The following is a 57,671-nucleotide window of genomic DNA, read 5'->3' as shown; positions in this document are numbered from 1 at the left end:
CTGAAAGTGAAATCTGTGACGGTATCCTTCAGGCTTGGTATCCAGGACAAGCCGGAGGAACAGCCATTGCCGATGTCCTGCTAGGCAAATATAACCCTTCGGGCAAATTACCGATAACGTTCTATACCCGTACAGAGCAACTGCCCGACTTCGAAGATTATTCGATGAAAGGACGTACCTACCGTTATATGACCGAAGCTCCGTTGTTTTGTTTCGGACATGGACTTAGCTATACTCAGTTCGTTTATGGGAAAGCACGGATAAGCAGTCCGACATTCAGCAAAGGCAATACTTTGACACTGACTGTCCCTGTCACCAACAATGGGAATAAAGACGGAGAAGAAGTGGTACAAATATACCTGCGCCGTCCGGGAGACACCGATGCTCCTTCGCATACCCTACGCGCATTTCAACGTGTATATATTCCGAAAGGTGAAACCAAAGAAGTTGTCTTGACGCTTTCAGATGACAATTTCTTATGGTTCGATACTCAAACCAATGCGATGAATCTGGTAGAAGGAAATTACGAACTTCTATATGGAGGAACATCGGACATCGACTCTCTGCACAAGATTCAGGTTAAAGTTTTATAACAACTCAAATGAACAGATGACAGCCAGCGGAGGAAAGTAATTTCCAATGCACACAATCCACTGGCTATCATTCATTATGACTATCATTTATACTTATGCTAAAAAAGATTCTATATACCGGTTTGTTTTACTGTTTTGTTGTAGCGGAAGCTTTTGCGCAAATTTCCGTTCTCTATTCAACTGATAATCAAATATCGAGTAGCCTTATCAACGACATCTATCAAGACAGAAGCGGGTTTATTTGGATATCAACAGAATATGGACTCAACCGTTTTGACGGAAACAAATTCAACACCTACAGACATCAGGACAATGATACTACCTCGCTAAATAATGACTACGTGCATCTGACTTTCGAAGACAGCAAAGGAAATATCTGGGTAGGCACTATGGGAGGACTGGTAAAATACAACCGGAACACCGATTCTTTCACAAACATACCGCTATATAAAGAAGAACGACAGATTTATACAGATGTAACCCACATCATCGAAGACCGAGAAGGCACTTTATGGGCATCGACTTCAGGAGAAGGTTTATTCCGTATTCATCCCGAAAAAGAACAGGGAGAATGCATCATGGCCATCAACCAATTAGGATTCCGGCATCTGAGCACAATACTGGATGACGGGAAAGGCAACTTATGGATTGGCGCAGAAAATGATGGACTTATCTGTTACAATATAATCAAAGAAACCATAAAGACATTCAAGACTCCTCTTATCAGCGAAAATAATATATCCAGCCTGGCTAAAGACCCGTACGGAAATATTTATATCGGCACTCTGACCGGCGGACTGAATATTTATAACAACTCGACCCGGAAATTCAGACAAATTCCCTATCAAGACAGATACAACCTGCCCGTAAAAGCTCTGACTTATGCCAACGGACAACTTTATATCGGTACTGATGGAGAAGGACTGAAAGTATATACGACGGAAAAACATGAAATAACAGACAAAGAATTAGAGGATACACAGTTCAATCTGAAAAACAAAAAGATACATACCATCCTTTTTGACCGTAACAATGACCTATGGTTAGGATTATTCCAGCAGGGAGTAGCTTTCATCCCGATGAGACATAATCCATTCCAATACCATGGATTCAAATCCATGCACGGAAGTCCTTTCGGCAAACAATGCGTCATGTCGATATTCCAAGACAATAAAAAGAATTTGCTTGTCGGGACCGACAACGACGGACTATACATCCTGGACAACCATTTTCATACGCTCCAACACCTGACACCGGACAAAGGACCGCATAGCGTAGCAAATACCATACTGAGCATATTCCAAGACTCGGACAATACGATATGGTTAGGCTCCTATACAAAAGGCGTTGCCCAACTAAATCCAAGCATGAATTCATGCACTTTCATACCCGAACTATATAACGAGCGGGTATTTGCCATTACCGAAGACCACGACCGGCACCTGTACTTCAGTTCATACGGCAACGGACTGTTTGTCTATCATAAAGAAACAAAACAGTTCACACAGTACAAGTCAACAGAAAAGAGTACATCTGCACATAGTTATGACGAATTGCCAAACAATTGGATTAACAGCCTCTATTGCGACAGTGAAGGACTGGTTTGGATTGGACACTTCAAAGGAGTGACTTGTTTCAACCCTAAAACTAAAAGTTTCATAAACTTCACACAAAAGAACTATATCCTGCAAGGATGTATCGGATATACCCTTGCAGAAGACCATATGGGAAACATTTGGGCAGGTACCTCAAAGGGACTGTACAAATTCGATAAAAAAAACAAAAAACTGAAACGTTATTCCCAACAAGAAGGACTCAGCAACAACATCATATGCGGCATTTGCGAAGATAAACTGGGAAATATATGGGTAAGTACATTCAACGGCATCAACCGGCTTGACCAAAAAACGCAAACTTTTACAGTCTATCACTCTGGAGACGGACTGCAAGGCAACGAATTTACACGAGGCTCTTATTTCCACTCATCCGATGGTACCATCCATTTTGGCGGTATCAACGGAATCACCAGTTTCGTACCTGAACAAATCATCAACGAGCGTACTGTTCCACCCGTAGTCATCACAGATTTCAAGGTGTCCGGACAGTCTGTCAACACCAACACCTTATCGGGAGGACACCCCATCATCAATACTGCTGTAACGGATGCCAACCGTTTCAAGTTGAACTATACCGACAATACGTTCAGCATTTCGTTCTCTACCTTACAATTTGCACAGGCGGGACAGGTTATTTACAAATACCGCATCCATGAGCTGGATAAAGAATGGCAAACGACTGCACCCGGAACCAACTTTGTCACCTACAACAACTTGGCTTCCGGGAAATATACCTTCGAAGTCTATGCCATCGACCATGGATACCATTCGAACATAAAGACAATAAGCATTCTCATCACACCTCCCTGGTTCCAGTCATGGTGGGCATACTTGTTATATAGTGCATTGATTGTACTTATTGTGCTTGCCTTTATCGGCTATGCCCGCACACAGCTCAAACAACGGAAAGAAATGGTAGAACGCAAACATACAGAAGAAATCAATGAAGCCAAACTACAGTTCTTTATCAATATCTCACACGAAATACGCACACCGCTTACACTCATCATCAATCCGATGGAAAAGTTAATAGCCAACTGTGACAATCCGGAGTTAAATAAAACCTATTTAATGATCTATCGTAACTCGATACGCATCTTGCGGCTGATAAACCAACTGATGGACATACGCAAAATAGATAAAGGACAAATGAGTCTGAAATTCCGCGAAACAGACCTCGTCGGCTTCATCAATGATGTCGTCAACACATTCGGCTATCTGGCACAAAACAAACACATCACATTTACCTTTCATCATAACGATGAACGGCTTAAAGCATGGATAGATCTGAACAACTTCGACAAAGTACTGATGAATCTACTTTCAAATGCCTTCAAATATACTCCCGAAGGAGGAAGTGTAGACATTACCCTCACCGTAGGAGAAGATGCAGCTGCACCTGCTCCTCTAAAAAAATACATTGAGATAACAGTTTCTGATACAGGCATAGGATTGGATGATGCACAAATAGAACGTATCTTCGAACGGTTCTATCAGATAAACAATGACATTACCCGCAATCAGGCAGGTACTGGCGTAGGACTTCATCTGACCCGTTCGCTCGTAGAACTTCACCATGGAACTATCACTGCCTGCAATCGCACTGATTGCCAGGGCAGCAAGTTCATCGTACGCATTCCTCAAGGCAGTAATCATTTGAAGATGGAAGAACTGGATATCTCGCACAACAATCTTAATCTGAAAACCTTCAAACAGAACAAAGAAAAACAATACATCGGAAAGAATGACTCTGAAACATCTGAACCAGAAGCAGGAACAAAGAAAGCGAAAACGAAATACAATCTTCACGTTCTAATAGTTGATGATGAAAAAGAAATACGCGAATATCTATGCAACGAACTGTCTGACGAATACAAAGTAGATACGTGCAGCAACGGATCCGAAGCATACGATTTCTTGCTAAACCATCCGGTAGACCTGCTCATCAGCGATGTAATGATGCCCGAAATGGATGGTATCACATTGTGCAAAAAGGTACGGTCGAATACGAATATCAACCACATCCCTATCATTCTGCTTACAGCCAAAGGAAGGAATGAAGAACAAGCGGAAGGCATCGAAACCGGAGCTGACAGCTACATCGTCAAACCTTTCAGCATCGAAGTGTTGCGGAGCACCATTACCAATCTGATAGAAACACGACGTTTACTGAAAAACAAATTCAGCGGAGCTCAAGAACAAAATGACAAGATGCAGGAAGTAAAAGTTCCATCATCCGATGAAATGCTGATGAGCCGCATTATGAAAATCATTAACGACAACTTAGCAGAGCCATCACTCAGCGTAGAAATGCTTGCCAACAGCATTGGTTTAAGCCGTGTCCATCTGCATCGGAAACTGAAAGAACTTACCAATCTTTCTACACGCGATTTCATTCGCAACATCCGTATGCAGCAGGCAGCCAAATTGCTGAAAGAGAAGAAACTGTCTATCTCGGATGTTGCCTATGCTGTAGGTTATAGCAACTTGTCTCATTTCTCGAATACTTTTAAAGATTTGTTTGGACAAACACCTAAAGAGTACATGCAGGCATTCCGTGATTTACCAGCAGAAGAGGAAGGAGAAAATGTAGACAACGAACTTTCAGAACCAGACGAAACTCAATCCGAACAGCCACAAAATGAACCGGATGAAAATGAAAATGATAAAAATAATGAAACATCATCTCAAAGCCAGACAGCCACACCAGAAGAAAGTGCATGACGCGATAACTAAGTCGGATACTCCATGAAAAGAATTGATACTGTTTTTTCATAGTTTCCATGCAAGCAAAGCAAAATTTGTGTTATCTTTGTCCACATAGAAAAAAGTTAATCGTATGACGAAGAAAATATTGTTGCTGGGTTCCGGCGAATTAGGAAAAGAGTTTGTGATTGCTGCCCAACGTTTGGGACAGTACATCATTGCGTGTGATTCGTATGCAGGAGCTCCTGCCATGCAGGTGGCAGATGCTTGTGAAGTATTCAATATGCTGGATGGCGATGCGCTCGACCGTGTAGTTGAAAAATATCATCCGGACATTATTGTGCCTGAGATTGAAGCCATCCGTACCGAACGGTTGTACCATTTGGAGAAAGAAGGCATTCAGGTGGTGCCCAGTGCGCGTGCCGTAAACTTTACGATGAACCGCAAGGCGATACGCGACCTTGCCGCAAAAGAATTAGGATTAAATACCGCGAAATATTTCTATGCCAAATCATTCGACGAATTGAAGGAAGCGGCAGAAAAAATCGGTTTCCCCTGTGTCATCAAACCCTTGATGTCCTCATCGGGCAAAGGCCAGTCGGTAGCGAAAGGTCCGGAAGACCTGGAACACGCATGGCATTACGGTTGCGAAGGAAGCCGGGGCGATATCAAGGAACTGATTATCGAAGAGTTCATCCAGTTTGATAGCGAAATCACCCTGCTTACGGTGACGCAGAAGGACGGCCCTACCCTGTTCTGCCCGCCTATCGGACATGTACAGAAAGGAGGGGACTACCGCGAGAGCTTCCAGCCTGCACACATCGCTCCCGAACATCTTGCCGAAGCGCAACGCATGGCAGCAAAAGTAACCGAAGCATTGACCGGCTATGGCATTTGGGGCGTAGAGTTCTTCTTGAGCCACGAAAACGGCGTGTACTTCTCCGAACTTTCTCCACGTCCGCACGATACGGGTATGGTAACTTTGGCAAATACCCAGAACCTGAACGAATTTGAATTGCATTTATACGCTGTGCTGGGATTGCCTATCCCAGGCATTACACAAGAGCATATCGGTGCCAGTGCCGTGATTCTTTCGCCCATAGCCAGCAAGGAAGCTCCGCGTTATCGGGGTGAAGAACTGGTCTGCTCACAACCCGATACGTACTTACGCATCTTCGGCAAACCGTTTACGAAGCTGAACCGCCGTATGGGCGTAGTGGTTTGCTACGACAAACCGGACGGCGACCTCGATGCCTTGCGCGACAAGTGCAAGTCGCTGGCTGCCAAGGTGGAAGTATATTGATATTGAATCCCCATCATACAAGACAATCTTTTATAGCAACAGAGGCCGGTGCTCACGCATCAGCCTCTGTTTTCATTCTCAACAGAATGACAAGTAAAAACAAATGATGCTTTCTTTTTTAAGCATAGCTATGTATGCCGCCTAAGATGAAATTGACGCCAAAATAAGTAATCAGTACGCTCAAAAACGCGATAACGGCAAACCAGTGAAAGAACATAGGCCGACGGAATGCGGGGAGCGACGAAGCATGCAAGGCTGCCGCATATATAAATAAGGTGATAAGCGCCCAAGTCTCTTTCGGGTCCCATCCCCAATAACGCCCCCATGAAACATTCGCCCATACGGCACCGATGAAAATGCCTAGCGCCAGGCAGAACACCGCCGGATAAAGAATAAGCCGGCTCATGACTTGCAGCCGGACAACGGCATCCTGATAATCCTTATGAGTATAGCGCAACACAATTGCCATAATGCCGTTCAGCATGATAAATGCGGTAAGCGAATAGGCAATCATAATGGTCACCACATGAAGGCTAAGCAAGGGCGATGCCAATACCGGCATCAGTTGGGTAATAGGCGGATTTGCCTCGCCCAGCATCGCCACCAGCAATGCCAGCCCGCACAGCATATAGCCGAAAGCAATGACGGCTTCGGACTTGCGGTAGAAAATAAAAGTAAGCAAGGTAGTGCACAATGCCAGAAACTGCATCGTCTCGTAGCCGTTCGACAGTGGAAGGTGTCCGCTGACGAATCCCCTCAGGCCGATAAGCGACAAGAGATAAACCGCAATGATACCCAATGCGGCAAGCAAAAAGACATTCACACGGGTCTTGCCGCATACCGGACGGTTCATCCGCCGGCAATAGAAAATAAAGGAAAGAATGCCGACGGTAAGGCAAGCCATCGCCAAAGACCGGGTATAGTCCAAACAGTTGTATAGTTTTTCTGCCCGGAAACAGGTGTCGGAGGGAAGCACTTCACCCGCAGTCTTTTGTTGGTATTTCCGTATCTTCCCCGTAAGTTCGAGTATGGCAGCATCGTTTTTCTTCATCACCTGCTCACTCAGCAACCCAAGGCTCTTGCGGACGAACAGCCATTGCTCGTCGGGCAAGTCTTGAGGCAAGTCGTCTACGGGAGCGAACCAGCCTGTCCGGTTATGCTCCGTCCGGCACGGATAGATTTTCAGGATGCTGCCCGTAGCGGTCATGCTAATCAGGTTGAACTTCTCGTTCGCCTCGTTCCATTCACGTTTGTATTGGGAACTGCCCGTTCCATTCTCTTTCAGCTTATACCCTTCCGTTCCGAAAAAATCGTTCAGGCAGGCATAATCCCCTCCGATACCCAGCCGGCGTTGCACTTCCTTGCTTTTAATGCGGATAACAGGCTCGGCTTTCCAGTCATCGTAATAAAAGAACCAGCCCGTAAACACCTGTTCGGCAGTCAGTCCTTTATAGGTCGTTTTGCCGTAAAGCTTTACGGTAAAGTCTTTCGCCAAAGTCTGCAAGGGACAGATGCGGTCGTGGTAATAGATGTAAAGATTGCCTACCGCGGATGCCGCCTCACGGGATAAGTGCTTGGGCTGCTCCGAAGCCATGCCAGCGACGGATGAAAGCAGCGCGATACCTAACAGAACCGTTTTATTACGCAACGCGGGATGACGGAGAAGCCGGCGGAACATGCTGTCTTTCTGAAAAAAGAAGCCCAAGACAGAGAGTAGCAATAAAGCATATCCGGTATAGGTAATGCCGATGCCCCACGGGTCGTAAGACACCGCAAGGGTAGTTCCTTGCCCGTCCTTGTCGTATGCCGACTGGTAGAAACGGTAATGGCGATAGGTGAATATCCGGTTCATCGACACTTCTCCCTCTGCCTGTATTCCGTTATCCTCAATTTGGATGCGGCTGGTAAAGTCCATGGGCGCAAAGCTTCCTTTGTAATAGTCGATACGGAAATCGTGCAGCCGCACATCGAAAGGAAGCGGCTCTTCCTCCGTTCCTGAAGTGACGAAAGCCGAAACAGGCGTATCGTTCATCCGCAAATGGATGCTTCCTTGCTTTCCGCAAAGGCGCGTGGTGAGCGCTCCTGCCAGGATAACCAGAAACGCGATGTGCAGCAGGAACGTAAAAAAATCCCGTTGCATCCTCCGGCTTATCAGGTAAACCAAAGCGCATACCGCCAGGATTCCCCACAGTATGGTAAAGAACGGAGAGCCATAGATAGCCGTCCAAGCCGTACCGGTTCCTTGCAGTTTTTCTACAACGGTGGCGGTCATCATCAGCAAGACGAGCAGTCCTGCACTTCCGAAAGCAATGCGTTTTATCAGTTTCATTTGTTTTACGTATGGAGGATTTACCACAGATTACACAGATTGGATAAATGAATCTGTGTAATCTGTGGTGAGAACATTAGATGGAGTCGATGAATTTCACAATAGCGTCACGGTCTTCCTTCGAGAGGTTGCGGAAAGCTTCGATTTGTTCGTAAGCGTCGCTCTCGGTGCTGGTGCCGTGCCACATGATGGCTTCCAGCGTGGTGCGTGCGCGGCAATCGTGCAAGCGGTCGGCATATTCGGCTCCGGTGCAACGCTGGTGCAGGCCGCGTCCCCAAAGCGGAGTGGTGCGGCACCAGCCCGTGCGGATATCGTTCTGCATGTGCAGCTTGTGCTGTACCATATCCGTATAAGGCCATATCTTCTGGTTCGGATAGCGGGGCAACTGGTCTGCCTTGTCTCCTACGAAGAAACGTGCCGGGTCGCGTATCTCGTCATCGCCCGTAGTCCAGCTGGGCTTGTGGCAATACGTACACCCGATTTGTTCGAAGAGTTCCTTGCCTTTCAATACTTCTTCATCGTCTACGTTGCGTGCGGCGGGCACGGCAAGTCCGCGGTGCCATACCATGAGGTCGATGTAGTCTTGGTCAGACACTTCCACGTCCAGTTCTTTCGAAGTCAGGTAGTTGTAGATGTTCTGTTGCTCGTCATACGTACCGTCTTCGTTTTGGATATGCCAGTCGGGATGGTTCTTTTCCGGGTCGGCTTGCTCGATGTAGTCACGGAATCCGGCTTGCACATCGGGGTCTTCCGAAGAATACTGGGCATACGTACCTGCCGCATCCAGGTAATGGAAGCGGCGGTCGCTACGTGTAGCGTTGGTGATGTTCCAGAAAGCGTTGGCTCCGGCTGCATCCTGCAACGGACCACGGCTCAGAGCATACGTATAACGGAAAGGATATTTCGTCCCGTCACCTCCCTGTGCCGTGTTGGCATATTGCCCCGTCCAGTCTCCGTTGGCAAAGATGTTGGGGTTCAGCCCGTTCTTCATGTATCCGTCCTTCTCCTGCTTGGCATATTCCGCTTTCAGGTCTTCATCCGAAATGGCATCCAGCAAGCCGGTACCGTAAATGCCGATGGTGGATTCCAAACGGACTTCGTAAGTGCCTACCTCATATCCTTTATTGGCTACGTAGATAGCGCTCTTCGGTATGGTCACTTCGGGATAGCGGAGCTGGTAAGTTTCGCCGTCGGGGAACTTGTTGCCCCAGCTATCGGTATATTCATGCCAAGTCAGCATAATCTGACTTTCGTCCAGCGGAGCCTTGAAAGGGGCCACGGCATGGGTCTGCGGCATACCTGCAAGCCAAGAAACGTAGGCATTGGTTGCAGGGTTGTAGACAACTAATAAGTAGCCGTTGCCTATTGTGTTTGTATTGAAAGAACCGGCAGGTTGGCTTTGTCCGTGCCCGTATCCCGGATGGCAATGCTGGCAAGAGGTACGGATATAGACAGGTCCCAAACCGTGACGCATACCAGAGAAATTAGATGTATAAGGTTTCTCGAAGAATTGTTCTCCTCTGTTAAAAGAGGCGGTCATGTCGGCATCGCCGTCTACTACAGGAGTCGGGTCTTCGAAAGCGGTAGAAGATGAATTGAATGTTGTACCCAGTTCTCCACCTGTATAATACCAATCAGGAAGTTCTGACGGTTCTGGATTCGGTGACGGATTGTCTGTTTTCACTTCATCGTCACTACAAGCCGTTATCATGCCTATTGACAAGAATGCAGCTAAATAATAATGTTTTTTCATCATCCAAAAGTAATATAAAGTTAGTAATTGTCCTATCATAATTCTAAAAAGATGACATCTTATGGAATAAACTCATGTGTTGTCATTTAAAGCATAGTGAAGAATCTCGAATGCATGACTGCATTTCCGAGACCCTCCGCTAAGCTCAGAATGATATTATTTTTTGATTATGCAGTTTATTGCCTAAACATGCCCTTTTTATTGGTTCAAGAGAAATGATTAGTGATTTGCCTGTAACAAAGTTTTCACTTCATCAAAGATGTCATTCATCACATTACAAGCGTCAATAGCGTCTTGATTAATGGTATCATATTCAGAAGCCCCACAAGTGTAGGCAAAAGGTTCACCCATCAATGAAATTTTATCGTATGCATCTTGGATAGCGGCTTTCACACGACTGTCTAAGTCGGGATCAAGCGTAGCAATGTAAGCACTAAGCGTATTCGTAGCTACTTGAATAGTTCCGTCTACAGAAGGAGAACCTTGATAAGCATTGCGGATACTAATGATATTACCCAAGAAGTCGCGGATAGAATTTAAACTATAAGGTGATTCGATATAGTTCGGATCGTATTCCATACCTCCTGAAGGAAGACCCTTACCTGTCGGGTTACCGATTTTAATGTTGCCTACCTCGTTTGCGATGTTTTGGATACCTGCGGTTATAATGTCGTACATTACATCGAGATAGTTTACGTATTCACTACCTGCGTTACCCGCATTTTTAATACGTTCACCAAAGTTTATGCCTTTATCCAGTTCGGTATCAGTCAAAATCTGTTGTTTCTCTGATGTTACATTTTCTGTACCAGCCCAACATGCTTCCAATAAAATACACTGGTTACGCAAGTCAGCGGCTAAACCAACCAAATAATTTAATTCCTCGGTGGTATAATTCAGATTATGAGCTACACTTTCAGAATTAGCAGTAGCATTGCCGTTAGCGTTTGTATTTGTCAGTTCAAATAAAAGATATTCGATGGCATGGAATCCTTGTAATGCATATCCTAAATAGTTACCGACATATACACCTTCATCATCCATTTGTGCCATTTGTGCAGGATTGCTCAACAGGGCATCCATTCCTGTTTTATCAAGCGGCCAAGAGTCAATGTGCGGGTCTATATAGTAGTCTCCGGCTGGGCCGAACAGCCAGGCTTCGCTTTTTTCCCAATAATCGCGTGCGGTTTTCCAAGCTTCGCCGGCTGCTTCTACATCTGCGGTAGATAAGGTTCCGTCCGCTTTTTTGGTGCGGATATCAATACACAGGCTATGCAGTTGCATAGCGGCGTCTGCCATGCCTTTGTAAGTCGGTATTACAGTTTTGTCCGTATAGTCGGTTATTACATCTTTCAACGCTTGCTCCTGAACGGAAAGCCCTCCGATTTCTTCCGGGTTTTCAGGATTATCGTCATCACTACAAGCGGTAACACTCATGCCTATCATGGCGGTAAATGCCATGTAGAGCGGGAATTTCAAATACTTTTTCATTGTCTTACTATTTTAATTGGTGTTTTGTTTGTATCTTGTTTTTGATTTTACAAATTGAAGAAACCGGAATAGGCTACTCCTAACGAAACGGCTGGTTCGTTATTGAATTTGCTTTTCAGGATGCCCAATGAATATTCCCCCTTCAATACGATGTCTTTCATCGGGTAATAGTTCACACCGAATGCGATGCGTTGGCGGCCGTATTCTTCATAATCGGTCACGGCATCTTCCGTTTTATACATTGAATCATAATATTCATAACGACCGAAAAGATAGAATTTGCGTCCTTTTTCTTGCTGTTTTTTGCCGAGCCAGCCAAATAAGTCGTAGCCCACTTCTACCCCTGTAGAAATTGCTGATGTAGCTACGGGTCTCTTTTTCGCAGGCGAGTCATTGGAGAAACTTTGGTTATAACGGGTTATCAAAGCAGCATCCGACAAGTGTCCATAATCAAAATTTCCACGTGCCACCCAGTTATGGTCGTTGTAATGAAAATCAAATGAACCGATTAATACAGTCCCCTTTACATCGTCGTATATCGCATTGGTCGCTTTCTTCAGTGTATTGCTGAATGTGTTTCCGGCATATCCGCTTACAGAAAGTCGAAGGCCTTTTACCGAATAATTATCTACACGGACAGCACCAGCCATAGCATTGGCTATCTTGAATTCGTAAGGACTTCCGGCACCGCCTTTTATCCATTCCTTATCATTAAAACGGTCAGAGTCAAGTCCAGGAAGCAACATAGCTTCATACCGCCAATCTCCTGCACGTCCCCAAATGCTTAATCCGGTTTCATGCCACGTACAAGGCATAATGGTATTTTCACCTTCCGGACGATATACACCAAAGAATTCGGTAGGAAGGTGATGGGCATTCGTAGCACCTACCGGGATGACCATGTGCCCTAATTTAATGTTGAACTCCGGACAGAAAGATTTCTGGATCCAAAATTGCTCGAGGGCAACTTCACCTCCACGTTCCACTTCGGTTTCGTATTCACCTCCTTCATGTTCTTCTATCTCAACGGCACTTTCTGTACCTCCGTGTTCAAATTCGATTTCCATCCCCATTGACCAGCCTTTGCCAAAATCATATCCTAACATCAGGACAACATGTGGCAGGTCAAAACGTCCGTGTTTATCGTCTTTATAATCCTGCGGACTGTCATAGCGCAAATAATTGTCGCTATAAAAGTTCCGGCTATACACCGCCTCACCATAACCGCCGATGGTGAAACGTGATTTCTTCTTTTCTGTCTTGACCGTTTCCGATGCGCTCTCTGCGGTCATGTCCGCATTGCCTTTACTTGCCTGCTCTGCTTCACCTGTAGCGAAAGCGTGCGGGGCAAGCATCGCCAAGCAGAGCGAGAATAAGAGTTTCGTTGTTTTCATTTCTCTTTATCTTTTGTTGATTTTTAACTACCGCAAAGGTATGGAGCTTGCTTTATAGCGGCAATACCTACTTTTAGGTAAAAAAAGATGTTAAATACCTACTTATGGGGATAGCAATGCGTATTTTTGCAGGAAATATGACAACAAAGCAAAAGATATGGAAGAATACAGACTCGAAGGCTTGACCATCAAAAAACATCTGCTCCGGTTGGCAGAGCAGGGGAACAAAAAGTTTACCGAAAGCCTGAATCCGGGCGTGGAACATGTGTTGGGTATCCGTGTGCCCCACTTGCGGAAACTGGCGGCACGCATCGCCAAAAGCGATTGGGAAACGTATCTCGACACCGCCGACACCTATTATATGGAAGAGCGGATGCTGCATGGAATGGTATTGGGCTGCATCCGTCCCGATGCCGACATCGAGGTGTACCTGCACCGAGTGACCCGTTTTGTATGGAACATCAACAGCTGGTCGGTGTGCGACACGTTCAAGTTCGGAGGAGGAAAGCGGTTCGTCGAAACGAACAAAGAACGGCTGTGGGAGTACCTGAAGACTTGGATGCAAGCCGAGGGCGAGTATGAAATCCGCTTCGGAGTGGTGATGGCGATGCAGCTCTTCATCGACGAGGAGCACATCGGCGAACTTCTCTCCTTATATAATGCTATCCGTCACGAAGGCTATTACGTACGGATGGGAGTGGCATGGGCACTCTCTGTCTGCTTCGTGAAATTTCCCCAACAGACGATGGCATACCTGCAACAAAATTCGTTGGACAACTTCACTTACAACAAGGCATTACAGAAAATCGTAGAGTCGTACCGGGTAGATGCCGCCATAAAAGACGTGATACGGGGAATGAAGAGGTAATTCGGATACAGTAGGCTGCGTTGCCGGATGCGGCAAACTGCATAATTAAAGCCATTGGATTGCGTAAAAAGTCCTGTGCAGTCAGGACTGCTGTCCTAATAGGCAAGGACTCCAGTCCTAGTAAGCTTAGGACTGCAGTCCTAGCAATATGGGATTGAGGGAGGACTGGGATGTCCCGGACTGGGCAGCCGTTTGACTTTGTAAAAACAGTAATATGTGTCCATCTATTCGTGGTGGTACGGACTGTTGTTCAGGATGCTCATCGCACGATATAATTGCTCGACAAAGATGAGACGTATCATCTGGTGCGAAAAAGTCATTTTCGAAAGTGAAAGTTTTTCTTGCGCCGCCTGATAAACGGCAGGCGAGAACCCGTACGGACCTCCGATAATGAACACCAACCGCTTGACGGAATGCATCTTGCGTTCTATCCAAGTGGCAAATTCTGTCGAGCGGAACTCCTTGCCGTGTTCATCAAGCAAGACTGGCACGTCTCCAGGCTGGAGTGCTTTCAGTATCAGTTCGCCCTCCTTTTCTTTTTGCTGGTCGGTACTAAGGCTCTTGGTATTCTTCAGTTCCGGAATCACTTCAATGTCGAACGGAATATAATGCTTTATCCGCTGCACATAATCACCTATGGCGGAAATGTAATGTTTCTCTACTGTCTTTCCTACAACCAATAGTACAAATTTCATAATCTTTAATCGGGTTTTAAACATTTTCTTTTTGCAAAGGTATGAATAAATCCGTACCTTTGCCCCGATTTGATAGTACAATAAAAAAACAGAACGAATATGGACGAGAAAATTGTAAAAGATTTGATTGACCGGCTTATCGACTTGTCGTTTGCCGAAGATATAGGTGATGGCGACCACACTACATTATCGTGCATTCCAGCCGATGCTATGGGAAAATCGAAGCTGCTGATAAAAGAAGAAGGCATACTGGCAGGCATTGAAGTGGCAAAGGAAGTATTCCGCCGTTTCGACCCGACATTGAAAGTGGAAGTGTTCATTCAGGACGGCACTCCTGTGAAACCGGGAGATGTACCCATGATAGTATCGGGAAAAGTGCAGTCGCTTCTGCAAACCGAACGTCTGATGCTGAATATCATGCAACGCATGAGCGGCATCGCTACAATGACCCATAAATACGTAGAGCGTCTGGAAGGCACAAAAACCCGCGTACTGGATACGCGTAAAACTACTCCGGGCATGCGCATTCTGGAAAAGATGGCAGTAAAAATCGGTGGCGGAGTGAATCACCGCATCGGTCTCTTCGATATGATTCTGCTGAAAGACAACCATGTAGATTTCGCCGGAGGAATCGACAAGGCCATTTTGCGTGCGAAAGAATATTGCAAGGAGAAAGGAAAGGATTTGAAGATAGAAATCGAGGTACGGAACTTCGACGAACTGCAACAAGTGCTCGACTTGGGTGGTGTAGACCGCATTATGCTGGATAACTTTACGCCTGCCGACACACGCAAAGCTGTAGAAATGGTAGGAGGACGCTACGAAATCGAATCATCAGGAGGCATCACCTTTGATACTCTTCGTGATTATGCCGAATGTGGTGTCGACTTCATTTCGGTAGGTGCGTTGACCCATTCGGTAAAAGGATTGGATATGAGCTTCAAAGCTTGTTGATTTTCCTTTTCATCACAGAGTCACGGAGTCGTTTTGCTGTACACTGTGACTTCTGTTATACTAGAATAATGAAAGGATGAACAAAATGAAAAAGAACAATTTCATAAAAGGAATGTTGGTGTTTGCCTTATGCTTTGTATTTTGCAGCACAGCCAAGGCACAAGACTGGAAATCGATTCTTTCCGGAGTAGCCAATGCGATAACGGAAGGAAAAGGAAGCGACCTTGCTTCGTGGTCGATAGAAGGCACGTGGAATTATACGGGACCCGATTGCAAGTTTACCAGTGACAATCTGTTGGCAAAAGCGGGAGGCGAAGTAGCGTCAAAGAAAGTAGAAGAGAAGATGACTGGCATTCTGGAGAAGCTGGGCTTTACAGAAGGATGTTCATACACCTTCAATTCCGATGGTACCTACACCTCGACAGTAAAAGGGCGTACCACATCTGGAACCTATACGTATGACAGTGAAACGAAAGAATTGCAACTGAAGACAAAACTGGGATTGAAATTCAACGCCATCGTTTCGCAGAATGTACTGGCTCCCAAGAAGATGAGCCTGCTTTTTAAGGCAGACAAAGTCATGTCGCTGATGCAGACAATAGGCAGTGCCTTAAGCAGCAATTCCTCCAATTCGGTGGTAAGCACCGCCAATTCCTTGCTGGACGAATACGACGGCCTGCAGCTAGGCTTCGCACTGGAAAAACAATGACAAGACAGACTTATAAACCAATGCAGAAGCCGATTGGATACATACAAACAGCGTAAATTCCGCGACACAAACAGTGTCGATGAAATCAGCAAAAAAAGGTCGTATCATTACTCAAAGCAGTGATTGATATGACCTTTTTAAGTATTAAGTAACTGTTTACACGTTCCAATAACATTATCAACGGAATCTTTCATGCCGGAAAGAATTATCTGATATCGAAAAGACAGAATACTTTAAACTAATATACTAAAACCAAACACAGAAGAATATGAAGAAAAACATCGCAACCAAAATACTCCTGGGACTGTCTGTACTAGCATACAGCACCAGCACCTATGCACAAACCGTCGAACGCGAACGTCCTGCCGAATGGCAACAACTGGTTCCCGGAGCCAGGTTTATGGACCGCTTCCTTGCCATGCCTGAAGGAACCCAAGGAAAACAGACATGGGGAACAGACAGCGTGCAGAACCGATATACAGACAACGGCATCGAACTGCCAGACATCTCTTTTTGGGGAGGCAATATCCTCCAGACTCCCGACAAACGGTATCATCTATATGTATGCGGATGGCCGGAAAACTCACCCAAAGGACACATGTTCTGGTCTAATTCGACCGTCTTTCACGCCACCTCCGATAAACTGACCGGTCCCTATCACATCCAGAACTCCATCGGGAAAGGGCATAACCCTGAAGCCTTCCGACTGGACGACGGACGTATCGTAGTCTATGTTATCGACGGATACTACATCGCAACAAATGAAGATAGCCCGATATGGTATTACCAGAAATTTGATTTCGACCCACGCGACCGACCAATCATCGAAGGATTGTCCAACCTCACCTTTGCCCGCCGGCAAGACGGCTCACGCCTGATGGTATGCCGTGGTGGAGGTGTATGGATTAGCCGCGACGGCATCTCCCCTTACCGGCAACTGACAGGCAAACGGGTCTATCCTGCTGTAGAAGGCAAATTCGAAGACCCAGTGGTATGGAAAGACAGCCTACAGTATCACCTGATTGTCAACGATTGGCTAGGACGCATAGCCTATTACCAACGTTCGAAAGACGGCATACACTGGGTAACGGAACAAGGCGAAGCCTACATGCCCGGCGTATCTTTCCATCGCGATGGAGAAATAGAGCATTGGTTCAAATACGAACGACCGAAAGTTTTCCAAGACCACAACGGACGAGCCATACAAATGAATTTTGCAGTCATCGATACCATTAAATGGAATGATCTTCCAGGTGACCGGCATTCATCGAAAAACATCTGTATCCCACTCAACAAAGGAATACTGCTTTCGGTACTCAACACCCGACCCATTGATGACTCTACCCGACGTATTGAAGTACGGATACAGGCCGAACCGGGATTCAATCCTCAAACAGACATAGACATTCAGTCCCTCCGCTTCGGTGCATACACAGAAGTCAATTACGGACGAGGCTGCCTGCCAGTAAAGACACGCAAAGACGGAAAAGACCTGATAGTGACCTTTGACGGAAAAGGAAGCGGTATCACTCCCGATGAATTTGCGCCCAAACTTATTGGACACACAACAAAAGGTGAGTTACTGTTCGGCTATGCCTACCTGCCCTATGTCAACTATACTCCTGCCCTTCTCTCGGCACGCCGCCCACAATACGACTCCTCGCAAGGAACCCTGAAAGTAAAAGTGGAAAACTTCGGACTTTCTACCTCACAACCAGCTGAAGTTGAAGTGCGCCTGAACGATAAAACCATAGCACAAGGTACTGTAGAAAGCCTGGAACCTTACGGAGTATCCGAACTTATACTGCCCCCCTCATTCCATCCGGACGGTGACAACCTGCCATACGAAGTAATCATCCGTTCGGGTGGAGTAGAAATGGAGCGTCATACTTTTCTACAATAGGAAACTGTATACAGACTGGCACAAAGTTCAAACCCAGTCGGTGACACTATGGATAACAAAGGGAAGCTGGAACACAAAGAATGAACCTACTGCTACCGCTATAATCCATAACAATATCAGAGTCACCTTGACTCCCGTAGCCATCGGACGCCAGACCTTGAAACTCTGCAAGATAACCTGCAACAAACCGACTACGGGAATGCCTATTACCAACAGTGCACAGACTGCGAGCCCGATAACAGGAGCAGGGCTCGTAGTCAGCATACTCCAATCCACTTCTGGCAATGCATAATAAAGCAGGGCAGGCGTACTTGCCAATACTCCCGTGGCAGCCATCAACAATGCAAAGGCTACAGCCAGCCCGACAAGCAATGCCGGCACACAACAAATGGCAACCAATACCAGCACTACCTTGATGAGGAAACCTGCCACTTGTATCACAGCATCGCAAAAACGTGCCAGCAACGAACGAGACCCGGCAGAACGTATCTTATCGCCTTCCCGTTCGAACCCGTCGGTCACTGTCCGCCCGATATTCTCCATATTGATGGGTTCACCTCGCATCTGAAGTTTCTCGGTGGCGGTGCGTGCCTGGGGAATAATAATCCACATGATAATATATGCCAACATCAACGGGAAAAATCCTCCCACACTGAGCAGGATAAAGCCTAATATCAGCAACAAAATACGTAAAGGAGTAGAATCGATGCCGAAATAAGCAGCCAATCCCGAAAGTACACCGCCCAGAATACGGTCGTCCGGATTACGGAACAAGCGCCGTTGCACTCCTTGCAACGATTCATCGGTCTTTCTCTCGGCCGTTTCTTCCTCATCCGGACTCAGGTCTTCAGGTTTTCCCATACGGGCGATAACCTCTTCCACTTGCACGACGGTAATGACTTGAATGCCTCCGGCAAGGTATTCATTAAACAACTCCGAAATGCGGATTTCCATATCACGTACAATCTCGTCGGCACTTTCTTCTTTCCGGAAATGATAGCGAAGATTATTCAAGTAATTGTCAAGCAAAATATAGGCGTCCTCGTCTATATGATAAACGGTTCCACCCAAATTAACAGTCAGTGTCTTTTTCATTGTCTTTACAGGTTATTAGTTTCGTTCTTAAATGATTTACCGTAGCCGCCAGTTCGTCCCATGCCGTTTCCAGCCCTTTCAAGAACTCTTCCCCTTCGGAAGTGAGGCGATAATATTTCCGTGGAGGTCCTTGCGTGGATTCCACCCATTCATACGACAACAAATTATCATTTTTCAGGCGTGTAAGCAACGGATACAAAGTACCCTCCACCACAATCAGTTTTGCTTCTTTCAGGTTCTGGATGATATCCGATGCATACAGAGGCTCCCGATGAAGCAGCAATAAGATGCAATACTCAAGCATCCCTTTGCGCATTTGAGATTTCACATTATCAACATTCATCTGTCATTCCTCCTTATTTCTTTGTATGGCACAAATATATGTATTATATAAATACCTTGTATTACATAGTACTTTTATTTTATCTCTTTTAACAAAACAAAGTATGCAATCATACTTTTTGAAACAGAATTTATCCTGTCTTTATTCTTCTTTTTCAAGCAAAAACAATAACTTTGTAAGAAAAATCAAGAACAATGTTTACAATCAGAAAAGCTACACTTGAAGACATTCACTTAATCAACCAATTGGCAAAAGAGGTCTTCCCCGCCACTTACAAAGATATCCTGACTCCGGAACAAATCGACTATATGATGGACTGGATGTATTCGCCCGAAAATCTGAAAAAACAAATGACAGAAGAAGGGCACATCTACTATATTGCCTACGAAGAATGCGAGCCTGCAGGTTACGTATCCATCCAACCCGAAGGGGAAGACCTGTATCACTTACAGAAAATCTATGTGATTCCCTATTACCAAAAAAGTCATCTAGGCAAACTCCTGTTCCAACAGGCCATCAAGGGTATCAAGGAACTGCATCCGGCTCCCTGCCGAATGGAATTGAACGTAAACCGGGAAAATCCGGCTCTTGGATTTTACCAACACATGGGAATGGAAAAAGTACGTGAAGAAGACACGCACATCGGCAACGGCTTTTATATGAACGACTATATTATGGGAATCAGTATCTGATTCGGATATCCAGACATACGGGCAGATGATCGCTGTATCCGCCTTGATACCTCATCCCCTTGTAAGTGCGAAAAGGAGTAATACCTCCATATCGTTCGTCTTCTTCAAGCAAAAAAGGAAAGTCAAGCACATGGGCTTCCGCAGTACCGGTATGAAGTGAGGCTGAAGGAAGAAGCATACTGCCATTAACGATGAACTGGTCGAGTACTCCCCATTCTCCACGGTAACGATAAGTTCCGGGTTCTTTTCCCGCCATTAAATTATAAAGAAGAAAAGATGAGACATCATTCTCCTCTTCTGGCGTTTGTGCCCCCAGCACTTGGGATATTGAACGGCTGGACGGTTCATCATTGAAATCGCCCATTATAATAAGGTAAGGGGATTGACGTACGGAGAGCAACGAATCGACCGTATGACGCAATACATCCGCAACAAACAAACGGTATGGTTCGCTTTGCCTTGTTCCGCCAGAACGGGAAGGAAAATGACAAACAAATACATCAAGGGTATCGCCTGAAATGACACGCCCGCTTACATGCAACAAGTCACGGGTAGGCTTTCGCCCGATACGGAAAGAAGGAATACGGATGCACTGCATACCAAGCAACCGGAACGTAGCAGGCTGATAAAGCAAAGCTACATCAATGCCACGTTCATCAGGCGAATCAGTCATCACATACCGATAAGCGGCATCACGCAAAGGCGAATACCTGGTCAGTCCATCCAGGCAATAGGCATTTTCCACCTCACACAGTCCTACCAAATCAGGAACCTGATTACTCGAAGCAGCCAACACCACCTTGGCTATCTTATTCATCTTTGCATGATAACGGTTCCAGTTCCATCCACGGACGGCATGTGGTAAGAATTCTTCGTCTTGTTTCAAGGAATCATCACGGCAATCGAAGAAATTCTCTACATTATAGTGCATCACCCGAAAAGATTCCTGTGCACTGACCCGCAAACAGAAAAAGCACACACCTAACACAGACAAACATAAAAAGCCACTGATTCTACTTACTTTCCTGCCGATACGGAATCCGGTAAACCTATATGAACTTACGTGTGCCTGTGCCATGGGTGTGCAATCATTTTTTATCAAGATTTCGCAGGAATATGTGCCAAAACATCCAGCAGATGACGCCAGAACTTATCTACTGTAGGAATCAGCATGCGCTCATCGGGCGAATGCACGCCACGCAAAGTAGGTCCGAACGATACCATATCCAACGAAGGATACTTCTCCAAAAACAATCCGCACTCTAATCCGGCATGAATGGCTTTTACTTTCGGTTCTGTTCCAAACAAGCGCTTGTAACTCTCTACGGCAATGTGCAATATTTCTGAAGAAGGATTGGGTTTCCAACCCGGATATCCGTCACCTGTTGAAACAGAAGCACCACCCAGCAAAAATGCTGCACTTACCATCATCGACATATCCTCACGCGAAGAAAGGATGGAACTGCGCTGACTGGTCACCACTGTCAGTTCCCCTTTTCCTTGTTTCACCGAAGCCAGGTTAGACGAAGTCTCTACCAATCCTGCAATGTCCTGGCTCATAGCATACACTCCATTATGCACAGCATAAATAGAAAGCAAGAAACGCTTCATGTCAGCAACTTCCATCACTTCCGCACGAGGTGCTTCCGATTCCAGGTCCATCTGCAAATTAGGTTCAGTTACAGCATATTCGTTTTCCACTTCCGACAAATACACGTTCAGGTCCACACGCACCGACTCCTTGTTTTCCATCGGGACTGCACATACAGCATAAGCCTCGCGCGGAATGGCATTATGCAGATTCCCTCCGTCTATCTCGCACAAACGCAGGTCGTATTTCCACATCAGTTGCACCAAGTAACGGTTCAACAGTTTGTTAGCATTTGCACGGTTCTTATTTATATCATCCCCCGAATGGCCTCCGGTAAGTCCTTTTACAACTACACGGAAAAAGAAATATCCTTCGGGAGCATGCGTCATCGGACAAGGAAATACCGCTGTTGTACCCGCCCCTCCGGCACAACCGATAAATAACTCCCCTTCATCCTCCGAGTCCAGGTTTATCAGGATATCCCCTTTCATAAAACCTTCTTTCAAAGCGAAAGCACCGGTCAGCCCTGTTTCTTCGTCCACCGTAAACAAGCATTGTACAGGTCCGTGTTCCACATCATCCGAAGCCAGCAAGGCAAGTTCGGCTGCCATTCCGATTCCATTATCGGCTCCCAACGTGGTTCCTCTGGCTCTCAACCATTCCCCGTCAATATATGTTTCTATCGGGTCGGTTTCGAAGTTATGCTGTGTATCCTTGTTTTTCTCACACACCATATCCATGTGCGACTGGAGAATTACCGTTTTTAAATTCTCCTTGCCCCGCGAAGCCGGCTTCTCTATCAATACATTTCCAGCATCATCGGTCCGGGCATGCAACCCGTGCTTCTGGGCAAAATCCAACAGATAAGCTCTTATTTTTTCTTCCTTCTTGGAAGGACGAGGCACCTGGCACACTTCTTCAAAATATTGGAAGACAATAACAGGTTTCAAATCTTTTTTCTCCATAAATCAAGTGTTTATTTTTCTACTTCCGTAAAAATAAGTTAAAAATACGAATTAATGAGGATACTCCTCGCTTTTTTCAAGGACAAACATCCAATTTCGATAACAAAAAGTATATCTTTGCAGCACAAAATTAATAGAAATGCTTAAGACTATCCTCTTTACTGTGTTAATAGTTGCTATCAGCATAGCACTATTCTCTGTAAAGATACTCTTTACAAAAAACGGAAAATTCCCTAATACCCACGTCAGCGGCAACAAGGCGTTGCGTAGGAAGGGTATCGGGTGCGTACAATCGCAAGATCGCGAGGCAAGGCAAACGAATCCGCATGCCATTGCCGAACGTATGCCTAACGGAAAAGAACAGGAAAACAATTAATAACTAAGATACTGAAAAAAACATGATGAAAAAAATGAAGTATGTCCTGAATGGATTTTTGGCATTGGCTCTTGCGCTGATGTTCACACAATGCACTGACAAGAAAGCAGAGAATGGAAACTCGACGGAAATTACAGCTACCGTACCGGGAAGTATGAAAATAGCATACGTCGAAATAGACTCATTGCTGACTAAATACAAGTTCTGGAACGACCTGAACGAACAGATGATTCAGAAGGAGGAAAATATCCGTACTACCTTGAACGAAAAAGCCAAAGACTTGGACAACGATATGCGCGAATTCCAACGCAAATTGGAAAACAATGGTTTTGTAAGTCAAGAGCGTGCCGAACAAGAAAGAGTACGTATTGTCCAAAAACAGCAGAAATTGCAAGAACTGCAAGAAAAATTAACCAACGAACTACAGACAGAAAACCAAAAGAACAGTTTGCAATTGCGCGACTCCATCAATTCATTCCTGAAAATCTATAACAAAGACAAAGGATATAGCCTGATTATCAGCAATACAGGATTCGACAATCTGCTGTATGCAGACGACGCATTCAACATCACCGATGAAATTGTTGAAGGACTGAACGCCCGTTACAATCCGAGCAAGAAATAAACCTTTTTATATACAAAGACGAGGCACGACTTGGAAAGAAGAACATTCTCTTTCCGGGTCGTGCCTCATCTTTATCAAAAAATCCCCGGTTCCTACCGAACAAAACAAGAACCGGAAATGTTATAATAACAGATACATTCGCCCAATCAGACTATGACCCACTAAAAGCATTACGATTATGGAAACGTTTGCAGATTTAGTTACATCATCCACTCCTGTACTGGTAGACATCTACGCAGAATGGTGTACACCTTGCAAGGCTATGACACCTATCTTGAAACAACTGAAAGCAATGCAAGGAGATGCCATCCGGATTATCCAAATAAACATCGACAAGAATCCTCAAATAGCCCAGCATTATGCAGTACACTCTGTGCCTACACTTATGATATTCAAAAACGGCAAACAGCTATGGAGACAAAGCGGATTTGTGAACATCCATGAACTAAACCAAATCATCGAACAATTCAAATGATGTTTACCTTTTGATTTTCTTTTTGTAAAGGTCGGCACGCCCCATTACATCACGCACAAAATTATAAGTTTCCGTACCACGGAAATAACCGTTTTTACAAACCGGATCCTGATAATATTCCTCATTGCTCTTCAGCAAGATATAATGGTCTACATGGTGCTCCCACCGATAAGGGTCTTTTCCATATTTCTTCGCCAAAGCCATGGCATCGGTTATGTGTCCTGCTCCTGCATTGTAAGCCGCCAATACGAACTTCACCTGCTCATCCTTGTCATCCACCTTCCGGAAAATATTCTGCAACTGGGCTATATACTTTACCCCTCCTTTGATACTCTCTTCCGGGTCTTGCTCCTTGCCCCTTGGAATCCCCATAGCATGAGCCGTAATAGGCATCAGCTGCATCAGTCCTTTAGCACCGGCCCACGACACTACATCCGGATTGAAATTCGATTCCGTATAAACCAATGCTGCAAGCAACCGCCAATCCCATCCGATTTCTTTAGCATACTTACGGAACAAATCGTCGTAATGCGATATCTTTCCATCCTTCACCGAGAGGATAGAACCATGCACCGGCTGCTTGTTAAGTTCAAAATAACGGCGTGCACTTGCCTTGAATTCCGGTGAATTGATATTTTCCTTGTGCCATTTATCTGCTGCCTGGGCAAGCAAAGGCGATGTTTTACGTACTGCCCACGAAGCACGCTGGTCGAAACTGACCACCAGCCTGATATCCAAGTTAGAATAATATGTACGGTTTATCTTTGCCACTTCATTGGTAGCTACGGTATAATCTATCTTACCTTCAGCCACCTGCGTAATCAAATCCTCGGTCGACAAGCTGTCCGCATCTACCAAATGAATACGTATGCCTCCTCCCAGCTCTTCATTCAAATGAACCAGACGTTCATAGTACTTTCCGGGACTTACATACACATCTTTGTCAATTAACTGGGTCACATCTTTCACTGCATCTCTACCTCTGCGTTGTACTACGACCTGATGCGTAATATTCTCCTCACCACAATAAATCAGACTGTCTTTCCACGCCTGTGTAATATCCAGATTATAAGCTATGAGGTCGCCTTTACCTTCCAGCAGGCATCGCACCATTTCCGAAGGATTGTTCACCACCTTCAGCTTCATTTTCAATCCCAGCGACTGCACGAACTGCTGTGCCAACTCATATTGAAATCCCATCGGTTCGCCCCGATAATTGAAATAGGAAGTAGAACTGTTGGCAGTAAGCACCACCAGTTCTCCACGTTCTTTAATGACAGGCAAATCAACATTCGCCTCACCTCCTGCCGACTGCCTGCCACTACAAGCTACCGACAGCCAACATATCAGTCCTATCCAACTCCAGAAAACAACTGTTTTCATCGGCCAATGATTTTTTCTATATATAGCTTCAGTATCTCGATAGCCTTCCAGTTGTGTCCACCTTGTGGAACAATCAAGTCTGCATATTGCTTGGCTGGTTCAATAAACTCCTGATGCATCGGTTTCAGCACCTTTACATACCGGTCCATCACGGCTTCGGCTGTACGTCCGCGCTCAATCACGTCCCGCTGGATAACCCGGATCAACCGTTCATCCGAATCTGCATCCACAAACACCCGCAAATCCATCAAATCCCGCAAGCGCTTATCACTTAATGCCAGAATACCTTCGATTATCACCACTTTACGCGGTTCTATATGAATGGTTTCAGGTTGTCGTGTACAAGTCAGATAAGAATAAACCGGCTGTTCTATCGCTTTTCCCTGCCGGAGCATCTCCACCTGTTTCGACAAAAGTTCCCAATCGAATGCATCAGGATGGTCGAAATTTATGTTCTGGCGTTCCTCTACAGGTATATGGCTACTGTCCTTATAATACGAGTCCAAAGGCAATAATGCCACTTCGTTGGCAGGCAAACTATCGACTATACTTTTTACGACTGTTGTTTTTCCGGAGCCTGTTCCTCCGGCAATACCGATGATAATCATGCTTTACTGGTTTTTAGATGTGGATAATTTGCACAAATATACACATTTTTCTCCTGCCCGCATCAAAAAAACGTTTTTTCAGCATATTTTATACCTTGAATTTACAAGAATGAGACATTGGCTGAATGAGGACATCCATGAAAAATAAAATCCATAAATCCGAAATGAAAAAAGCCCCTTGAAACAATCGCCGTAATCCGGAAAATACTTACATTTGTAGCAATAGACACAAGCATAAATTTTAAAACTTTTACATCATGGTAAAACATATTGTATTATTCAAGCTGAAAGAGACACTGACACAAACCGAAAAACAAGACGTTATGCACCGCTTCAAGGAAGCCATCGAAGCCTTACCGGCCCGCATACCGACTATCCGGCACATCTTTGTAGGACTGAACATCAATCCGGATGAAAAATGGGACATCTGCCTGGAAAGTGAATTTGACACACTGGAAGATATGAAAGCCTATTCAATTCACCCCGACCACCTGGCTGCTGCCGGAATCCTGAATGGATACAGACAAGACCGCGCCTGCACAGATTATATCATCAATTGACAAAGTTATGAAAAAAATTATCAACCCATGGGAAGGCATGAAGGGATATAACTGTTTCGGATGTGCTCCGCAAAATCCTTCAGGACTGAAAATGGAATTTTATGAAGATGGAGACAGTATCGTCAGTTACTGGAAACCTGATGAAAAATACCAGGGATGGCTGGACACACTGCATGGAGGCATCCAGGCTTTATTGCTCGACGAAACATGCGGATGGGTCGTCATGCGTAAACTACAAACCGCAGGCGTCACTTCAAAAATGGAAACCCGTTACCTGAAACCAGTACATACCACTGACAAGCTGCTTACCATCCGCGCTTCCATCCGTGAGCAACGAAGAAACATTATCACCATCGAAGCAACCCTCACCAATGAAGCAGGCGAAGTATGCACACAAGCCGTCTGTACCTACTTTGCCTTTCCACGTGAAAAAGCCGAACACGAAATGCATTTTCATGAATGTAAAGTAGAAGGAGAATAAAAAGAACTATTCGAAAAACATAAAAATAGCAAAAAGCATAAACTTGCACAACCAAAATCGAGGTTCTTTTGTTAACTTTACATAGAAGTTTAATTGATATACAAAGTAAATATGGCAAAAACAGCATTTCAAGGAAACCCTGTCACCCTGGCAGGTGAATTTGTAAAAACAGGAACGCAAGCTCCTGATTTTTCACTGGTAAAAGGGGATTTAAGTAGTTTCACCCTGGCAGACACCAAAGGGAAATATGCCCTGCTGAACATCTTCCCCAGCATGGACACAGGAGTATGCGCAGCATCGGTACGTAAATTCAACCAACTGGCAGCCCAAATGAGTGATACCATTGTATTGGCAATCTCGAAAGACCTGCCTTTTGCCCAAGGACGGTTCTGCACGACAGAAGGCATTGAGAACGTCATTCCACTATCAGACTATCGCTATACGTCCGATTTCGGAGAAAAATATGGCGTACTGATGACTGACGGTGTATTGTGCGGACTACTGGCACGGGCGGTGGTTATCATCAATCCGGAAGGCAAAGTAGTTTATACCGAACTGGTACCTGAAATCACCCAAGAGCCTGATTACGAGGCAGCCCTTGCCGCCCTGAAAGGCTAAATCCATCACTCGGATTACACGGATAAAATCTCATAAGCAGATTTTTTATCTGTGTAATCCGTAGTGTTTTTTTATTCTGCAGCAAATTCCTTGATGCGCTGTTCTTCACTCAAGCGGCAAATCAGCAGACGGTCATTTTTTTCAGCAACGATGTAACCGTCAAGTCCTTGTACCACCACTTTCTTTTCTTCGGTAGTATGTACAATGCAATTACGGCTTTCGTGCAAATGAATGTTTTCTCCGATGCATACATTATTATGAGCGTCTTTATGCAAGTTATCGTGCAACGATCCCCATGTACCCAAGTCACTCCAACCGAATGAAGCCGGGAACACATAAATTTCTTCTGCTTTTTCCATGATGGCATAGTCGATAGAAATGTTTTCGCACGTAGGGAAAAGCTTGTCTATTTTCTCCTGTTCCACCTCTGTATAATAATAAGGCAGCAATCCTTCGAAAATGTTCGACATAGTAGGCTGGTACACCCGAAAAGCATTGACGATGGTGCTGACATTCCAAATGAATATACCGGCATTCCAGAAATAATTTTTCCGTTGTAAGTATCGTTTGGCCGTTTCCAAATCCGGTTTTTCCTTGAATGCATCTACCCGGTAGATTTCTTTATTGGAAGGACATGCCATAGAAAGATCACCTTCAATATATCCATATCCTGTTTCAGGACGCGTAGCCTGCATACCCAGAGTGACAATGGCATCAGAGTCGGCCGTAAACTTCAAAGCAGAATTGACTACCCTTACAAACTCACGCAAATCCATCACTATGTGATCACTCGGAGTAACCACTATATTTGCCTTGGGATTCTTCGCTTTGATTTTCCAACTCACATACGCTATACATGGAGCCGTATTTCTACGGCAAGGTTCTAATAAAATATGCTCGGGATTAATATCTGGAAGCTGTCCTTTCACCAGCTCTGCATAAGCCGCCGATGTGACAATCCACATATTTTCCACTCCGCACACATCACGAAAACGTTCAACCGTAAGCTGAAGCAACGTCTTTCCACATCCTAAAACATCAATGAACTGCTTGGGGAAATCAGTAGTACTCATCGGCCAGAACCGACTTCCCACTCCTCCTGCCATAATGACGACATGATTGTTATTCGAATTCATACTGAATTTATTATTTTAAATCTCAGTTGCAAATATATGTATTTTAATTACATTAAGGCCATATTCAACAATTTTTTATCTCTTTTTCCACCGCAAAGTGTTATCAAACATAAGAACCTGACTGCTCCTTCTTTATCATAACAGAAACGATGCCATAAAAGCATTTCACCTGAAAAAAAACAAAAGGAGTTAGAAGTAAAATGTAAAGACTTCTAACTCCTTGAGATTATTTCCTGTCCGGAAAAGCCGAAATCAGCGTTTCCGTTTCCAAAGATTACTCATATCTTCCAGTGTCTTTCCCTTGGTCTCCGGAACCAGCCTCCATACAAACAGCGCAGCTATAATACAGATAGCCCCATAAAGACCATAAGTAAACCAATGTCCGAAATCAGGGTCATTGCTTGTCTGCATATTGAACATGGGGACAAACGAAGCACTCACAATCCAATTGAATATCCATTGGAAAGCCACGGCAATGGCTACAGCAGCTCCCCGAATCGTATTAGGAAATATTTCTGAAATGAGCACCCAGCAAATAGGTCCCCATGACATCATGAATGAAGCGCTATAAACCATGATGCTCAACATCGTCACCAGCTCCACACCGGCATGTCCGAAAGTAAACGCTACCCCCAAGGCACCGATAGCCATCCCGATAGAACCTGTGATAAGCAAGGGTTTACGTCCCCATTTTTCAACCGTAAAGATAGCAATAAGCGTAAACAGAATATTGACAATACCCATGATAATGGTTTGCATCATAGGATTCGCCATACCCATGTCATCAAAAATTCGCGGAGCATAATAAAGCACAGCATTGATACCTACAGCCTGCTGGAACACACTCAACATAATACCGACGAAAATAACAAGTACACCGTAAGTAAATACTCTCTCGGTTTTTTCCGTAATGGTATTTCTTATCTCGTTCAGAATGTTATTCCCTTCCGTCTTTCCATTGATTTTACAAAGCACGGAAAGTGCTTTGTCATCTTCTCCAGCCATGACGAGGTAACGCGGAGTCTCGGGCACAAAACAAATCAGTAAGGCAAATAACCCTGCCGGTACAGCTTCACTACCAAACATATAACGCCATCCGGTAGATATGGTCCACGGATCACTTCCTGGAGCCACAGCATTGATGCCCTGACCGATAGATTCTATAACAGGATTGGTATGATCGCCCAGAATAAAGAAATTCACCATATATACGACCAGCTGACCAAAAATAATGGCAAACTGATTCCACGATACCAATGTACCTCGGATATTAGACGGAGCCACTTCAGCGATGTACATCGGACAAATTGCAGAAGCAAGCCCTACCCCTACTCCTCCTATGACACGATAAATATTAAAAGCGATAAGCAACGGATAAGTCGGCACCCCATGCTCGAAAAACAAGAATTCAGGTACCATCGAGCCCAATGCAGAAATAAAAAACATGATACCGGCAAATATCAACGATTTTTTCCGGCCCCAATTCGAAGCCATATAACCAGAAACAGCACTGCCGATAATGCAGCCAATGAGCGCGCTGGCACATGTAAAGCCGTGCCATCCATCCGTATATACAAAATCTTCCGCTCCCAAGAAGAATGCCTGCAATCCTTTTTCCGCACCCGAAATGACTGCTGTATCATATCCGAACAGCAACCCTCCCAACACGGCTACAAGCACAATCGTAAAAAGATAAGTTTTACTTCCTTTTTCGGCGTAATCCATGATATAAAAACAAATAAGGTAAAGAATGAAGAACAAAAAAAATGAAGAACGAAGAACGAAGAATGAAGAACCGGGGGTACATCCGCCTATTCTTCACTCTTCATTCTTAATTCTTCATTCAACTATCAGCAATACATATTCACAATAGCTTCATACAATTCTTGCTTGCCGCTAGTCTGTTTCGGTTCGCCTACGGTCTTGGCGTATGCCACAACATCTTCCAGCGTCAGCTTGCCTTCTTCAAATTCTTTGCCCTTACCAGCATCGAACGAAGCGTAACGGTCTGCCAGCATCTTCTTGTATGGAGATTCTTCCAGCAATTTGGCTGCACTCAGCAGAGCACGTGCCATTACATCCATACCTGCGATGTGGGCGATGAAGATATCTTCCAGATCGGTAGAGTTACGACGGGTCTTGGCGTCGAAGTTCGTACCGCCGTTGCCCAGACCGCCGTTTCGGATAATCTGCATCATGGCCTGGGTCAGCTCGTAATTGTCAATCGGGAACTGGTCGGTATCCCATCCGTTCTGATAGTCACCGCGGTTAGCATCGATAGAACCCAGCATACCGTTGTCTACAGCTACGCACAATTCATGTTCGAAGGTATGACCGGCCAAGGTAGCGTGGTTTACTTCGATATTTACCTTGAAGTCCTTGTCCAGATTGTGGGCCTTCAAGAAACCTACTACGGTTTCAGTATCCACGTCATACTGGTGCTTGGTCGGTTCCATCGGTTTCGGCTCAATCAAGAAGGTACCGGTAAAGCCTTTGGCGCGTGCATAGTCGCGGGCGATGGTCAACATCTGCGCCAAGTGTTCTTTTTCACGTTTCTGGTCGGTGTTCAGCAATGACATATAGCCTTCACGTCCGCCCCAGAATACATAGTTACTACCGCCGAGTTCGATTGTTGCATCAATGGCATTCTTGATTTGAACACCAGCACGTGCTACAACATCAAAATCCGGATTGGTAGCAGCACCGTTCATATAACGTGCATGACCGAATACATTAGCCGTACCCCACAACAGCTTGATGCCAGTTTCAGCTTGTTTCTGCTTCAGATAAGCCACCACTTCTTTCAGGTTAGCTTCATATTCTTCAATTGTATCGGCTTCATCGCAAAGGTCTACATCGTGGAAGCAATAATACTCGATGCCCATTTTCTGCATGAATTCGAAACCGGCATCCACCTTGTCTTTGGCAGCTTGTACCTTATCAGGATTTCCTTTCCAAGGGAATTTCTTTGTTCCACCACCGAACTGGTCGCCACCTTCTGCACAAAGAGTGTGCCACCATGCCATAGAAAACTTCAACCAGTCTTTCATCTTCTTACCCATTACGACTTTTTCAGGATCATAATAACGGAAAGCCATCGGGTTCTTGCTTTCTACACCTTCGAATTTGATTTTACCAATACCAGGAAAATACTCTTTTGTTGCCATAGTTTTATTTGTTTAAAAGTTAATGTATTGAGTTTTTAAGTTTGTGAGTTTTTAAGTTTGTGAGTTCTTAAGTTTGTGAGTTTTTAAGTTTGTGAGTTTTTAAGTTTGTGAGTTCTTAAGTTTGTGAGTTTTTAAGTTTGTGAGTTCTTAAGTTTGTGAGTTCTTAAGTTTGTGAGTTTTTAGCCTCCTTGTGTTTTCGCACCTTCTGTAGAGACGATGTGCACATCGTCTCTACGATGATGATACCAACGAATGCACACATAATGCCCAAAGAAGCATTAAACTAAGAAACTAAAAAACTAAAGAACTCAAAAACTCAAAAACCTACCTTATGCATGCATTCCAGCCAACGTTGGTAGGCATCTTCGTATGCCGATTTATTAGCCGCATCCGGTTCGATGACAGCCAGCTTATCCAAGGTAGCAAACGCCTCATCATTATTCTTATAAATGCCTGCGCCCATACCTGCACCTTTTGCTGCACCTACCGAACCATCGGTATCATAAAGTTCAATAGTCGCACCGGTCACTCCAGCCAGCGTATTGCGGAATATCGGGCTAAGGAACATATTGGCATGCCCGGCATGGATTTTTTGTACATCCATTCCCATATTCCTCATGATGTCGATGCCATACTTAAACGAGAAGACAATACCTTCCTGTGCCGCACGGATGATATGGTTGCGCGTATGCAGATTAAAGTTAATGCCATGGATAGAGCATCCTGTTTCCCGATTCTGAAGCATACGTTCCGCTCCGTTACCGAAAGGAAGGATACTGATACCACCTGCCCCAATCGGTGCCTGAGCAGCAAGGTCGTTCATTTCAGCATACGAAACACCTGCGGGTACTACCGTACGCTTCACCCATGAATTCAGTATACCCGTACCGTTAATGCAAAGCAATACACCCAAACGAGTCTGGTCTGCCGTATGATTTACATGAGCAAACGTGTTCACACGTGATTGAGGATCGTAATTAACCGAACCGTTTACACCATAAACGACTCCCGATGTACCTGCGGTAGAGGCAATCTCACCCGGATTGAAAACATTCAGAGAAAGTGCGTTATTCGGCTGGTCGCCCGCACGGTAGGTCACCGGAGTTCCTTCTTTCAATCCTAATTCGGCGGCGGCAACGGCGGTCACTCTTCCTTGTTCGGAAAAAGTAGGACGGATATCAGCTATCAACGAACGGTCGAAACCATAATAATCAAGCAGGAACTGAGCGACATCGTTTGCCTGGAAATCCCAGAACATACCTTCCGACAAACCAGAAACGGTAGTACAGATTTCACCAGTCAGACGCATGGCAATGTAATCGCCCGGCAGCATGATTTTATAAATCTGCGAGAAGACATCCGGTTCATTCTCCTTAATCCACGCCAATTTCGAAGCGGTAAAGTTACCCGGAGAGTTCAGCAAATGCGAAAGACACTTCTCTTCGCCCAATGTCTGAAAAGCTTTCTCCCCATAAGGAACAGCACGCGAATCGCACCAAATGATAGCCGGACGAAGCACTTGCTGCTGTTTGTCTACACAAACCAAGCCATGCATCTGATAAGAAATGCCGATAGCGGCAATTTCTTCTTTCTTTGCCCCGCTTTCATTCATAATAGCTTCTGTAGCCAACTTCAAGTTAGCCCACCACATTTCCGGCTTCTGCTCAGCCCATCCCGGATGAACGGCGATAATTTCCGCTTCCGTTTTCGGATAGAAAGCCGAAGCCACACATTTACCTGTCCCGGCGTTTACCAAACTGGCTTTCACCGAAGAACTACCAATATCATACCCTAACAAATACATAGTACAGTACGTTTATTTATGTTTATTATATATCTTCCTGTCAAAACGATAATACCGTGCGGCACGATGCGCAACTCCCTTTTCCTTTTCCTCCAATGGAACCACGTACGGCAACAAAGCGATTTTCTTATGGAAATTACGCACATCAAACTCTTTATCATACACCAGCTGATAAAGCACGCGCAACTGGGCTGCCGTAAATTTACGGGGAAGCAAGTCAAACATCACCGAAGGCGAACTTTCCACATAATGGCGGAGAACCACCAGCGCATCTTTGAGGACACGCAAATGATCAAAAGCCAAACCCTTCACCTCCGATACCGGCATCCAGCAAGCATCATAAGTAGCCGAAAGATTCGTGCTACGGCGGTCTATCTTCAACAACGACAAATAGGCAACGGTTACAATCCGTCCCACCTTATTTTTCGTTATCCGGTGAAAATGTTCCAGCCACAACACATCCCGTGGATCCGACGTACGGTCTTTCGAACCGTAAGCCTTGAATTGATTCATCCGGATATTCTTCAAACCCGTCAATTCCGTAAGCACCCGTTTGGCTGCATCGTCCAAATCCTCATCAGCATAAATCAGACTCCCCGGAAGCTTCATGTCGTTATATCCACTCCCTGCACCCTTGCCGATCTGCCGGACTAAAAGCACACGGAACTGCTCACCATCAAAACCTATCACCACGCAGTCGACCGACACGTGAACGTCTATTATCTGGTTATTTCCGGTTTGCTTTTCCATGAGTATTTTTCTTTGAACACTGCAAATATAAACACTTTTTGCATACGTTGTACACAAATACATAAATTATTTATCATGTTATTAAACATTATTCTTCAAACAAATAGTTTTCGTACATCATACAACAACCATGCATTGCTTTATCGTATCAGATACAAAAAGGGTAAAAGACCGCTTCCGGCTCCTTGCATTCTGCTTTTCAGCCGGCTCTGTTTATCCCCCCAACAGGCTATATTTCCCGGCAAAGCCGTCTTGTTTTTATATTCCATGGGCTGGAACGTACATTCCAGCCCATGGAACATACGTTCCAGCCCGTGGAATGTACGTTCCGGCTGGCGGAATATAAAACATACCTAACCGCATAAGACATATCACACACCCAGACAGACGTTTTAAAGCAGGTCCGAACAAGATAACGGGAAATTTCCTACCTTTGCAACCTGAATCATCCAGACACCAAAGACATGAAACACTACCCATGCATATTGACCATCGCCGGTTCCGATTGCAGCGGAGGAGCCGGCATACAGGCAGACATCAAGACCATTTCTGCCTTGGGAGCCTATGCGGCAAGCGCCATAACCGCCATCACCGTACAGAACACCTGCGGAGTAACAGGCATCCACGCCGTGCCTCCCACCTATATCCAAGGGCAAATCCAAGCGGTTATGACGGATATCCCACCTATATCCGTAAAGATAGGCATGCTGAATGACGCCGGAACCATCCGTGCCATAGCCGAATCCCTGCACAGGTTTACACCTTATTATAAATACATCGTGCTCGACCCCGTCATGGTCTCAACCAGCGGGTGCAAACTCATAGAAGACGATGCCATCGAGGCACTGACCTCCTTGCTGATGCCCCTCGCCACCCTTATCACGCCCAATCTGAGCGAAGCGGAAGTGCTGACGGGAAAACGCATCGCCACGATACCCGACATGGAAAAAGCCGCAAAAGAATTGCTCGCCTTCGGAAGCCAGGCGGTCCTGGTCAAAGGTGGACACCTGAACGAGGCGGAGATGTGCGACGTGCTATATATAAAAGGAGAAGACCGACCTCACCTGTTTTCTTCACCCAAAATCGAAAGCCGCAACACGCACGGCACCGGATGCACCCTTTCCTCTGCCATTGCCACGTATCTTGCCTTGGGAAAACCCTTGGAAGAAGCGGTCCGGAAAGCCAAGGCATACGTCTATCAAGGTATCTTGTCGGGAAAAGACGTGCATATCGGAGAAGGGCACGGACCGCTGAACCATTTCTTTGCACCGGTTCCCCTAAGGGTAAATGAAGAATGAAGTATGAAGAATTGGCTTATGTATTCCCTCTCCGCATGGAATTGGCTAACGCCGAACATTGTTTCTTCATTCTTCCTTCTTCATTCTTCATTAAAATCACTATCTTTGTCCCAAACATTAACTTAAAAAACAATCGATATGAAAGCATTTGTATTCCCCGGCCAGGGAGCACAATTCGTAGGTATGGGAAAAGACCTTTACGAGACCTCTCCACTGGCGAAAGAATTATTCGAGAAAGCGAACGAAATCTTAGGATACCGCATTACGGATATCATGTTCAACGGCACTGACGAAGATTTGCGCCAGACCAAGGTGACCCAGCCTGCCGTATTCCTGCACTCGGTTATCTCGGCATTGTGTTTAGGCGATGAGTTCAAGCCCGAAATGACCGCCGGACACTCATTAGGCGAATTCTCGGCACTGGTAGCTGCCGGAGCCTTGTCGTTCGAAGACGGATTGAAACTGGTATATGCCCGTGCCATGGCGATGCAGAAGGCTTGCGAAATGCAACCCTCTACCATGGCAGCTATCATCGCTTTGCCCGACGAGAAAGTGGAAGAAATCTGTGCACAGGTAAGCCAGGAGGGCGAAGTATGTGTAGCGGCCAACTTCAATTGCCCGGGACAAATCGTCATCTCAGGTTCTATCGAAGGCATCAACAAGGCTTGCGAACTGATGAAAGCAGCCGGAGCGAAACGTGCCCTTCCGCTGAAGGTAGGCGGTGCTTTCCATTCTCCGTTGATGAACCCGGCTAAAGTAGAACTGGAAGCGGCTATCAACGCCACGGAATTCCATGCGCCGAAATGCCCCATCTACCAGAATGTAGATGCCAGACCGCATACAGGCCCGGCTGAAATCAAAGCTAACTTAGTAGCCCAATTGACCGCATCGGTACGCTGGACACAAACCGTACAAAACATGATAGCCGATGGGGCAACCGAATTCGTAGAATGCGGACCGGGTGCCGTATTGCAGGGATTGATTAAGAAAATCAACAAAGAAGCGAACGCACACGGGATTTGAGAAAAATAAGGAAGAATCTTGCATACATCACAAAACCCGTATGCAAGATTCTTCCATTTTATGATTACTTCTAACAATCTTCTTATTTTATGAAGAAAATCTCTCATTCCACCATTACTTTCCTCGCAATAACCACTCTTGCTTTAACCATCACCGGATGGTGCTGGAATCAGTTATCCCCTTTCTTAAGCGGCATTTTTGTATTTGACATCAAAGAATATTTCAAGACATCATTCTATGGAATCATTTTATGCACCATTTGGTTATATACTACACGAAAAAGACATAAAGAAACAATAAAACTTTTTCGCGCGAAAAAAGAAAGGATGAACCAGGGTTATCAATCCCTTCAAAAAGAATTAAAACAAAAAGAAATCCAAATCGAACAATTACAGTATAAACTCACCTGCCAACAATCTGATATTAACAAAAAAGCAACTTTACAAAAAGAGTTAAGAAACTTAAACGCCCAGCGTGACATTCTTTTACAAGAAATCATACAACATTCAGATACCCGTACTAAAATAGAACATATCCTTATAGATTATAAACAAAAAGGACATTCCAAAGAAACACTATCCGAAAAAGATTGGAGAAGCCTTGCCAACGAATTAGACCAAAAAGACATCATACTACAATATAGCAACCAATTTTGTTTCACTCCAAGTGAACAAAATTATTGTTATCTATTATTGACCGACTATTCAGCTACCGATAGAGGAAAACTCCTACAATTAACCAGACAAACAGTATACCGTAGAGAACATGATATTCTAACCAAATTAGGTGAAAATTATGAAGCTGGAAAATTGAAAAACATTGTCCGGAAATGGGTAAGAAGCTGTTTTGAATTTCTCCAAAAAGTTTTTCTTGACTTGATGTATCCGTTTCCGTGTGTGCTTTGGGCGATTTTTTGGTCCTTTTCGCTCCTGTTCTTCGTCAGATAGCCCGCTATCTTCCTCATCACAGAAGCGAAAATGCCTCAAAAACTCATCCCAAATCATCGCACGATAAATTCAAAACAGCTTCTAAATTAAAACAATAAAAAGACCTAAACAACCACACATGTTCATATACGTAATGCAAATGTTACACTTTTCTACGATATTGTTACACCTGTAACAGCCTCATTCACAAAAAGGTTATCTAATTTTGCATTGTCGAAAAGGAGCAAGACACAACACTTTATTATGCCTCTTTTCGCCACATTAAATGAAAAATTAGGAACAATCTCTATAACCTTTAAAAACGTAGAAATTATGAACAACAAAAAATTTATAAGAAAAAACGAAATCACATTTTACTTGCTATTTATAGTATTATGGCCTATTTTTTCTTCAATATTTCAATATCTATCGAATAACCATATTTCTATATCAGAAATAGCCATACAAACTTTAATAATAGCAGTTATTATGCCAATTATTATTCTTATTGGACGATTTTTTAAAAATTAAATAACATTTATGGAGATTGTTCCTTTTCACAACAGACGGTTAAAAAACAACCAATGACTCGTAGAAGTGTATCGCATACACCCCTACATAAGAATTGCAAAGGCGCAAAATCTTCACTCCTCCTGCACCTTTGCAATTTTAGAAGCTGTTTTGAATTTCTCCAAAAAGTTTTTCTTGGCTTGATGTATCCTTTTTCGTGTGTGCTTTGGGCGATTTTTTGGTTCTTTTCGCTCCTGTTCTTCGTCAGATAGCCCGCTATCTTCCTCATCACAGAAGCGAAAATGCCTCAAAAACTCATCCCAAATCATCGCACGATAAATTCAAAACAGCTTCTACATTTGCCGCATAAATTCAAAAAGAAAGCTTCAGCATCTTCCCGCCCAGTGCCGGCACATCTATCGTGACCGCCTTATCAGGCATCCACGAGATGATTTCTTCCTTTCCGGTCAGCAGGTCAGTGACATTGCACCGTGCAAACGAAGGCAGATGAAGAAAATCGAATGCATGTTGCGGAATAGTCACACCGATATGCACGGGGATAGCCTCAAAGTTTGCCACAACCAGAATCACTTCCTTGCCATACTTGCGCAAGAATGCATACTGGCGGTGCTCATTCATCAGCCAGCCGCCCTGATTGACATACATCAGGTCGAAGAAACTCCCCTTGGAAAGTGCAGCTTCTGTTTGACACAGGTTGAGCACATGTTGGTAATAGCGACGGATTTCCTTTTCTTTAGCGTTCAGCAAATGCAGGTTGTAACGCCCGTGATTGCTCCAACGGCGGATGCTGGGGATGCTCCAATAGTCGAATATCGTGGTGCGCCCGTCACGTCCGCTAAAGCCTTCCGAATCCATTCCTTCCTCACCCAATTCCTGCCCGAAATAAATCATCATCGGATTGGTATTCATGCAAGCCGAAACCAGCAATGCCGGAAGCCCCTTGCGTGCATCGCCCGCAAAGAAATCGGAAGCGATACGCTGTTCGTCATGATTCTCCAGGAAGTTCAACATGTGCGGCTGGATGTCATTCACACGCTGCCAACACCCGGTAATGGCGGTTGCCGATGTATATCCGCACACCAATGCACGCAAGGTATCATACAGCCCCACCTTATCATACAGATAATCGAAATGCCCTTTATAGATATAATTACGGTATTCATCCGGATTGTATACCTCGGCAATAAAGACCAATGCCGGATAATGCGCCTTCACTTTCGGGATGACCCAGCCCCAAAACTCGCAAGGCACCATCTCTGCCATGTCGCACCGGAAACCGTCGATGCCTTTCGAAGCCCAAAACAACAGGATATCCAACATCTTGTGCCACGTGTCCGGCTCGGGATCGAAATGATTGCCCGTATTGCCTATGTAGTCTACACCATAATTCAGTTTTACCGTTTCATACCAATCGGTCTTGTTGGGGTAAGCATCAAAACGGTCGTTGCCAGTAGCCTTGGCAGGCATCTCATCATACAATCCCTGCTCTTCATCATAAAAATCTATCTCACCGCCAAGATGGGCACCGGGAATATAATAAAAATTATTATCCGGAGCAAATGCCTTCGACGGGTCATCATCCTCACCCAGATCTTTCACACCTTCGGGCTTAGCTATCGAATGGTACTGACGCGCCACATGATTGGGGACAAAATCGATAATCACCTTCAACCCGTTTGTGTGCGAGCGTTGCACCAAAGCCTCAAACTCTTCCATGCGGCGGTCTACATGAACAGCCAAGTCCGGGTCTACATCGTAATAATCACGGACAGCATATGGCGAGCCCGCTTTTCCCTTCACTACTGCCGGATGGTTGCGCGGAATGCCGTAAGCCGAATAATCGGTCTGCGAAGCATGGGCGAGGATACCCGTGTACCAGATATGAGTAGCGCCCAGCTTCTTGATCTCGTGCAAGGCCTTGTTGGTAAAATCATCCATTTTTCCACACCCGTTTTCACTTAAGGTTCCATTTATCTTATTGCGGAGCCCTCTGTTTCCGAACAAACGGGTGAATACCTGATAAATAATCATTTTCCCTTCTTGTTCCATAGTCGTATTTTTTATTTACTAATGTACTACACTTGTGTGTTGTCTGTATTCAAAGATAAAATCCGTATAACCTGTAGCGGAAAGATTTCATCACCGTTTCGTCAGTCCTACTTTCAGATTCAGCTTAAAATAGTACACACCGTTCTCACGCTCCAGATAGCCATACTTGTCTTTAGAGGTAGAACCTTTTTCCAGACGCGTATTGTAGAAAAGGAAGTCGGCAAATACCTGGCGGAAAGCCCGCTGGTAACAAAGCACATCTCCATTTCCCGTCACCAACAAGCATCCGTCGATAGCCGAATCGATGCCGTTGTATATCTTTGCCGGACGCATACCGGTAGCAACGGCAAGCAGGAATTCTTTTATCTTATAATCGTAGAAACCGTGCTTGACAATCAATTCATCCTTAATCTTCAGCGGGTTAAGCTGCCTGACGGCTTCTGTCAGATCGGATACCTTAGTCTTGCCCTCCAGCCACATCAGCCGGGTCATTTCACCCAACAAGCGTCCCATGTGCAGGTCTATCATCGAGAGGTTGCTGCGGAAAATCTTGTCAGCCACATCATTATACTTCAAGTTTCCTCCCATACGTTCTATCATCAGCATACGCCCCAATACATCTTCTTCCTCACCAAAGGCATTGATTTTTGCCACAGCAGGTACCGGAAACTTGATGCCAGTCTGCTCGAACTTGAAGTTTGCAGCCCTCCCACCGTCCAGCAAGGGATATAATGCTCCCAGCCTCGAACGCACACAGAAGCCCGTCAAGGGCGCGTCTTCACGATAGAACGCTACCTTAAAATCGGTACGGTCATCGGTTTTGGCTTCCAGATTGTATATCGCCACTTCGTCCAAGAAGCCTTCCACTCCTTCGGGCGAGGCAACATCATCGGTTTCCGATTCACGCAAAGCCTGTAATACCAGTTCCGATACCGTAGCAAAATCTTCCCTCGGAACGCGCTTATCCATTTGTTCTCCACATATCCTCACTTCATTCTTCCCGATTACGTACCGGCGTGTCCCATCGTGTTCTTCACGTTGCACCATAGCCACCGGCAGGCACACAGCTTCATTCTGTTTCACATCCGGCGTACCGGCATACACCTGTCCGTCTGCCAGCAAACGGAAAAACGCATAGAGTTCACTCCATTCTTTCTTTGTCGCGTTAAATGCCATAGTCTTGTTATCTTCTTTTTATACTTTTACATCGGCAAAGATAACTAAAAAGCCTTTCAATATCCCTAATATCCGGCGCCGATATCTTAAACAATGTTATAAAACAGATATTTTCCTCTGGATTATTTGCAGATTCAATAAAAGTCCGTACATTTGCAATGTGTTTTTCATAGTATTAGATTTAAGGTTAACAAAAGGTTGGAGTACAGCGGTACTCCTTTTTTTATGTCCTTATGTCTCAAGGCAAATCCGGACTGGAATTTTCTCACCACAGGTACACAGAGTCCTTTAATTTTTTCCTCTGTGATACTCTATACCGCATATAGTATAAAAACAACATCGGAGATAAAGCTTTGTAACCAGCCTTATCTCCGATATTTGTTCTTTTATCATGCAATGCAGTGATGTTATACCGCGGATTATTCATCAACGGATACCTGATTTTCCGTTGCCAGAGAAATTGCTTTCCGGCTCCGGTCGTCCGGACCTTTAGGATGAATCACTTCCTCCAGACGAAGGTCGAATATCAATGTGGAATACCCACGAATAGTACCATTTCCCGATGTTCCATATCCCATCTGATACGGGATATAAACCTCCCAATGCTCGCCTTCCTGCATATGAAGCAAGGCAGTAGTCCAACCGGTTATCACCTCGCTTGCCGCAAACGAAACCGGCACATGTACCTCCGCATTCCAATCTCCGGAATAACTTTGGTCGAACACTTCTCCGTTTATCAAGCATCCGCGATAATGTACCGCTACCGTATCGGTTGCAAACGGTGTTTCACCTAATTCAGCATCCGCTTCCGTCAAATCCTTTACGTACACATAATCTGAGTTGGTCAGGGTTAAATCTGTACCCATTCCATCGTTCTGGATTTTATAGTTCGCATAACGGTACCATGTTTCTCCAGCAGGCGGATTGGCTACAACATCAGCAATGGAGTCTATATAAGCTACGTTGCGCGCTTCCCAATCGGCGTATGGGTCGGCGGTAGGTGTATCGTCGCTACACGAAGCAAAGACACACATTACCATACCGAGTATCCATAGCCTGACACAATATGTCTTCATCGACCTTTTCATTATTGCAAGGTTTTCAGCAGACTGGTGATGCTCACCTTGTCGGCGATAATATTGTTCAGGTCGGCAATAGCCACACGCTCCTGCTCCATCGTATCGCGGTTACGCAACGTCACGCAGTTGTCTTCCAGCGTCTGATGGTCTACCGTTACGCAATACGGCGTACCGATGGCATCCTGACGGCGGTAACGCTTGCCGATAGAGTCCTTCTCGTCGTACTGGCAATGGAAATGGAACTTCAAGTCGTCCATAATCTCGCGCGCCTTTTCGGGCAGCCCGTCTTTCTTCACCAACGGCATCACGGCAAGCTTCACCGGAGCCAGGGCGGCAGGGAGCTTCAACACCACGCGTGTCTCGCCGTTTTCCAGCTTCTCTTCCGTGTACGAAGCGCTCATCACGCTCAGGAACATACGGTCTACGCCGATAGAAGTCTCGATGACATACGGAGTATAAGATTCGTTGATTTCGGGGTCGAAATACTTGATGCTCTTGCCCGAGAACTTCTCGTGCTGGCTCAGGTCGAAGTTGGTGCGCGAGTGGATGCCTTCCACTTCCTTGAACCCGAACGGCATCAGGAACTCGATGTCGGTAGCTGCATTGGCGTAATGCGCCAGCTTCTCGTGGTCGTGATAACGGTAATGGTCATCACCGAAGCCCAATGCCTTGTGCCATTTCAGGCGGGTTTCCTTCCACTTCTTGAACCATTCCAGCTCGGTGCCCGGCTTAACGAAGAACTGCATTTCCATCTGTTCGAACTCGCGCATGCGGAAGATGAACTGGCGTGCCACGATTTCATTACGGAACGCCTTGCCTATCTGGGCGATGCCGAAGGGGATTTTCATGCGCCCGGTCTTCTGCACGTTCAGATAGTTCACGAAAATACCTTGTGCGGTTTCCGGACGAAGGTAGACTTTCATCGAACCGTCGGCGGTAGAGCCCATTTCGGTAGAGAACATCAGGTTGAACTGGCGCACCTCGGTCCAGTTCTTCGTGCCCGAGATGGGGCACACGATTTCTTCGTCCAGGATAATCTGGCGCAGCTCGTTCAGGTCCGGTCCGGCATTCATCGCCTGTGTATAGCGTTCGTGCAGGGCGTCACGCTTCGCCTGATGCTCCAGCACGCGTGCATTGGTCGAACGGAATTCCTGCTCGTCGAAAGCATCGCCGTATTTCTTGGCGGCCTTTGCCACCTCCTTGTTTATCTTTTCGTCGTATTTCGCAATCTGGTCTTCAATCAGCACATCGGCACGATAACGCTTTTTCGAGTCGCGGTTGTCGATAAGCGGGTCGTTAAATGCGTCTACGTGCCCCGAAGCCTTCCAGATAGTGGGGTGCATGAAGATTGCCGAATCGATTCCCACGATATTTTCGTGCAAGAGCACCATGCTCTGCCACCAGTATTGCTTGATGTTGTTTTTCAGTTCCACACCGTTCTGTCCATAGTCGTAAACGGCTCCCAGTCCGTCGTAAATTTCACTCGACGGAAACACAAAGCCATATTCCTTACAATGCGAAACCAATTTCTTGAAAACGTCTTCTTGTGCCATTTTTCTTTATCTTTAAATTATTAATTCCGAAACTCATAAATGCGCACAAAGATACGGATTTATCCATAAAAAAGAAGCACAAGTTTATTAATTTATGCGAATCAGGAACAAATCGCCCCGTTTTCATTCGGGCTTCTCGTGAAAGAGCTGCACCGCACGTGCAAACTCCCCACTGATTTGCACCGCCCGCGGATGGTCGATGCGGAACAAGAGGGCAACAATGTTCTCCACGCCTTCATCGTCCGTTATCGTCGAGCTTAAATAATTAAATGAGTATTTGCGGTCGGCAGAATAGAACCAAGACACGAACAAGCGTTGGCGCACTTCCTGTTTCCCGTCGCTTGTATCGCAAAGGTATATCATCACAGCATCGGGCTGGCTGAAAAACTCGTAAATGAGCGCATAAACGCTACGCAACAACTTGCGGTCGCCAGGAGATTTGCGATGATTTACATTGGAAATAATAAACTCATACACATTTTCTATCCCCGGCAAAAGTTCATCAGGTACAAAAGAAAACGAATACATCACACCATAGTCGGTGGTCAATACATAAGACAATGGCGCAAAAGGTGCAGGCGTGAAAATATAAGGAGCACTCGCATTCACCCGTTCCAAATCTATCTTCACCATACCTCAAAAGATTCGGGTTCCCGTCCTGTCCGTTTTTTACATTCTTCTTTCAAATAATCCTCCATCATACGGATTATTTCTTTTTTCTTCCTCCGGTGTTCCTCCAGCCTGCGCATCAGTTCCTCGCGGGTAAAAGCAGCCTGTTCCGCCGGTTGTTTCAAAGTCTGTTCCATAGTTTTATTCTTTTGGTTTCTGCAAAGATAAGCAAAATAATCCGTATAGCCCTCAAATCTTGCTTACTACACGCATTCATCCAATGCTTTTATGAGATTTTATGAGATTGCTGTTTCCGCAACTGATTCACTCCCCACATAATAATCCCTAAAGCTATCAATCCGAAAAAAGACAAAAACAAAATCAATTCCATAACTCATTTTTCATTATTAGAATTTGCCAATAATATACATATAAGACCCGCAGATACCGTCAATAAGACAACAACTGTTCCCAATCCGAACAACAAGGCACGATTTACGTCCAGTTTCATAATACCAGCCAAAACCACGCCACCAAAAACTAACTTAGAAATATCAATACAATATTTTCCAAGTTCGCCAAGCATCACTTGCTTATTTGTTTTCCTTTCATCCTCCATTTTTGCAAATATACACCTTTCTTCTGAAAGCGCCAATCTTTTTCTTCCTTTTTCAGTCCACCGTCCGCCAAATTCACTAAATTTGCACCGGCAATCCATGAAAAAACGGTTATGAAACACAAGCACATCGACAAATATACCCTGATGACCACCGCCCCCATCCCCCAGCTGATAGGGTCGCTTGCCATACCCACCATCGTCAGCATGCTGGTCACTTCATTCTACGTGATGATAGATACCTATTTCGTAGGGAAAATCAACACCCAGGCCACCGCCGCCGTAGGGATTTCCTTCTCGGTCATGGCTATCATACAGGCGTTCGGATTCTTCTTCGGACACGGGTCGGGCAATTTCATCTCGCGCCGGTTGGGGGCGCGCGACTATCAAAGCGCCGAGAAAATGGCGGCAACGGGATTCTTCAGCGCCTTCATCATGGGATGCCTCATCACGCTTTTCGGGCTCCTGTTCCTGACCCCTATCTGCCGCATACTGGGCTCTACCCCCACTATCCTGCCCTATACCGAGACCTATCTGGGCATCATCCTGCTGGGAGCGCCCTTCATGGCATCGTCGCTGGTGCTGAACAACCAAATGCGCTTTCAGGGCAACGCCGCCTACGCCATGGTGGGCATCACCGCCGGCACGGTGCTCAACATCGGGCTGGCTCCGCTGTTCATCTTCGTATGCGGCATGGGCATCGCCGGAGCGGCATACGCCACGCTGTGCGGACAGGTGTGCAGCTTCGGCATCCTGCTCTACATGGACAGCCGGGGCGAGAACATCCGCATCCGCCTGAGCAACTTCACGCCACAACTAGCTTATTTCCGCGAAATCCTTTACGGAGGAAGCCCCTCGCTCTGCCGGCAGGGACTGGCAAGCCTTGCCGCCATCCTGCTCAACGTAGCCGCCGGACGGTATGGCGACGCCGCCATTGCGGGCATGTCTATCGTGGGACGTATCTGCATGTTCATCAACTCTTTCCTCATCGGTTTCGGCCAAGGCTTCCAGCCCGTATGCGGCTACAATTACGGCGCAGGTATCTACCCACGCGTACAACAAGGCTTCTGGTTCTGCGTAAAAGTAGGGGTAGTGTTTCTCACCCTATGCTCAATTGTCGGCTACATCTACGCACCCGAAATCGTGGCATGGTTCCGCGAAGACGACGCCGAGGTAATCGCCGTAGGTGCGCGTGCCTTGCGCTGGCAGCTTATCACATTGCCATTGGGCACGTGGGTCATCCTTTGCAACATGCTGCTCCAAACCATCCGCAAGCCCGTACGTGCCGTGTTGCTTGCCTCCGCACGCCAAGGGCTGTTCTTCATCCCCTTTATCATCCTGCTACCCCACTGCTTAGGTCTGCAAGGTGTAGAGATGAGCCAGGCCGTAGCCGACTTCTGTTCGTTCATCTTCGCCCTGCCCGTAGCGATTCCGGTACTCCGCTCGTTACGGAAAACAGACTAACTGCGATAGGGAATATATATATTGCATGACACACGCACCTATCTGCACCGGGCTATGCATGTATATCCCCGGCACGATGCAGCTATATCCGATAAAAGCCGTTTTTGAAAGGGCCTTATCCCATTGCTATGCGTTACAATTGTTACAATTACAGTTAATGTAAAATGCTTTTTCAATCCCGGACAAAAAAAGAAATCCACCTATTAAAATTATATATTATATATTTATATATAAATATATAATATATAATTTATAACAAGTTTTTCCCGCTATCTGATTTTCAACTTACATCAACTGTAATTGTAACAATTGTAACGGTTGTAACTGTGCAACGGAGGTCCCCCTGTGCTTCTGCATCTCTGCGTTCCATTCCATTCATCAAAGCACTTGTTTTTTCCAATAATTATCCGTACATTTGCATCAAGCAGAAAACAATTATGAGCGACGACACATTAGACAAAAACGAAACAACGGATATACCTGAAAAAGAATCGGATACGAATTACAAGCCCGCCTCGCCGGCGGACAAGGCAGTGAAATACCAGCTGAGCGGAATGTATCAGAACTGGTTCCTCGACTATGCCTCGTACGTCATTCTGGAACGTGCCGTACCCCACATCAACGACGGACTGAAACCGGTGCAGCGGCGCATCCTGCACGCCATGAAACGGCTGGACGACGGACGCTACAACAAGGTGGCGAACATCGTGGGGCACACCATGCAGTTCCATCCGCACGGCGACGCTTCCATCGGCGACGCGCTGGTGCAGCTGGGGCAGAAAGACCTGCTCATCGATTGCCAGGGAAACTGGGGAAACATCCTCACGGGCGATGATGCAGCCGCCCCCCGATACATCGAAGCACGCTTGTCGAAATTCGCCCTCGACGTGGTGTTCAATCCCAAGACCACCGAATGGCAAGCCTCTTACGACGGGCGCAACCGCGAACCCGTAACCCTGCCGGTCAAGTTCCCCCTGTTGCTGGCACAGGGCGTAGAAGGCATCGCCGTAGGACTTTCATCGAAAATCCTGCCTCACAACTTCAATGAGTTATGCGATGCAGCCATCGCTTACCTGCACGGCGAAGAGTTCCACCTCTACCCCGACTTCCAGACCGGAGGGGCGGTAGACGTGTCGCGCTACAACGACGGCGAGCGGGGCGGAGTGGTGCGCGTACGTGCCAAGATATCGAAAATAGACAACAAGACACTCTGCATCAGCGAAATTCCCTACGGGAAAACCACATCGTCGCTCATCGACTCTATATTGAAAGCCGTAGAAAAAGGGAAAATCAAGGTGCGCAAGGTAGACGACAACACCGCCGACAAGGTGGAAATACTGGTACACCTCGCCCCCGGAGCCTCGTCGGACAAGACGCTGGACGCCCTGTATGCCTTTACGGATTGCGAAGTGAACATCTCGCCCAACTGCTGCGTCATCGAGGACAAGAAGCCGCATTTCCTCTCGGTAGGCACGGTGCTCCGCAAGTCGGTCGACCACACCCTCGGGCTCTTGCGCCGCGAACTGGAAATACAGCGCGACGAGACCCTGGAGACCCTGCACTTCGCCTCGCTGGAGAAAATCTTCATCGAAGAGCGCATCTACAAAGACCGCGGCTTCGAGCAAGCCGAGAACATGGACGCCGCCTGCGCGCATATCGACGAGCGGCTCACCCCGTTCTACCCCCAAATGGTGCGCGAAGTGACCAAGGATGACATCCTGCGCCTGATGGAAATCAAGATGGCACGCATCCTGAAGTTCAACAAAGACAAAGCGGACGAAAACATTGCACGCCTGAAAGCGGACATCGAGGAAACGGAAAACCACTTAGCTCATCTTACCGACTATACCATCGCCTGGTTCCGCCGCCTGAAAGAGAAATACGGAGCACAGTTCCCCCGCCGCACCGAGATACGCAACTTCGACACCATCGTAGCCACCAAAGTGGCGGAAGCCAACGAGAAGCTCTACATCAACCGCGAGGAAGGCTTTATCGGCACGGGGCTGAAAAAGGACGAATTCGTGTGCAACTGTTCCGATATCGACGATGTAATCATCTTCTACCGCGACGGGAAATACAAGGTGGTGCGCGTACAGGACAAGCTCTTCGTAGGCAAGAACATCCTCTACGTCAACGTGTTCAAGAAGAACGACAAGCGTACTATCTACAACGTCATCTACCGCGACGGGAAAGACGGATACCACTACATCAAGCGTTTCAACGTGACTTCGATGATACGCGACCGCGAGTACGACGTGACGCAAGGCACACCGGGTTCGCGCATCGTCTACTTCACCGCCAACCCCAACGGCGAGGCGGAAACCGTGAAAGTGACCCTGCGCCCCAACCCGCGCATAAAGAAACTGGTGTTCGAACGCGACTTCAGCACCATCAACATCAAGGGACGCCAGTCGATGGGCAACCTGCTCACCAAGTACGAGGTACACAAAATCGGGCTGAAACAACGCGGAGGCTCTACCCTGGGCGGACGCAAGGTGTGGTTCGACCACGATGTGTTACGCCTCAATTACGACGGGCGCGGACAATACTTAGGCGAGTTCCAAAGCGATGACCGCATCCTCGTGGTACATACAGACGGCGACTTCTATACTACCGACTTCGACCTGAACAACCATTACGACCCCGATATCCGGCTCATCGAGAAGTTTGATGCCGACAAGGTGTGGACCGCCGTGCTCTACGATGCCGACCAGCAGAACTACCCGTACCTGAAACGCTTCTGCTTCGAGGCGACAAGCAAGCGCCAGAACTACTTGGGCGAGAACAAGCAAAACCGTTTGCTCCTGCTCAGCCCCGAAGCCTATCCGCGCATCCAGGTGGTATTCGGCGGACACGACGCGTTCCGGGAACCGCTGATAGTAGAAGCATCCGACTTTGTAGGCATAAAGAGCTACAAGGCTAAGGGCAAACGCCTCACCACCTACACCGTGGGCGAGGTAAACGAACTGGAACCTACCCGCATGCCAGAACCAGAAGAAGCTCCCGACACAGAAGATAACGGAACATCCGAAGACGAAAACGGACAAATGAACCTATTCGATAACGAAGAAGAATGAAAACATTGATTTATATCGAACACAGAGACACAAAGACACTGAGAATAAAAAATAAAGCCTCTGTGCCTCTGCGCCTCTGTGTTTTTATTCTGATAGTCTTAACCTGCCTTCCGACCCGTATCCAAGCGCAAGACTCCCTGCAAGCCACACACCACGTGATGCGCTCGGTGATGATAGGAGCCGGACACAACAACACATTCGAGACCTATCTCTCGCCTTTGGAATACGAAGGTCCAGAAGTGCGCTTCGCCTACGAAACGATGCGGATGACCCGCCTGATGGACGGGAACGTTTCGGCGCAAAACCTGTTCCAGCTACATGCCTCGTACACCGAAAACATCTCGCAGACCAACCATACGTACGGCGGGCTGGTGAACTGGAACTATGCCCTGCATTACCAGTTCCGCCCTGCCAAGGGACTGAAGATACTTTTCGGCCCCATGCTCGACCTCAATGCAGGCGTTGTATACAACCGGCGCAACTCGAACAACCCTGCCCAAGCAAAAGCCTACGGGGGCTTAGGGGCATCAGGGATGCTCATCTGGAAATTCCGCATCAGAAATTATCCAATGACCGTGCGCTATCAGGCGAACCTGCCTCTGCTGGGCGTGATGTTCTCGCCTGAGTTCGGCGAATCGTATTACGAAATATTCTCGCTGGGCAACGGAGGACAGAACGTAGTGTTCACCTCCCTGCACAACAACCCGTCCCTGCGCCAGCTCCTTACTCTCGACTTCCCGGTAGGAAACACGGTGATGCGTGTGGGCTACGTATGCGACCTCCAGCAGGCAAAGGTAAACAACCTGAAAAGCCATACCTACTCGCACGACTTCATGATAGGCGTCGTGCGCAATCTGTACCTGTTCCATGGAAAGAAACACATGACCACGCCACCTAAAATAACTCCGTTTTAAACCATGAGAAAATATATCCTCTACCTATGCATCACCGTGCAGGCATTGTTCGCCTCCTGCATCCGCGAAGACATATCAGGCAATACGCCCGAGTCGAACTTCGAGTCCCTATGGAAAATCATTGACGAGCAATATTGCTTCCTCGACTACAAGCACGAAGAATACGGGCTGGACTGGAACGAAGTACACACCCGCTACGCCCAGCGCATCACGCCCGACATGACGTGGGAAAACCTCTACAAAGTGCTCTCGGACATGGTGAACGAGCTGAGAGACGGGCATGTCAACCTGTCCAGTTCCATCGGCACATCGCAATACCGCGCATGGTTTGACGCCTTCCCCCATAATTTCAGTGACAGCATCCAGAGCAATTACCTGGGAAAAGACTATGTGAACTCGTCGGGCATTACCTGGTCGATACTGGAAAACAACATCGGCTACATCTATTGCGAAAGTTTCTCGAACGGCATTGGAGACGGAAATCTGGACCAGACCCTGAACTCGCTTGCCGTATGCGACGGACTGATTATAGATGTACGGGATAACGGAGGCGGAAACCTGACTACGGCACAAAAACTGGCGGCACGTTTCACCAACGAGCGGGTGCTTGTAGGCTATATGTACCACAAGACGGGACCTGCCCACGATGATTTTTCCGACCCCAAACCTGTCTACATCGAGCCTTCGGACGGCATCCGGTGGCAAAAGCCGGTGGTAGTGCTCACCAACCGCCGTGCCTATAGTGCCACCAACGATTTTGTGAACAGCATGAACCAGTTCCCCAACGTGACCCTTGTAGGTGACAAGACAGGCGGAGGCTCAGGGCTTCCCTTCTCATCGGAAATCCCCTGCGGCTGGTCCATTCGTTTCTCCGCCAGCCCGATGCTCGACCCCGAAATGAACCACCTGGAATTCGGTATCGACCCTGACGTGAAAGTAGACATGACCAGCGAAGACATCGCCCAGGGGAAAGACACCATGATAGAAACGGCATGCCGGGTGCTGAAAGGACAATAAGGAAATGGTTTCCCGGAAATGGTTTCTACCGAATGGTTTCTATGCACCTCTGTAGTGAAATTTCACACAAAGATTTGGCGATTTCGAAAATAAGCCTTATCTTTGCACCCGCAATTCCATTTTAACATGGACATGCGCCTGTGGCGTAATTGGTAGCCGCGCCAGACTTAGGATCTGGTGTCGTGAGACGTGTAGGTTCGAGTCCTATCAGGCGCACTTCTTTTTTATTCCTTTTGGCTCTCAGGCCAGTTCACCAAATACAAAGTTCCTTTAGCACGCGTAATTGCCGTATAAAGCCAGCGGTAATAATCGGGCGAAACCATATCCTCGGTCAGATACCCCTGATCGATGAACACGTTTTGCCATTGTCCGCCCTGCGCTTTGTGGCACGTTACGGCGTATGCATACTTCACCTGCAAAGCGTTATACCACGGGTCTGACTTTATCTTCTTCATCCGCCCCGCTTTCGTGGTAATATCCTGGTAATCTTCGAGCACGGCATGAAACAAACGGTCGGCATGCTCTTTGGGCAATGCCGGCGCATCGGTATGGAGCGTATCAAGCAGGATTTTCACCTCCAGCTCAATATCGTTGTAATCAGGAAACGCAAGAAGCACATCGGCAAAACGGAATCCATACATCTCGTGCACCCGGCGCACCCGGCGTACCACGGCTATATCCCCGTTGGCGATAAAATCCAGTTCCTTGACATCGGCTCCCCAAAAATAATTGTTCTTCGCCACCATCAGGATATCGCCCGCATTCAATTCATCCTCACGATAAAGAACCGTATTCCGTATTCCCTGGTTATAAAGGTTAGCCCGCTTGTTCGAACGGCAAATCACGATGGTTTCGTCCATTCCCTCGCGCCCATAACAGGTGTTGAGGGTCTCTATCAGTTCGCTCCCCGGCACCACACGCACATCGGGAAATCCCTCTACCCGTATGCGGGGAAGCTCTCCGGAAAACTCTTCCGCCATTTTCCGGCGCAGGCAAGTGGCATTGTACAAGATGCCCGACTCAGACTCCTGCCGGACTACTTGCGTCAGCTCCTGCTCTACAACCTCCAACCCATACCCTCTCAACACATCTGCCGAGAGTGCCGGACTCTCTTCTTCGCCTACAGGAGGCAACTGAGCGGTGTCGCCCACCAACACCAACCTACACCCTTGCCCGCCATATACATATTGTATCAGGTCGTCCAGCAAGCGTCCGCTCCCGAACACGTTCCCCGACAAGCCCAGATTGGATATCATCGAGGCTTCGTCCACAATGAACAACGTGTGCTGGTGCAGATTGACATTCATCGTAAAATTATCCATCTCGTTCGAAAAAGTACGCTGGCGGTAAATACGCCGGTGGATGGTGTAAGCCGGATGTCCGGAGTGAAGCGCGAATACTTTGGCCGCCCGCCCCGTAGGAGCCAGCAATATACATTTCTGCTTCATCCCGTTGAGAGTTCTCACCAATGCACTTACCAGACTGGTTTTTCCTGTTCCGGCATATCCTTTCAACAAGAAAACGGTATCCGGTTGAGAGGAGAGAAGAAAATCAACGAACAAATTCATCGTTAATTCTTGCCCGGAAGTTGGCTTATTAAAGAAATTTTGCTTTATCTGATCCAATAATTTGATGTTCAGCATACTTATCCTATAAATTTTAGTAACTTTGTCCACTCTTAAAAACAGAAGTCATATTTTTATACACGAATATAAACCAAAAAACGCAAAAAGAAGAAAGAATATGCCAGAAAAAGATACCAACCAGACTCAACCGGAATTCCAAACTCTCTCTATCCGACTCAGTCCGGAGGGATTTTCTTTTGCAACCTATCATCCGGCAGATGCAAGCCGTATCTATTTCCAGCATACCGCAGTAAACGTGCAACGTTCGATGGCAGCCAATGTAAAAGGTTTCCTGTCTCAAACTCCTGAGCTGAACGTTATATACCATCAAACCAACATCCTGATACATACTTTACGGTATACTACCGTTCCCCTCGAACTCTTCGAAGACGAACAAATGGAAATGCTTTTCTACCAAAACGTACCCAAACAGAACAATGAAATCGTTTTATGCAACATCCTGGGCAACAGTAATGTGGTAGTATTGTTCTCTATTGACAAACTAACCCACGTATTTTTGTCCGAGCATTTTCCTTGTGCACGTTTTTTTGCTACAGTAAGCCCTCAGATAGAATACTTTACCAAAGAAAATCGTCAAAGACAAACACAGCAAATATATGCCAATATACATGCCGACAATATGGAAGTATTCTGTTTCTCTAACGGCAGATTACAACTTGCCAATACCTATCCGATAAGCACCAATGAAGACCGTTCGTATTACCTGCTGAATATCTGGAAACAATTAGACTATGATACAGAAAAAGATGAACTGCATCTCACAGGGCTTACGAAAGAGGAACTGCACGGACAAATTAGTTTCCTCCGACAATTCATCCGGAAAATATTCATAATCAACAACCCTCAGGCGGAACTCCAGCAGTCTTCCGACACTTCGCTGGAAACGATTCCGTTTGATATTCAATCTTTATTTATATGCGAGTAATCAGTGGAATCTACAAACACCGGAGGTTCGATGTGCCCCATACTTTCAAGGCTCGTCCTACTACCGATTTTGCCAAAGAAAACCTTTTCAATGTCTTAAACAATCATTTCGATTTCGAAAACAACGTAACGGCACTCGACCTGTTTGCAGGAACTGGAAGCATCAGTATTGAGCTTTTGTCAAGGGGATGCGACAAAGTCGTATCAGTAGAAAAAGACCCTCAACACTATGCCTTTATCTGCAAAAACATGAGCGATATAAAGACCGACAAATGCAAGACCATACGAGGTGACGTATTCAAATACATCAGTAAATGCAAGGAACAATTCGATTTTATCTTTGCTGACCCTCCCTACGCTTTACCGGAATTAGAAAGCATCCCAGACAAGATATTCGAATACAATCTGCTCAAACCCGACGGACTTTTCGTTTTGGAACATGGAAAGAACCTGAACTTTGAAAGCCATCCGCACTTCACCGAACACCGGCACTATGGAAGCGTAAACTTCTCATTTTTCCACTAAAGCAAGGGAGCCAGCAAACGTACAACCGATTCGGTTATCTTATTCTTCCATGAACGCTGGCTCCATAACTTGCGCGACAAAAGCTGACAATGCTTCTGGTCGGCAAGAAACACTCCTTTCAGACGCAAAGCCATTTCAACATCATAAAAAAAGACATTCGCCTCAAAATTGTGCTCAAAACTCCGAAAATCCATATTGGTAGATCCGACCGATGAAAACTCATCATCCGACACCCATAGTTTGGAATGCAAAAAGCCCTTCCTATACAAATAAACCTTAACACCCGCGCGCATCAATTCATCCAAATAAGACAAAGACCCTTTATGAGTCAGATACGTATCCGCACGCTTAGGCAACATCACCCGTACATCCACCCCTGAAAGGGAAGCGGTCTGCAATGCCACCACCACTTCTTCTGTAGGAAGCAAATAAGGAGTCTCAATATAAAAATACCGTTTGGAAGAACACAAAGCCTTGATAAGCCCTTGCATAATGTCGTGCCAATCTCCAACCGGTTCCGAAGTTACAATCTGCGCCACCACGTTGCCTTGCCATTCCATTTTCGGAAAATACTCAGAAGAAGTAAGTAACATCCGGTCCACAACAAACCAATCAGTCAAAAATGCCGTCTGCAAACCATATACAGCCTTTCCTTTGACACACACATGCGTATCACGCCAAATCCCCCACGAAAATCCACGCAAATAACGTTCGGCGATATTCATACCTCCGATAAATCCTACTTTCCCATCAATAATCGCTATCTTCCGGTGATTCCGATAATTAACCTTACTGGTAAAACGGGGAAAACGGACTTTCAGAAAACTCTGTACCTCAATTCCCTCACACATCATCTCATCATAAAACAAAGGATTTACTTTCCAACAACCCACATCATCGTACAGCAAGCGTATTTTCACTCCTTCACGTGCTTTATCTATCAGCAAATCCCGCAACAAACGTCCTACCGAATCGTCTTCAAAAATATAAAATTGGAGATGAATGTGGTGCTTTGCCTGACCGATTTCATGCATCAATGCCTGTAACATCGCATATCCATCTGTATAAACCGCTACTTGATTTCCATCAAACGGCAAAGCACTATTGATTTTCCGGAAAAAGGATATCAATGGATTTTTATTATTCAAGTCATAAAAAGCCTCTTGCGCCTGATATTCTGCCATCGGCCTTTTGTTCAAACGTGAATAGCCTTTCTTGCTTATCAACCTTTCCCGACGTGTACTTCTTCCCAAAAAGAAATAAAACACCAATCCTACCAGCGGCAAAAAGAAAAGCACAAGTATCCACGCCATGGTTTTCACCGGATTACGATTTTCTAGAATGACTACAAATATAGTAGTCACAATCACTGCCAGATAAAGAATCTGGAATATACTCCAGAGCACTTCACTCCAAACAATCGCATCCATCATAAAAAACACTTATAAAGAAGATTGAATGATATCTATCAAAATCGGTTTCATACCGCTCACAAAACATTCCACGGCAATCACCATCAATATAAGCCCCATCAAACGCATCATCACATTATTTCCAGTTTCTCCGATAACCTTGACTAGACGAGTTGACAAACAAAGTATAATGTAAGTCAATACATAGACAATAGCAATAACAGCCACTAACGTCACTTTTAATTCCCAACTATCTGCATCACTCATCATAATAATACCATTCGCTATAGCTCCAGGACCACACAGCATCGGAATAGACAAAGGAGTAATGGAAATATCATCAGCATACGTCTTAATTTCTTCATCTTTCAACTTCGTATTAGTATAACGGGCCTGCAACATGTCATACCCAATTTTCAAAATAATAATTCCGGCAGCTATACGAAATCCATTCGTTGAAATACCAAAGAACTTAAACAAGAACTGACCAAAAAAAGTAAATGCCATCAAAATTACAAAAGAAATAATAGTAGCACGTTTCACTATGTGTTTACGTTCTTTATCCTCCAGTCCATTAGTCATTGTCAAAAATACTGGCATAGTTCCTAATGGATTAGTTAATGTAAAAAAGGAAGTAAAACAAAGTAATGCAAAAGGCAGAATTGTATCCATATTAAAATTCAATAGTAAGTCTGGGCAAATATAAGAAAATAAATGCATAATCTCAAAAAAAGAAAAGGATCCTCCCCCGGACATCAGACCGGGGAAGGATCCCAAAACGGCGGCTACCTACTCTCCCACTGTTACGCAGTACCATCGGCGTGACGAAGCTTAACTTCTCTGTTCGGA

Annotated in this window: 50 protein-coding genes and 1 tRNA gene (1 of these 51 running past the window's edge); 23 read left to right on the top strand and 28 right to left on the bottom strand. The window is 45.9% G+C overall.

The window, feature by feature from the left end:
• The 3 genes from xyl3A to purT all read left to right on the top strand — a co-directional run.
• A protein-coding gene (xyl3A, locus tag B5G04_RS17680; protein WP_239414143.1) for a xylan 1,4-beta-xylosidase crosses the window boundary here: on the top strand, positions 1-593 show its 3' end. It extends 1,972 nt beyond the left edge of the window; 593 of the gene's 2,565 nt are visible here — the last part of the coding sequence; its start codon lies beyond the left edge, outside the window; the stop codon is at positions 591-593.
• A 95-nt stretch (positions 594-688) separates the two neighbouring features.
• Positions 689-4,933 carry a hybrid sensor histidine kinase/response regulator transcription factor gene (locus tag B5G04_RS17675; RefSeq protein ID WP_087398217.1) on the top strand — a complete coding sequence of 1,415 codons (4,245 nt, stop codon included), beginning with the start codon at positions 689-691 and terminating at the stop codon, positions 4,931-4,933.
• A gap of 115 nt (positions 4,934-5,048) precedes the next feature.
• Positions 5,049-6,218 carry a formate-dependent phosphoribosylglycinamide formyltransferase gene (purT, locus tag B5G04_RS17670; RefSeq protein WP_087398216.1) on the top strand — a complete coding sequence of 390 codons (1,170 nt, stop codon included), beginning with the start codon at positions 5,049-5,051 and terminating at the stop codon, positions 6,216-6,218.
• Between the two features lie 118 nt (positions 6,219-6,336).
• Here purT and ccsA read toward each other — a convergent pair whose 3' ends face one another.
• From ccsA to B5G04_RS17650, 4 genes are all read right to left on the bottom strand, one after another.
• On the bottom strand, positions 6,337-8,547 hold the full coding sequence (gene ccsA, locus B5G04_RS20700) for a cytochrome c biogenesis protein CcsA (protein ID WP_087398215.1): 2,211 nt from the start codon (positions 8,545-8,547) through the stop codon (positions 6,337-6,339).
• 76 nt (positions 8,548-8,623) lie between these two features.
• Positions 8,624-10,303: a di-heme oxidoredictase family protein gene (locus B5G04_RS17660; RefSeq protein ID WP_087398214.1), complete on the bottom strand. Its 1,680-nt coding sequence runs from the start codon at positions 10,301-10,303 to the stop codon at positions 8,624-8,626.
• A 216-nt stretch (positions 10,304-10,519) separates the two neighbouring features.
• Positions 10,520-11,791, bottom strand: coding sequence for an imelysin family protein (locus tag B5G04_RS17655; RefSeq protein ID WP_087398213.1), 1,272 nt, complete (start codon positions 11,789-11,791; stop codon positions 10,520-10,522).
• A gap of 47 nt (positions 11,792-11,838) precedes the next feature.
• Complete coding sequence (locus tag B5G04_RS17650) at positions 11,839-13,185, bottom strand: hypothetical protein (protein WP_087398212.1); 1,347 nt, start codon at positions 13,183-13,185, stop codon at positions 11,839-11,841.
• Positions 13,186-13,342: 157 nt separating this feature from the next.
• Here B5G04_RS17650 and B5G04_RS17645 point away from each other — a divergent pair, with 157 nt between their 5' ends.
• Entirely contained in the window at positions 13,343-14,053 is a 711-nt protein-coding gene (locus B5G04_RS17645; RefSeq protein ID WP_087398211.1) for a DNA alkylation repair protein, read from the top strand.
• Between the two features lie 224 nt (positions 14,054-14,277).
• On the opposite strand, the gene rlmH is transcribed toward B5G04_RS17645, so the two are convergent.
• Entirely contained in the window at positions 14,278-14,748 is a 471-nt protein-coding gene (rlmH, locus tag B5G04_RS17640) for a 23S rRNA (pseudouridine(1915)-N(3))-methyltransferase RlmH (protein WP_022039368.1), read from the bottom strand.
• A 99-nt stretch (positions 14,749-14,847) separates the two neighbouring features.
• Between rlmH and nadC the strand changes: the two genes are divergently transcribed.
• From nadC to B5G04_RS17625, 3 genes are all read left to right on the top strand, one after another.
• Positions 14,848-15,702 (top strand): carboxylating nicotinate-nucleotide diphosphorylase, encoded by an 855-nt coding sequence (gene nadC / locus B5G04_RS17635; protein ID WP_087398210.1) that lies wholly within the window; start codon positions 14,848-14,850, stop codon positions 15,700-15,702.
• A gap of 85 nt (positions 15,703-15,787) precedes the next feature.
• Positions 15,788-16,411 carry a DUF4923 family protein gene (locus B5G04_RS17630; protein ID WP_087249659.1) on the top strand — a complete coding sequence of 208 codons (624 nt, stop codon included), beginning with the start codon at positions 15,788-15,790 and terminating at the stop codon, positions 16,409-16,411.
• Positions 16,412-16,679: 268 nt separating this feature from the next.
• A complete protein-coding gene (locus B5G04_RS17625) occupies positions 16,680-18,314 on the top strand; it encodes a glycoside hydrolase family protein (RefSeq protein WP_204247032.1) in 1,635 nt (544 codons plus the stop codon).
• 27 nt (positions 18,315-18,341) lie between these two features.
• Here the strand turns inward: B5G04_RS17625 and B5G04_RS17620 are convergent, their stop codons facing one another.
• Together B5G04_RS17620 and B5G04_RS17615 are read right to left on the bottom strand one after the other, a co-directional pair.
• Positions 18,342-19,409: a PspC domain-containing protein gene (locus B5G04_RS17620; RefSeq protein ID WP_022039373.1), complete on the bottom strand. Its 1,068-nt coding sequence runs from the start codon at positions 19,407-19,409 to the stop codon at positions 18,342-18,344.
• Positions 19,387-19,752, bottom strand: coding sequence for a PadR family transcriptional regulator (locus B5G04_RS17615; RefSeq protein WP_022039374.1), 366 nt, complete (start codon positions 19,750-19,752; stop codon positions 19,387-19,389). Before B5G04_RS17615 ends, B5G04_RS17620 begins: the two co-directional genes overlap by 23 nt.
• Before the next feature lie 194 nt (positions 19,753-19,946).
• Here B5G04_RS17615 and B5G04_RS17610 point away from each other — a divergent pair, with 194 nt between their 5' ends.
• Entirely contained in the window at positions 19,947-20,444 is a 498-nt protein-coding gene (locus B5G04_RS17610; protein ID WP_087249633.1) for a GNAT family N-acetyltransferase, read from the top strand.
• Here the strand turns inward: B5G04_RS17610 and B5G04_RS17605 are convergent.
• Entirely contained in the window at positions 20,434-21,375 is a 942-nt protein-coding gene (locus B5G04_RS17605) for an endonuclease/exonuclease/phosphatase family protein (RefSeq protein WP_239414146.1), read from the bottom strand. The two genes, B5G04_RS17610 and B5G04_RS17605, sit on opposite strands and share 11 nt — an antisense overlap.
• Before the next feature lie 167 nt (positions 21,376-21,542).
• Positions 21,543-23,000, bottom strand: a complete 1,458-nt coding sequence (locus tag B5G04_RS17600) for an aminoacyl-histidine dipeptidase (RefSeq protein ID WP_087398209.1) — start codon at positions 22,998-23,000, stop codon at positions 21,543-21,545.
• Between the two features lie 139 nt (positions 23,001-23,139).
• Between B5G04_RS17600 and B5G04_RS17595 the strand changes: the two genes are divergently transcribed.
• From B5G04_RS17595 to trxA, 3 genes are all read left to right on the top strand, one after another.
• Complete coding sequence (locus tag B5G04_RS17595; RefSeq protein WP_087398208.1) at positions 23,140-23,376, top strand: hypothetical protein; 237 nt, start codon at positions 23,140-23,142, stop codon at positions 23,374-23,376.
• A 25-nt stretch (positions 23,377-23,401) separates the two neighbouring features.
• On the top strand, positions 23,402-24,001 hold the full coding sequence (locus B5G04_RS17590; protein WP_022039379.1) for an OmpH family outer membrane protein: 600 nt from the start codon (positions 23,402-23,404) through the stop codon (positions 23,999-24,001).
• 178 nt (positions 24,002-24,179) lie between these two features.
• Positions 24,180-24,476, top strand: a complete 297-nt coding sequence (gene trxA, locus B5G04_RS17585; protein ID WP_022039380.1) for a thioredoxin — start codon at positions 24,180-24,182, stop codon at positions 24,474-24,476.
• A 3-nt stretch (positions 24,477-24,479) separates the two neighbouring features.
• On the opposite strand, the gene B5G04_RS17580 is transcribed toward trxA, so the two are convergent.
• Positions 24,480-25,859: a transglycosylase SLT domain-containing protein gene (locus B5G04_RS17580; protein ID WP_087398207.1), complete on the bottom strand. Its 1,380-nt coding sequence runs from the start codon at positions 25,857-25,859 to the stop codon at positions 24,480-24,482.
• A complete protein-coding gene (gene udk, locus B5G04_RS17575) occupies positions 25,856-26,467 on the bottom strand; it encodes a uridine kinase (RefSeq protein WP_087249625.1) in 612 nt (203 codons plus the stop codon). The genes B5G04_RS17580 and udk overlap by 4 nt, the downstream gene beginning before the upstream one ends.
• Before the next feature lie 257 nt (positions 26,468-26,724).
• Between udk and B5G04_RS17570 the strand changes: the two genes are divergently transcribed.
• The 3 genes from B5G04_RS17570 to tpx all read left to right on the top strand — a co-directional run bounded on the left by B5G04_RS17570 (position 26,725) and on the right by tpx (position 28,126).
• Positions 26,725-27,027 (top strand): Dabb family protein, encoded by a 303-nt coding sequence (locus B5G04_RS17570; RefSeq protein ID WP_022039383.1) that lies wholly within the window; start codon positions 26,725-26,727, stop codon positions 27,025-27,027.
• A gap of 7 nt (positions 27,028-27,034) precedes the next feature.
• Positions 27,035-27,508 carry a PaaI family thioesterase gene (locus tag B5G04_RS17565; protein ID WP_022039384.1) on the top strand — a complete coding sequence of 158 codons (474 nt, stop codon included), beginning with the start codon at positions 27,035-27,037 and terminating at the stop codon, positions 27,506-27,508.
• 111 nt (positions 27,509-27,619) lie between these two features.
• Complete coding sequence (gene tpx / locus B5G04_RS17560; RefSeq protein WP_022039385.1) at positions 27,620-28,126, top strand: thiol peroxidase; 507 nt, start codon at positions 27,620-27,622, stop codon at positions 28,124-28,126.
• A gap of 71 nt (positions 28,127-28,197) precedes the next feature.
• Here the strand turns inward: tpx and B5G04_RS17555 are convergent, their stop codons facing one another.
• The 5 genes from B5G04_RS17555 to B5G04_RS17535 form a co-directional block, all read right to left on the bottom strand.
• Entirely contained in the window at positions 28,198-29,262 is a 1,065-nt protein-coding gene (locus tag B5G04_RS17555; RefSeq protein ID WP_022039386.1) for a mannose-1-phosphate guanylyltransferase, read from the bottom strand.
• Positions 29,263-29,514: 252 nt separating this feature from the next.
• Positions 29,515-30,987 (bottom strand): D-xylose transporter XylE, encoded by a 1,473-nt coding sequence (xylE, locus tag B5G04_RS17550; RefSeq protein WP_087398206.1) that lies wholly within the window; start codon positions 30,985-30,987, stop codon positions 29,515-29,517.
• A 125-nt stretch (positions 30,988-31,112) separates the two neighbouring features.
• Positions 31,113-32,429 carry a xylose isomerase gene (gene xylA / locus B5G04_RS17545; protein WP_022039388.1) on the bottom strand — a complete coding sequence of 439 codons (1,317 nt, stop codon included), beginning with the start codon at positions 32,427-32,429 and terminating at the stop codon, positions 31,113-31,115.
• 316 nt (positions 32,430-32,745) lie between these two features.
• On the bottom strand, positions 32,746-34,233 hold the full coding sequence (locus B5G04_RS17540; protein ID WP_022039389.1) for an FGGY-family carbohydrate kinase: 1,488 nt from the start codon (positions 34,231-34,233) through the stop codon (positions 32,746-32,748).
• A 12-nt stretch (positions 34,234-34,245) separates the two neighbouring features.
• Entirely contained in the window at positions 34,246-34,983 is a 738-nt protein-coding gene (locus B5G04_RS17535; RefSeq protein WP_087249623.1) for an NUDIX domain-containing protein, read from the bottom strand.
• A gap of 464 nt (positions 34,984-35,447) precedes the next feature.
• Between B5G04_RS17535 and thiD the strand changes: the two genes are divergently transcribed.
• Together thiD and fabD are read left to right on the top strand one after the other, a co-directional pair.
• Positions 35,448-36,281, top strand: coding sequence for a bifunctional hydroxymethylpyrimidine kinase/phosphomethylpyrimidine kinase (thiD, locus tag B5G04_RS17525; protein WP_087398204.1), 834 nt, complete (start codon positions 35,448-35,450; stop codon positions 36,279-36,281).
• Between the two features lie 138 nt (positions 36,282-36,419).
• Positions 36,420-37,304 carry an ACP S-malonyltransferase gene (gene fabD / locus B5G04_RS17520; protein WP_087398203.1) on the top strand — a complete coding sequence of 295 codons (885 nt, stop codon included), beginning with the start codon at positions 36,420-36,422 and terminating at the stop codon, positions 37,302-37,304.
• Between the two features lie 782 nt (positions 37,305-38,086).
• Here the strand turns inward: fabD and B5G04_RS20050 are convergent.
• The 9 genes from B5G04_RS20050 to B5G04_RS17475 all read right to left on the bottom strand — a co-directional run bounded on the left by B5G04_RS20050 (position 38,087) and on the right by B5G04_RS17475 (position 45,945).
• A complete protein-coding gene (locus B5G04_RS20050) occupies positions 38,087-38,308 on the bottom strand; it encodes a hypothetical protein (protein WP_158100132.1) in 222 nt (73 codons plus the stop codon).
• Positions 38,309-38,874: 566 nt separating this feature from the next.
• Positions 38,875-39,069 carry a hypothetical protein gene (locus B5G04_RS20045; RefSeq protein ID WP_158100131.1) on the bottom strand — a complete coding sequence of 65 codons (195 nt, stop codon included), beginning with the start codon at positions 39,067-39,069 and terminating at the stop codon, positions 38,875-38,877.
• Positions 39,070-39,112: 43 nt separating this feature from the next.
• A complete protein-coding gene (locus B5G04_RS17505) occupies positions 39,113-40,810 on the bottom strand; it encodes an alpha-amylase family glycosyl hydrolase (RefSeq protein WP_087398201.1) in 1,698 nt (565 codons plus the stop codon).
• Between the two features lie 90 nt (positions 40,811-40,900).
• Positions 40,901-41,986, bottom strand: coding sequence for an HpaII family restriction endonuclease (locus B5G04_RS17500; RefSeq protein ID WP_022039395.1), 1,086 nt, complete (start codon positions 41,984-41,986; stop codon positions 40,901-40,903).
• 419 nt (positions 41,987-42,405) lie between these two features.
• A complete protein-coding gene (locus B5G04_RS17495) occupies positions 42,406-43,062 on the bottom strand; it encodes an FKBP-type peptidyl-prolyl cis-trans isomerase (RefSeq protein WP_087398229.1) in 657 nt (218 codons plus the stop codon).
• An 11-nt stretch (positions 43,063-43,073) separates the two neighbouring features.
• Entirely contained in the window at positions 43,074-44,618 is a 1,545-nt protein-coding gene (locus B5G04_RS17490; protein WP_013617809.1) for a glycine--tRNA ligase, read from the bottom strand.
• A 123-nt stretch (positions 44,619-44,741) separates the two neighbouring features.
• Positions 44,742-45,251: a DUF6169 family protein gene (locus B5G04_RS17485; RefSeq protein ID WP_087398200.1), complete on the bottom strand. Its 510-nt coding sequence runs from the start codon at positions 45,249-45,251 to the stop codon at positions 44,742-44,744.
• Positions 45,245-45,424 (bottom strand): hypothetical protein, encoded by a 180-nt coding sequence (locus B5G04_RS17480; RefSeq protein ID WP_087398199.1) that lies wholly within the window; start codon positions 45,422-45,424, stop codon positions 45,245-45,247. Before B5G04_RS17480 ends, B5G04_RS17485 begins: the two co-directional genes overlap by 7 nt.
• 197 nt (positions 45,425-45,621) lie before the next feature.
• Positions 45,622-45,945 carry a DUF6722 family protein gene (locus B5G04_RS17475; protein ID WP_239414142.1) on the bottom strand — a complete coding sequence of 108 codons (324 nt, stop codon included), beginning with the start codon at positions 45,943-45,945 and terminating at the stop codon, positions 45,622-45,624.
• 12 nt (positions 45,946-45,957) lie between these two features.
• On the opposite strand from B5G04_RS17475, the gene B5G04_RS17470 reads away from it, so the two are divergent.
• The 5 genes from B5G04_RS17470 to B5G04_RS17450 all read left to right on the top strand — a co-directional run bounded on the left by B5G04_RS17470 (position 45,958) and on the right by B5G04_RS17450 (position 52,531).
• Positions 45,958-47,307 (top strand): MATE family efflux transporter, encoded by a 1,350-nt coding sequence (locus B5G04_RS17470; protein ID WP_204247031.1) that lies wholly within the window; start codon positions 45,958-45,960, stop codon positions 47,305-47,307.
• Positions 47,308-47,744: 437 nt separating this feature from the next.
• A complete protein-coding gene (locus B5G04_RS17465; RefSeq protein WP_087398197.1) occupies positions 47,745-50,384 on the top strand; it encodes a DNA gyrase/topoisomerase IV subunit A in 2,640 nt (879 codons plus the stop codon).
• Entirely contained in the window at positions 50,381-51,298 is a 918-nt protein-coding gene (locus B5G04_RS17460) for a DUF3316 domain-containing protein (protein WP_087398196.1), read from the top strand. Before B5G04_RS17465 ends, B5G04_RS17460 begins: the two co-directional genes overlap by 4 nt.
• Positions 51,299-51,301: 3 nt before the next feature.
• A complete protein-coding gene (locus B5G04_RS17455) occupies positions 51,302-52,315 on the top strand; it encodes a S41 family peptidase (protein WP_087398195.1) in 1,014 nt (337 codons plus the stop codon).
• A 134-nt stretch (positions 52,316-52,449) separates the two neighbouring features.
• Positions 52,450-52,531, top strand: a tRNA-Leu gene (locus B5G04_RS17450).
• Positions 52,532-52,539: 8 nt separating this feature from the next.
• Here the strand turns inward: B5G04_RS17450 and B5G04_RS17445 are convergent.
• Positions 52,540-53,958, bottom strand: a complete 1,419-nt coding sequence (locus B5G04_RS17445; RefSeq protein WP_087398194.1) for an AAA family ATPase — start codon at positions 53,956-53,958, stop codon at positions 52,540-52,542.
• Between the two features lie 100 nt (positions 53,959-54,058).
• Here B5G04_RS17445 and B5G04_RS17440 point away from each other — a divergent pair, with 100 nt between their 5' ends.
• Positions 54,059-54,886 carry a DUF3822 family protein gene (locus B5G04_RS17440; RefSeq protein WP_087398193.1) on the top strand — a complete coding sequence of 276 codons (828 nt, stop codon included), beginning with the start codon at positions 54,059-54,061 and terminating at the stop codon, positions 54,884-54,886.
• Positions 54,877-55,410, top strand: coding sequence for a 16S rRNA (guanine(966)-N(2))-methyltransferase RsmD (rsmD, locus tag B5G04_RS17435; protein ID WP_087398192.1), 534 nt, complete (start codon positions 54,877-54,879; stop codon positions 55,408-55,410). The genes B5G04_RS17440 and rsmD overlap by 10 nt, the downstream gene beginning before the upstream one ends.
• Here the strand turns inward: rsmD and cls are convergent.
• Both cls and B5G04_RS17425 read right to left on the bottom strand, forming a co-directional pair.
• The gene (gene cls / locus B5G04_RS17430) at positions 55,407-56,843 is read right to left on the bottom strand and encodes a cardiolipin synthase (RefSeq protein ID WP_162612734.1); all 1,437 of its coding nucleotides are present in this window, start codon (positions 56,841-56,843) and stop codon (positions 55,407-55,409) included. The genes rsmD and cls overlap by 4 nt on opposite strands.
• Positions 56,844-56,852: 9 nt before the next feature.
• The gene (locus B5G04_RS17425) at positions 56,853-57,494 is read right to left on the bottom strand and encodes a MarC family protein (RefSeq protein WP_087213307.1); all 642 of its coding nucleotides are present in this window, start codon (positions 57,492-57,494) and stop codon (positions 56,853-56,855) included.
• Positions 57,495-57,671: the final 177 nt, after the last annotated feature.

It is taken from the genome of Bacteroides sp. An51A (genome assembly GCF_002161565.1).
Classification (GTDB): Bacteria; Bacteroidota; Bacteroidia; order Bacteroidales; family Bacteroidaceae; genus Phocaeicola; species Phocaeicola intestinalis.
Note: the sequence above shows the minus strand (reverse complement) of the source record. Positions and strands in the feature narration are given on the sequence as shown.

Excerpts from the sequence above, each read along its gene's own strand:
- fabD (WP_087398203.1), top strand. The coding sequence starts at position 36,420 with ATGAAAGCATTTGTATTCCCCGGCCAGGGAGCACAATTCGTAGGTATG.
- B5G04_RS17600 (WP_087398209.1), bottom strand. The coding sequence starts at position 23,000 with ATGGAGAAAAAAGATTTGAAACCTGTTATTGTCTTCCAATATTTTGAA.
- B5G04_RS17470 (WP_204247031.1), top strand. The coding sequence starts at position 45,958 with ATGAAACACAAGCACATCGACAAATATACCCTGATGACCACCGCCCCC.
- B5G04_RS17630 (WP_087249659.1), top strand. The coding sequence starts at position 15,788 with ATGAAAAAGAACAATTTCATAAAAGGAATGTTGGTGTTTGCCTTATGC.
- B5G04_RS17565 (WP_022039384.1), top strand. The coding sequence starts at position 27,035 with ATGAAAAAAATTATCAACCCATGGGAAGGCATGAAGGGATATAACTGT.
- B5G04_RS17675 (WP_087398217.1), top strand. The coding sequence starts at position 689 with ATGCTAAAAAAGATTCTATATACCGGTTTGTTTTACTGTTTTGTTGTA.
- rlmH (WP_022039368.1), bottom strand. The coding sequence starts at position 14,748 with ATGAAATTTGTACTATTGGTTGTAGGAAAGACAGTAGAGAAACATTAC.
- B5G04_RS17595 (WP_087398208.1), top strand. The coding sequence starts at position 23,140 with ATGCTTAAGACTATCCTCTTTACTGTGTTAATAGTTGCTATCAGCATA.
- trxA (WP_022039380.1), top strand. The coding sequence starts at position 24,180 with ATGGAAACGTTTGCAGATTTAGTTACATCATCCACTCCTGTACTGGTA.
- B5G04_RS17475 (WP_239414142.1), bottom strand. The coding sequence starts at position 45,945 with ATGGATTGCCGGTGCAAATTTAGTGAATTTGGCGGACGGTGGACTGAA.
- B5G04_RS20045 (WP_158100131.1), bottom strand. The coding sequence starts at position 39,069 with ATGATTTGGGATGAGTTTTTGAGGCATTTTCGCTTCTGTGATGAGGAA.
- B5G04_RS17655 (WP_087398213.1), bottom strand. The coding sequence starts at position 11,791 with ATGAAAAAGTATTTGAAATTCCCGCTCTACATGGCATTTACCGCCATG.
- B5G04_RS17540 (WP_022039389.1), bottom strand. The coding sequence starts at position 34,233 with ATGTATTTGTTAGGGTATGATATTGGTAGTTCTTCGGTGAAAGCCAGT.
- B5G04_RS17610 (WP_087249633.1), top strand. The coding sequence starts at position 19,947 with ATGTTTACAATCAGAAAAGCTACACTTGAAGACATTCACTTAATCAAC.
- B5G04_RS17440 (WP_087398193.1), top strand. The coding sequence starts at position 54,059 with ATGCCAGAAAAAGATACCAACCAGACTCAACCGGAATTCCAAACTCTC.
- B5G04_RS17605 (WP_239414146.1), bottom strand. The coding sequence starts at position 21,375 with ATGCACTATAATGTAGAGAATTTCTTCGATTGCCGTGATGATTCCTTG.
- B5G04_RS17615 (WP_022039374.1), bottom strand. The coding sequence starts at position 19,752 with ATGAATGTTGATAATGTGAAATCTCAAATGCGCAAAGGGATGCTTGAG.
- tpx (WP_022039385.1), top strand. The coding sequence starts at position 27,620 with ATGGCAAAAACAGCATTTCAAGGAAACCCTGTCACCCTGGCAGGTGAA.
- nadC (WP_087398210.1), top strand. The coding sequence starts at position 14,848 with ATGGACGAGAAAATTGTAAAAGATTTGATTGACCGGCTTATCGACTTG.
- B5G04_RS17485 (WP_087398200.1), bottom strand. The coding sequence starts at position 45,251 with ATGGTGAAGATAGATTTGGAACGGGTGAATGCGAGTGCTCCTTATATT.
- B5G04_RS17570 (WP_022039383.1), top strand. The coding sequence starts at position 26,725 with ATGGTAAAACATATTGTATTATTCAAGCTGAAAGAGACACTGACACAA.
- B5G04_RS17535 (WP_087249623.1), bottom strand. The coding sequence starts at position 34,983 with ATGGAAAAGCAAACCGGAAATAACCAGATAATAGACGTTCACGTGTCG.
- B5G04_RS17555 (WP_022039386.1), bottom strand. The coding sequence starts at position 29,262 with ATGAATTCGAATAACAATCATGTCGTCATTATGGCAGGAGGAGTGGGA.
- B5G04_RS17500 (WP_022039395.1), bottom strand. The coding sequence starts at position 41,986 with ATGGCATTTAACGCGACAAAGAAAGAATGGAGTGAACTCTATGCGTTT.
- xylA (WP_022039388.1), bottom strand. The coding sequence starts at position 32,429 with ATGGCAACAAAAGAGTATTTTCCTGGTATTGGTAAAATCAAATTCGAA.
- B5G04_RS17425 (WP_087213307.1), bottom strand. The coding sequence starts at position 57,494 with ATGGATACAATTCTGCCTTTTGCATTACTTTGTTTTACTTCCTTTTTT.
- cls (WP_162612734.1), bottom strand. The coding sequence starts at position 56,843 with ATGATGGATGCGATTGTTTGGAGTGAAGTGCTCTGGAGTATATTCCAG.
- B5G04_RS17490 (WP_013617809.1), bottom strand. The coding sequence starts at position 44,618 with ATGGCACAAGAAGACGTTTTCAAGAAATTGGTTTCGCATTGTAAGGAA.
- B5G04_RS17445 (WP_087398194.1), bottom strand. The coding sequence starts at position 53,958 with ATGCTGAACATCAAATTATTGGATCAGATAAAGCAAAATTTCTTTAAT.
- B5G04_RS17460 (WP_087398196.1), top strand. The coding sequence starts at position 50,381 with ATGAAAACATTGATTTATATCGAACACAGAGACACAAAGACACTGAGA.
- udk (WP_087249625.1), bottom strand. The coding sequence starts at position 26,467 with ATGATTATCATCGGTATTGCCGGAGGAACAGGCTCCGGAAAAACAACA.
- xylE (WP_087398206.1), bottom strand. The coding sequence starts at position 30,987 with ATGGATTACGCCGAAAAAGGAAGTAAAACTTATCTTTTTACGATTGTG.
- B5G04_RS17590 (WP_022039379.1), top strand. The coding sequence starts at position 23,402 with ATGAAAAAAATGAAGTATGTCCTGAATGGATTTTTGGCATTGGCTCTT.
- B5G04_RS17505 (WP_087398201.1), bottom strand. The coding sequence starts at position 40,810 with ATGGAACAAGAAGGGAAAATGATTATTTATCAGGTATTCACCCGTTTG.
- B5G04_RS20050 (WP_158100132.1), bottom strand. The coding sequence starts at position 38,308 with ATGATTTGGGATGAGTTTTTGAGGCATTTTCGCTTCTGTGATGAGGAA.
- ccsA (WP_087398215.1), bottom strand. The coding sequence starts at position 8,547 with ATGAAACTGATAAAACGCATTGCTTTCGGAAGTGCAGGACTGCTCGTC.
- B5G04_RS17465 (WP_087398197.1), top strand. The coding sequence starts at position 47,745 with ATGAGCGACGACACATTAGACAAAAACGAAACAACGGATATACCTGAA.
- thiD (WP_087398204.1), top strand. The coding sequence starts at position 35,448 with ATGAAACACTACCCATGCATATTGACCATCGCCGGTTCCGATTGCAGC.
- B5G04_RS17650 (WP_087398212.1), bottom strand. The coding sequence starts at position 13,185 with ATGAAAACAACGAAACTCTTATTCTCGCTCTGCTTGGCGATGCTTGCC.
- B5G04_RS17625 (WP_204247032.1), top strand. The coding sequence starts at position 16,680 with ATGAAGAAAAACATCGCAACCAAAATACTCCTGGGACTGTCTGTACTA.
- rsmD (WP_087398192.1), top strand. The coding sequence starts at position 54,877 with ATGCGAGTAATCAGTGGAATCTACAAACACCGGAGGTTCGATGTGCCC.
- B5G04_RS17660 (WP_087398214.1), bottom strand. The coding sequence starts at position 10,303 with ATGATGAAAAAACATTATTATTTAGCTGCATTCTTGTCAATAGGCATG.
- B5G04_RS17495 (WP_087398229.1), bottom strand. The coding sequence starts at position 43,062 with ATGAAGACATATTGTGTCAGGCTATGGATACTCGGTATGGTAATGTGT.
- B5G04_RS17580 (WP_087398207.1), bottom strand. The coding sequence starts at position 25,859 with ATGAAAACAGTTGTTTTCTGGAGTTGGATAGGACTGATATGTTGGCTG.
- B5G04_RS17645 (WP_087398211.1), top strand. The coding sequence starts at position 13,343 with ATGGAAGAATACAGACTCGAAGGCTTGACCATCAAAAAACATCTGCTC.
- B5G04_RS17620 (WP_022039373.1), bottom strand. The coding sequence starts at position 19,409 with ATGAAAAAGACACTGACTGTTAATTTGGGTGGAACCGTTTATCATATA.
- purT (WP_087398216.1), top strand. The coding sequence starts at position 5,049 with ATGACGAAGAAAATATTGTTGCTGGGTTCCGGCGAATTAGGAAAAGAG.
- B5G04_RS17480 (WP_087398199.1), bottom strand. The coding sequence starts at position 45,424 with ATGGAACAGACTTTGAAACAACCGGCGGAACAGGCTGCTTTTACCCGC.
- B5G04_RS17455 (WP_087398195.1), top strand. The coding sequence starts at position 51,302 with ATGAGAAAATATATCCTCTACCTATGCATCACCGTGCAGGCATTGTTC.